The organism is Aeromonas sp. (assembly GCF_050252055.1).
GTDB classification, from domain to species: Bacteria; Pseudomonadota; Gammaproteobacteria; order Enterobacterales; family Aeromonadaceae; genus Aeromonas; species Aeromonas caviae.
Map to the genome: position 1 here is coordinate 1 of NZ_JBFWLQ010000005.1, position 55,509 is coordinate 55,509.

The 55,509-nt window shown below is 64.1% G+C and carries 54 protein-coding genes and 1 other RNA gene (1 of these 55 only partly in view); 18 read left to right on the top strand and 37 right to left on the bottom strand.

Annotated features, from left to right (window positions below):
• Positions 1–56: 56 nt before the first annotated feature.
• The 3 genes from AB7E19_RS10085 to smpB form a co-directional block, all read right to left on the bottom strand.
• The gene (locus AB7E19_RS10085; RefSeq protein WP_322131427.1) at positions 57–560 is read right to left on the bottom strand and encodes a hypothetical protein; all 504 of its coding nucleotides are present in this window, start codon (positions 558–560) and stop codon (positions 57–59) included.
• 73 nt (positions 561–633) lie between these two features.
• Positions 634–993: a transfer-messenger RNA gene (gene ssrA, locus AB7E19_RS10090) on the bottom strand.
• Between the two features lie 122 nt (positions 994–1,115).
• Complete coding sequence (gene smpB, locus AB7E19_RS10095) at positions 1,116–1,604, bottom strand: SsrA-binding protein SmpB (RefSeq protein ID WP_010673973.1); 489 nt, start codon at positions 1,602–1,604, stop codon at positions 1,116–1,118.
• A 248-nt stretch (positions 1,605–1,852) separates the two neighbouring features.
• Here smpB and AB7E19_RS10100 point away from each other — a divergent pair, with 248 nt between their 5' ends.
• Positions 1,853–2,287: an SRPBCC family protein gene (locus AB7E19_RS10100; RefSeq protein ID WP_010673974.1), complete on the top strand. Its 435-nt coding sequence runs from the start codon at positions 1,853–1,855 to the stop codon at positions 2,285–2,287.
• Complete coding sequence (locus AB7E19_RS10105; RefSeq protein WP_039039886.1) at positions 2,280–2,636, top strand: RnfH family protein; 357 nt, start codon at positions 2,280–2,282, stop codon at positions 2,634–2,636. The genes AB7E19_RS10100 and AB7E19_RS10105 overlap by 8 nt, the downstream gene beginning before the upstream one ends.
• 68 nt (positions 2,637–2,704) lie before the next feature.
• On the opposite strand, the gene AB7E19_RS10110 is transcribed toward AB7E19_RS10105, so the two are convergent.
• The 3 genes from AB7E19_RS10110 to yiaY all read right to left on the bottom strand — a co-directional run bounded on the left by AB7E19_RS10110 (position 2,705) and on the right by yiaY (position 5,063).
• Complete coding sequence (locus AB7E19_RS10110) at positions 2,705–3,340, bottom strand: NAD-dependent epimerase/dehydratase family protein (RefSeq protein WP_322131428.1); 636 nt, start codon at positions 3,338–3,340, stop codon at positions 2,705–2,707.
• Between the two features lie 100 nt (positions 3,341–3,440).
• On the bottom strand, positions 3,441–3,779 hold the full coding sequence (locus tag AB7E19_RS10115) for an outer membrane protein assembly factor BamE (protein ID WP_029314185.1): 339 nt from the start codon (positions 3,777–3,779) through the stop codon (positions 3,441–3,443).
• A gap of 132 nt (positions 3,780–3,911) precedes the next feature.
• A complete protein-coding gene (gene yiaY, locus AB7E19_RS10120; protein WP_263309223.1) occupies positions 3,912–5,063 on the bottom strand; it encodes an L-threonine dehydrogenase in 1,152 nt (383 codons plus the stop codon).
• 392 nt (positions 5,064–5,455) lie between these two features.
• Here yiaY and udp point away from each other — a divergent pair, with 392 nt between their 5' ends.
• On the top strand, positions 5,456–6,211 hold the full coding sequence (gene udp / locus AB7E19_RS10125) for a uridine phosphorylase (RefSeq protein WP_010674037.1): 756 nt from the start codon (positions 5,456–5,458) through the stop codon (positions 6,209–6,211).
• 121 nt (positions 6,212–6,332) lie between these two features.
• Here udp and AB7E19_RS10130 read toward each other — a convergent pair whose 3' ends face one another.
• Positions 6,333–7,064, bottom strand: coding sequence for an RluA family pseudouridine synthase (locus AB7E19_RS10130; RefSeq protein ID WP_406568764.1), 732 nt, complete (start codon positions 7,062–7,064; stop codon positions 6,333–6,335).
• Positions 7,065–7,258: 194 nt separating this feature from the next.
• On the opposite strand from AB7E19_RS10130, the gene rihA reads away from it, so the two are divergent.
• On the top strand, positions 7,259–8,194 hold the full coding sequence (gene rihA, locus AB7E19_RS10135) for a pyrimidine-specific ribonucleoside hydrolase RihA (protein WP_010674039.1): 936 nt from the start codon (positions 7,259–7,261) through the stop codon (positions 8,192–8,194).
• A gap of 29 nt (positions 8,195–8,223) precedes the next feature.
• Positions 8,224–8,700 (top strand): hypothetical protein, encoded by a 477-nt coding sequence (locus tag AB7E19_RS10140; RefSeq protein WP_045525252.1) that lies wholly within the window; start codon positions 8,224–8,226, stop codon positions 8,698–8,700.
• Between the two features lie 96 nt (positions 8,701–8,796).
• Here AB7E19_RS10140 and AB7E19_RS10145 read toward each other — a convergent pair whose 3' ends face one another.
• From AB7E19_RS10145 to AB7E19_RS10155, 3 genes are all read right to left on the bottom strand, one after another.
• Positions 8,797–9,093, bottom strand: a complete 297-nt coding sequence (locus tag AB7E19_RS10145; RefSeq protein WP_039039881.1) for a winged helix-turn-helix domain-containing protein — start codon at positions 9,091–9,093, stop codon at positions 8,797–8,799.
• Entirely contained in the window at positions 9,090–9,620 is a 531-nt protein-coding gene (locus AB7E19_RS10150) for a DUF1523 family protein (protein WP_010674042.1), read from the bottom strand. The genes AB7E19_RS10145 and AB7E19_RS10150 overlap by 4 nt, the downstream gene beginning before the upstream one ends.
• 178 nt (positions 9,621–9,798) lie before the next feature.
• Entirely contained in the window at positions 9,799–11,421 is a 1,623-nt protein-coding gene (locus AB7E19_RS10155; RefSeq protein WP_427935144.1) for a methyl-accepting chemotaxis protein, read from the bottom strand.
• Positions 11,422–11,585: 164 nt separating this feature from the next.
• Here AB7E19_RS10155 and AB7E19_RS10160 point away from each other — a divergent pair, with 164 nt between their 5' ends.
• Positions 11,586–12,218 carry a LysE family translocator gene (locus AB7E19_RS10160; RefSeq protein WP_039039878.1) on the top strand — a complete coding sequence of 211 codons (633 nt, stop codon included), beginning with the start codon at positions 11,586–11,588 and terminating at the stop codon, positions 12,216–12,218.
• Positions 12,219–12,360: 142 nt separating this feature from the next.
• Here AB7E19_RS10160 and AB7E19_RS10165 read toward each other — a convergent pair whose 3' ends face one another.
• From AB7E19_RS10165 to AB7E19_RS10195, 7 genes are all read right to left on the bottom strand, one after another.
• Positions 12,361–13,464, bottom strand: coding sequence for a beta-N-acetylglucosaminidase domain-containing protein (locus tag AB7E19_RS10165; protein WP_427935146.1), 1,104 nt, complete (start codon positions 13,462–13,464; stop codon positions 12,361–12,363).
• A 45-nt stretch (positions 13,465–13,509) separates the two neighbouring features.
• On the bottom strand, positions 13,510–15,237 hold the full coding sequence (locus AB7E19_RS10170; RefSeq protein ID WP_201894913.1) for a potassium/proton antiporter: 1,728 nt from the start codon (positions 15,235–15,237) through the stop codon (positions 13,510–13,512).
• A gap of 267 nt (positions 15,238–15,504) precedes the next feature.
• Positions 15,505–15,651, bottom strand: a complete 147-nt coding sequence (locus tag AB7E19_RS10175) for a hypothetical protein (protein ID WP_010674048.1) — start codon at positions 15,649–15,651, stop codon at positions 15,505–15,507.
• Positions 15,651–16,337 carry a M15 family metallopeptidase gene (locus AB7E19_RS10180; RefSeq protein ID WP_368211690.1) on the bottom strand — a complete coding sequence of 229 codons (687 nt, stop codon included), beginning with the start codon at positions 16,335–16,337 and terminating at the stop codon, positions 15,651–15,653. Before AB7E19_RS10180 ends, AB7E19_RS10175 begins: the two co-directional genes overlap by 1 nt.
• A gap of 29 nt (positions 16,338–16,366) precedes the next feature.
• Positions 16,367–17,494 (bottom strand): succinyl-diaminopimelate desuccinylase, encoded by a 1,128-nt coding sequence (gene dapE, locus AB7E19_RS10185; protein ID WP_039039875.1) that lies wholly within the window; start codon positions 17,492–17,494, stop codon positions 16,367–16,369.
• A gap of 22 nt (positions 17,495–17,516) precedes the next feature.
• On the bottom strand, positions 17,517–17,867 hold the full coding sequence (locus AB7E19_RS10190; protein WP_069652812.1) for an ArsC family reductase: 351 nt from the start codon (positions 17,865–17,867) through the stop codon (positions 17,517–17,519).
• Between the two features lie 371 nt (positions 17,868–18,238).
• Positions 18,239–18,553: a hypothetical protein gene (locus tag AB7E19_RS10195; protein WP_010674057.1), complete on the bottom strand. Its 315-nt coding sequence runs from the start codon at positions 18,551–18,553 to the stop codon at positions 18,239–18,241.
• A 285-nt stretch (positions 18,554–18,838) separates the two neighbouring features.
• Between AB7E19_RS10195 and dcuC the strand changes: the two genes are divergently transcribed.
• On the top strand, positions 18,839–20,215 hold the full coding sequence (gene dcuC, locus AB7E19_RS10200; RefSeq protein WP_010674058.1) for a C4-dicarboxylate transporter DcuC: 1,377 nt from the start codon (positions 18,839–18,841) through the stop codon (positions 20,213–20,215).
• Between the two features lie 137 nt (positions 20,216–20,352).
• A complete protein-coding gene (locus AB7E19_RS10205) occupies positions 20,353–21,492 on the top strand; it encodes a M20 family metallopeptidase (RefSeq protein ID WP_322131432.1) in 1,140 nt (379 codons plus the stop codon).
• A gap of 70 nt (positions 21,493–21,562) precedes the next feature.
• On the opposite strand, the gene AB7E19_RS10210 is transcribed toward AB7E19_RS10205, so the two are convergent.
• The 3 genes from AB7E19_RS10210 to asnS form a co-directional block, all read right to left on the bottom strand.
• Entirely contained in the window at positions 21,563–22,219 is a 657-nt protein-coding gene (locus AB7E19_RS10210; protein WP_322131433.1) for a hypothetical protein, read from the bottom strand.
• A 127-nt stretch (positions 22,220–22,346) separates the two neighbouring features.
• A complete protein-coding gene (locus AB7E19_RS10215) occupies positions 22,347–23,690 on the bottom strand; it encodes an anaerobic C4-dicarboxylate transporter (RefSeq protein WP_041215561.1) in 1,344 nt (447 codons plus the stop codon).
• 352 nt (positions 23,691–24,042) lie between these two features.
• Positions 24,043–25,443: an asparagine--tRNA ligase gene (gene asnS / locus AB7E19_RS10220; RefSeq protein ID WP_039039869.1), complete on the bottom strand. Its 1,401-nt coding sequence runs from the start codon at positions 25,441–25,443 to the stop codon at positions 24,043–24,045.
• A 240-nt stretch (positions 25,444–25,683) separates the two neighbouring features.
• On the opposite strand from asnS, the gene AB7E19_RS10225 reads away from it, so the two are divergent.
• Positions 25,684–25,986, top strand: coding sequence for a hypothetical protein (locus AB7E19_RS10225; protein WP_010674063.1), 303 nt, complete (start codon positions 25,684–25,686; stop codon positions 25,984–25,986).
• Here the strand turns inward: AB7E19_RS10225 and AB7E19_RS10230 are convergent.
• Both AB7E19_RS10230 and bioA read right to left on the bottom strand, forming a co-directional pair.
• Complete coding sequence (locus AB7E19_RS10230; protein ID WP_322131434.1) at positions 25,974–26,795, bottom strand: HAMP domain-containing protein; 822 nt, start codon at positions 26,793–26,795, stop codon at positions 25,974–25,976. The genes AB7E19_RS10225 and AB7E19_RS10230 overlap by 13 nt on opposite strands.
• Before the next feature lie 135 nt (positions 26,796–26,930).
• Positions 26,931–28,205, bottom strand: coding sequence for an adenosylmethionine--8-amino-7-oxononanoate transaminase (bioA, locus tag AB7E19_RS10235; protein WP_427935153.1), 1,275 nt, complete (start codon positions 28,203–28,205; stop codon positions 26,931–26,933).
• 194 nt (positions 28,206–28,399) lie between these two features.
• On the opposite strand from bioA, the gene bioB reads away from it, so the two are divergent.
• From bioB to htpX, 5 genes are all read left to right on the top strand, one after another.
• Entirely contained in the window at positions 28,400–29,488 is a 1,089-nt protein-coding gene (gene bioB, locus AB7E19_RS10240; RefSeq protein ID WP_043155235.1) for a biotin synthase BioB, read from the top strand.
• The gene (gene bioF, locus AB7E19_RS10245) at positions 29,485–30,681 is read left to right on the top strand and encodes an 8-amino-7-oxononanoate synthase (RefSeq protein WP_427935155.1); all 1,197 of its coding nucleotides are present in this window, start codon (positions 29,485–29,487) and stop codon (positions 30,679–30,681) included. The genes bioB and bioF overlap by 4 nt, the downstream gene beginning before the upstream one ends.
• On the top strand, positions 30,671–31,474 hold the full coding sequence (gene bioC, locus AB7E19_RS10250; protein WP_041212694.1) for a malonyl-ACP O-methyltransferase BioC: 804 nt from the start codon (positions 30,671–30,673) through the stop codon (positions 31,472–31,474). Before bioF ends, bioC begins: the two co-directional genes overlap by 11 nt.
• A gap of 108 nt (positions 31,475–31,582) precedes the next feature.
• The gene (gene bioD / locus AB7E19_RS10255; protein ID WP_041215555.1) at positions 31,583–32,263 is read left to right on the top strand and encodes a dethiobiotin synthase; all 681 of its coding nucleotides are present in this window, start codon (positions 31,583–31,585) and stop codon (positions 32,261–32,263) included.
• Between the two features lie 113 nt (positions 32,264–32,376).
• Positions 32,377–33,249: a protease HtpX gene (gene htpX, locus AB7E19_RS10260; protein WP_010674070.1), complete on the top strand. Its 873-nt coding sequence runs from the start codon at positions 32,377–32,379 to the stop codon at positions 33,247–33,249.
• Between the two features lie 80 nt (positions 33,250–33,329).
• Here the strand turns inward: htpX and AB7E19_RS10265 are convergent, their stop codons facing one another.
• Positions 33,330–35,132: an MOSC N-terminal beta barrel domain-containing protein gene (locus AB7E19_RS10265; protein WP_427935158.1), complete on the bottom strand. Its 1,803-nt coding sequence runs from the start codon at positions 35,130–35,132 to the stop codon at positions 33,330–33,332.
• A gap of 350 nt (positions 35,133–35,482) precedes the next feature.
• Here AB7E19_RS10265 and AB7E19_RS10270 point away from each other — a divergent pair, with 350 nt between their 5' ends.
• On the top strand, positions 35,483–37,129 hold the full coding sequence (locus AB7E19_RS10270; protein ID WP_322131437.1) for an NAD(P)-binding protein: 1,647 nt from the start codon (positions 35,483–35,485) through the stop codon (positions 37,127–37,129).
• Entirely contained in the window at positions 37,126–40,701 is a 3,576-nt protein-coding gene (gene nifJ, locus AB7E19_RS10275) for a pyruvate:ferredoxin (flavodoxin) oxidoreductase (protein ID WP_322131438.1), read from the top strand. The genes AB7E19_RS10270 and nifJ overlap by 4 nt, the downstream gene beginning before the upstream one ends.
• A gap of 162 nt (positions 40,702–40,863) precedes the next feature.
• On the opposite strand, the gene AB7E19_RS10280 is transcribed toward nifJ, so the two are convergent.
• From AB7E19_RS10280 to AB7E19_RS10305, 6 genes are all read right to left on the bottom strand, one after another.
• A complete protein-coding gene (locus AB7E19_RS10280) occupies positions 40,864–41,079 on the bottom strand; it encodes a YdcH family protein (protein WP_005313020.1) in 216 nt (71 codons plus the stop codon).
• Between the two features lie 276 nt (positions 41,080–41,355).
• Positions 41,356–41,946 carry a hypothetical protein gene (locus tag AB7E19_RS10285; RefSeq protein WP_039039859.1) on the bottom strand — a complete coding sequence of 197 codons (591 nt, stop codon included), beginning with the start codon at positions 41,944–41,946 and terminating at the stop codon, positions 41,356–41,358.
• 11 nt (positions 41,947–41,957) lie between these two features.
• A complete protein-coding gene (locus AB7E19_RS10290) occupies positions 41,958–43,304 on the bottom strand; it encodes an MATE family efflux transporter (protein ID WP_010674075.1) in 1,347 nt (448 codons plus the stop codon).
• Between the two features lie 122 nt (positions 43,305–43,426).
• Entirely contained in the window at positions 43,427–45,250 is a 1,824-nt protein-coding gene (locus AB7E19_RS10295; protein WP_319907138.1) for a SulP family inorganic anion transporter, read from the bottom strand.
• Positions 45,251–45,320: 70 nt separating this feature from the next.
• On the bottom strand, positions 45,321–45,905 hold the full coding sequence (locus AB7E19_RS10300; RefSeq protein WP_042865187.1) for a nucleotidyltransferase family protein: 585 nt from the start codon (positions 45,903–45,905) through the stop codon (positions 45,321–45,323).
• The gene (locus AB7E19_RS10305) at positions 45,895–46,152 is read right to left on the bottom strand and encodes a GNAT family N-acetyltransferase (RefSeq protein ID WP_041215550.1); all 258 of its coding nucleotides are present in this window, start codon (positions 46,150–46,152) and stop codon (positions 45,895–45,897) included. Before AB7E19_RS10305 ends, AB7E19_RS10300 begins: the two co-directional genes overlap by 11 nt.
• Before the next feature lie 154 nt (positions 46,153–46,306).
• Here AB7E19_RS10305 and cysM point away from each other — a divergent pair, with 154 nt between their 5' ends.
• Positions 46,307–47,197: a cysteine synthase CysM gene (cysM, locus tag AB7E19_RS10310; protein WP_201887773.1), complete on the top strand. Its 891-nt coding sequence runs from the start codon at positions 46,307–46,309 to the stop codon at positions 47,195–47,197.
• A gap of 15 nt (positions 47,198–47,212) precedes the next feature.
• Here the strand turns inward: cysM and AB7E19_RS10315 are convergent, their stop codons facing one another.
• From AB7E19_RS10315 to AB7E19_RS10330, 4 genes are read right to left on the bottom strand one after another with little or no spacing between them, the layout of a single operon-like run.
• Complete coding sequence (locus AB7E19_RS10315) at positions 47,213–48,397, bottom strand: iron-containing alcohol dehydrogenase (RefSeq protein WP_111896656.1); 1,185 nt, start codon at positions 48,395–48,397, stop codon at positions 47,213–47,215.
• A 16-nt stretch (positions 48,398–48,413) separates the two neighbouring features.
• The gene (locus AB7E19_RS10320; RefSeq protein WP_201887771.1) at positions 48,414–48,941 is read right to left on the bottom strand and encodes a hypothetical protein; all 528 of its coding nucleotides are present in this window, start codon (positions 48,939–48,941) and stop codon (positions 48,414–48,416) included.
• Positions 48,931–49,521, bottom strand: a complete 591-nt coding sequence (locus AB7E19_RS10325; RefSeq protein WP_319894852.1) for a TetR/AcrR family transcriptional regulator — start codon at positions 49,519–49,521, stop codon at positions 48,931–48,933. The genes AB7E19_RS10320 and AB7E19_RS10325 overlap by 11 nt, the downstream gene beginning before the upstream one ends.
• Positions 49,522–49,529: 8 nt before the next feature.
• Entirely contained in the window at positions 49,530–50,960 is a 1,431-nt protein-coding gene (locus AB7E19_RS10330) for a coniferyl aldehyde dehydrogenase (protein ID WP_322131439.1), read from the bottom strand.
• Between the two features lie 212 nt (positions 50,961–51,172).
• Between AB7E19_RS10330 and AB7E19_RS10335 the strand changes: the two genes are divergently transcribed.
• On the top strand, positions 51,173–51,466 hold the full coding sequence (locus tag AB7E19_RS10335; protein ID WP_010674084.1) for a hypothetical protein: 294 nt from the start codon (positions 51,173–51,175) through the stop codon (positions 51,464–51,466).
• Positions 51,467–51,520: 54 nt separating this feature from the next.
• Here the strand turns inward: AB7E19_RS10335 and AB7E19_RS10340 are convergent, their stop codons facing one another.
• The 4 genes from AB7E19_RS10340 to AB7E19_RS10355 form a co-directional block, all read right to left on the bottom strand.
• Positions 51,521–51,970 (bottom strand): C40 family peptidase, encoded by a 450-nt coding sequence (locus tag AB7E19_RS10340; RefSeq protein WP_029314241.1) that lies wholly within the window; start codon positions 51,968–51,970, stop codon positions 51,521–51,523.
• A 106-nt stretch (positions 51,971–52,076) separates the two neighbouring features.
• Positions 52,077–52,991, bottom strand: coding sequence for a hydrogen peroxide-inducible genes activator (locus AB7E19_RS10345; protein ID WP_010674086.1), 915 nt, complete (start codon positions 52,989–52,991; stop codon positions 52,077–52,079).
• Positions 52,992–53,288: 297 nt separating this feature from the next.
• Positions 53,289–54,254, bottom strand: coding sequence for an alpha-L-glutamate ligase-like protein (locus AB7E19_RS10350; RefSeq protein WP_039039849.1), 966 nt, complete (start codon positions 54,252–54,254; stop codon positions 53,289–53,291).
• Positions 54,255–54,257: 3 nt separating this feature from the next.
• Positions 54,258–55,509 carry the 3' portion of an inactive transglutaminase family protein gene (locus AB7E19_RS10355; protein ID WP_010674088.1) on the bottom strand. 287 nt of this gene lie beyond the right edge of the window, so only the last 1,252 of its 1,539 coding nucleotides appear in the window; its start codon lies beyond the right edge, outside the window — the gene reads right to left on this strand; it ends in the stop codon at positions 54,258–54,260.

The following is a 55,509-nucleotide window of genomic DNA, read 5'->3' on the forward strand; positions in this document are numbered from 1 at the left end:
TTTCTCGTTGGTGGTCATACGGTGACTCCGGATAACACGGTAGGGGTACCGTTTTGTTATCCGGTTTGAAGCCGTATGACCACTCCCTTTTGTGGGCAACTGTCAGGTGAATACCATCTCCATACAGTCCGTTGGGCAATGCCAACCGCTTTACGGGCCAGCGCCTTCGTCTTCTTAGTCACAGCCTGAGCTGTCGCCAGCTCCTTACGAGAGCGCAGTGCTTCAAGACGCTGCTCGTTAATCTGGTCTTGCAGTGCGGCCAGTTGTTCCCCGAGCCGGATTTGTTCTCTTTTCGCGGCGATCTTCGCCTTCATGATTTCTGAGATTTCAGCCATGTCTACTTCCTGATCGACTTCCTGAACTAATGCCAATAATTCGTCGAGCAGGAGCCTGCCAAGTTGGAAAGCATGGATCCACAATTCTCCCGTTTTAGCGCGACTTTTTGTGCCGAGTGAGAAACGGGTCTCACGAGGAGCGCCGTATTGGCGGAGGGACGGGGGGAAGATCAGGCGGTAGCAGTAGACACCACAGCGGTTTTTGATGAGACCGGGATAGAGCATATGTGACACCTCAGTGTGTCACTCCCTGACCAGCCATAAAGAAAAAGCCCTGACGAATCAGGGCTTTAGAAGGTGGTGGAGCTGGGGGGATTTGAACCCCCGTCCAAAATTACTACATCCTCGGTACTACATGCTTAGTCACTCTTTACATTCGCCAACACGCTGCGGAGAGACACGCCACGCATTGACTAGCTCGATTGGTTTTAATGCTTCCGCCCCGAGCAGGACTTCCACACGATCCTGTGAAGGATGACCTTCCATTTCCCTAGGACACAGGCAAGCTAGGGGAGAAGGGCTCAGCGCAGGTTATTAAGCTGCGAGTGCGTAGTTTTCGTCGTTTGCGACTATTTTTTTGCGGTTTATTAACGAGGCCTACCGCACCTCGGCATGCACCTTGGGTTTCGTGAATCTTGTCGAATCCAGAATCAGCCCCAAGTTGTCAAAAGGGATTGTACGCAAAAATCCTGTCATGGCAAGGCGTTGATGGCAATCGACCGGCCTTGGCCGGTCGATTGCTGGTTTATTGGTCGCCGCATGGGGGCCGGCGGCGCACAATCAACCGCGGTGCTTGTTCTTCATGATGCGGGCCTTCTCACGGTCCCATTCCCGTGCCTTGGTGTCTTCCCGCTTGTCGTGCTCTTTCTTGCCTTTCACCAGGCCGATCTCGACCTTGACCCAGCACGCTTTCCAGTAGAGGGCCAGCGGCACTATGGTGTAGCCCTGACGAGCGGTCAGGCTCTCGAGCTTGTCGAGTTCACGGCGACTGAGCAGCAATTTGCGGGTGCGGGTCGGATCGCATACCACGTGGCTGGAGGCGGCGTTCAGCGGCAGGAAGCTGGAGCCGAACAGGAAGGCTTCCCCCTGCATGAAGATGACATAGGCTTCGCTGATGTTGGCCTTGCCCGCCCGCAGGGACTTCACTTCCCACCCTTGCAGGGACAGACCGGCTTCCACGCGCTCTTCGATGAAGTACTCGTGACGGGCGGTTCTGTTGAGTGCAATGGTGCTGGACCCGGCTTTGTTTTTACTGTTCTTTTTGCTCATGACGGGGGCCTTAGGCAATGTTTAGGAAGGCGCATTATACGTGGGTGGCGGCGGCTGTAAAACGCACAGCGCTCCGAGTGGCGGCTTTGTGAGCAGTTCGATGACGATTTTGAGGGAAGGGCGGGGCGAGAGCGGACCACACTGGCCGGAAAGTGTGCGATTGCCCTGCTTGGTGACCCGCGAACAGTTTCGGCGGTGATTTTGGCTGACAAGGTGATAAAATCGGGCCGATTGGATGAGGAAAACCCATGCCCCGTATTACTCGCAGTGCCCTGGTGATGTTCAGCGCGGAACAGATGTTCCGGCTGGTCAATGATGTTGATGCCTATCCTGAGTTCCTGCCCGGCTGTGTCGGCAGCCGTGTTCACGAGTCGGGTGAAGACTACATGATGGCCTCGGTCGATGTGGCCAAGGCAGGTATCGCCAAGACCTTTACCACGCGCAACCAGCTCGATGCCAATCGCACCATCAAGATGGAGCTGGTGGAGGGGCCTTTCAGCAAGCTGGCGGGATGGTGGACCTTCACACCCCTGGACGTGGATGCCTGCAAGGTGGAGTTCGATCTCGACTTCGAGTTCACCTCCAAGCTCATTGAGCTGGCCTTTGGCCAGATCTTCCGCGAGCTGGTGAGTTCCATGGTGCTTGCCTTCTCCAATCGTGCCAAGGTGGTTTACGGTGTCTGAGCTCCTCAATATCGAAGTGGCCTATGCCCTGCCCGAGCGGCAGACGGTGCTGTGCATCCGGGTCGCGCCCGAGACCAGCGTGCTGGCGGCCATCGAACAGTCCGGCATCCTGCAAAAGCACCCGGAGATCGACCTGTCGGTCAACAAGTTCGGTATCTACAGCCGTCCGGTGAAGGGCACAGAGTCGGTGCAGGAGGGGGATCGCATCGAGATCTACCGCCCTCTCATCGCCGACCCCAAGGAGATGCGCAAGAAGCGGGCGGAGAAAGCCAAGGAAGAGGGGCGCGCCGATGTGGTCACCGGCGGGCGACCCGATGTGCACCGCAAGCGAGACGATGCCGGCACCTGACGGGTGATGGGTTGTGACAAAGGGGCGCCGTGGCGCCCCTTTGTGATCGTCTCGCCCGACACGGGGCATCACAGGGTGAGCAGGCGCTCGTTTTCCACCGTCTCTATCCCGCTCTCCTGGATGGCAAGGCGCGCCATGGCGTGCGCCACCTGACTGGCCTCGATGGCACGCCAGCGGCGCAGCGACCCGCGCAGCAGGGGCTTGACCAGCGGATAGATGGCCTGGATGATCTGCTCCGAACGGCGCGCAGGTTCGCGATGGCCGAGCAGCATGGCCGGGCGCAGGATGACGAGCCGCTGCCACTCCTGGGCCAGCAGGGCCTGCTCCATCTCGCCCTTGGTGCGGGGATAGAGGGCAGGGGAACCCGGGTTGGCGCCCAGACTGGAGACCACCAGCAGGCGGCGGCAGCTGTGGCGACGGGCGAGCGCGGCAAAGGCCAGCACATAGTCGAAATCGACCCGGCGAAAGGCCTCGGCCGAGCCGGCATCCTTGCGGGTGGTGCCAAGGCAGCAGAAGGCAATGTCCACAGGGGAGGGCAGCGTCAATCTGTCCAGCGCGTCGAACGAGGTGGGCAGCCAGGTGCGTCCCGGAGCGGGATCGCCCGGTTTGCGGCAGAGCAGGAGGAGGTCGTGCTCCGTCCCCAGCTCGCGCAGCAAGGCTTTGCCAATCAGACCGGTGGCGCCGGCAATCAGGAATCGACTCATGATGATCTCCTCGGGGCAATGAGGCATCCAGAGTGTGGCCCGGCGACATCACCGGGGCCAGAGAGAACAAAACCGGCAGAAGCCGGTTTTGTCATGTCATCTAGAGCGGTGTGGTGAAGGCGGCAGGGAGAGGGAAATCACCGGTCACGGTGGCCAGTCTGTCACCCACGAAGTTGAGGGTCAGCTCCTTGCGCTCCTTGTCGCCCCGACCGGGCTGGAACTCATAGAGGTAGTACCAGGTGTTGGGATCAAAGCTGTCGCGCAACATGGGAGAACCAAGCACGAACTCGACCTGTTCGCGGGTCATGCCCTGGCGCAGCTTGTCGACCTGCTTTTGTTCCACATAGTTGCCCTGGGGAATATCGATGCGATAGACCAGGCTGCAACCGGACAGGGTGAGGGCGGTCAGGGCCGCGGCAATCAGGTGTTTCATCCGCATATCGGGTTCAGATCATCCATACAGTCTTTTTAGCTCGGCAAATCATACCCACTCCCCGTGCGGAAGTAAAAAGCCATTGATCCATCAGCCAATAAAAAGGGCCGCGTGGCGGCCCTGGCAGATCTTGCCCCCTTACATGGCGGCGCGGAAGATGGCGACGATCTCCGCGTGAGTCGCCTGCCTGGGGTTGGTGAGACCACAGGCATCCTTGAGCGCATTGTTGGCCAGCACGTCGAGGTCGTCGGCCCTGACCCCGAGCTGCTCCAGACCGGTGGGGATCTTGACGTCGCGAGCCAGTTGCCGGATGGCGTCAATGGCTGCCGCCGCACCCTGCTCATCGCTCATGGCGCTCACATCCACCCCCATATGACGGGCCACATCCTTGAGCCGGCCGGCGCACACCCGGGTGTTGTAGGCCTGGACATGGGGCAGCAGCACCGCATTGCACACCCCGTGGGGCAGGTCGTAGAAGCCGCCGAGCTGGTGAGCCATGGCGTGCACATAGCCCAGGCTTGCGTTGTTGAAGGCCATGCCGGCCAGGAACTGGGCATAGGCCATCTGCTCACGGGCATGGAGATCCTCCCCCTGATGCACGGCGGTGCGAAGGTGTTCGGCAATCAGTGCGATGGCCATCACGGCGCTGGCATCGGTGACCGGGGTAGCGGCGGTGGAGACATAGGCCTCGATGGCGTGGGTGAGGGCATCCATGCCGGTGGCGGCGGTCAGGCCGGCGGGCTTGGCCAGCATCAGTTCCGGGTCGTTGACCGACATCAGCGGCGTGACGTGTTTGTCGATGATGGCCATTTTCACCTGACGGGATTCGTCGGTAATGATGCAAAAACGGGTCATCTCGGAGGCGGTGCCGGCGGTGGTATTGATGGCGATGAGCGGCAACTGCGGCTTGGCGGAGCGATCCACCCCCTCGTAATCCTTGATGCTGCCCCCATTGGCGGCCACCAGGGCGATGCCCTTGGCGCAGTCGTGGGGTGAGCCGCCGCCGAGCGAAATGACGCAGTCGCAGCCGTGGGCCCGGATCATCGCAAGACCCGCCTCGACGTTGGCCACGGTGGGATTGGGTCTGGTCTCGTCGAACACCACGGCACCGATGCAGTGCTCGGCCAGGAGGGCGGCAAGCCGGCCCACCACGCCAATCTGGCCCAGGATCTTGTCGGTGACGATCAGCGCCTTGCGATAGCCATGTCCCTGGATATCCGCTGCCGCCTCCTGCAGACAGCCCGCCCCCATCAGGTTGATTGCGGGAATGTAGAACTTGAATGTCGCCATGATGGACTCCGTATGATTAGCCATTAAGTGGTATGCGGGCGCCAACATAACAGCGTCGGAGGGGATGAGAAGGGGTCAATGGTATCTCGTTTGCAACTTTGTGGACTCGATCGCGCTCTTTAAATGGACGGCTGATCAAGGCTTGACAAGGGACGGGAGAGCAAAAGGAACGTAAAAACGTTTTTCAAGAAATTCATCATCTTAGCAAACGTTTCGCGCCATTTTTGTCAGCTTTGAAGCGCAGAAGTGTGAGGCGCATCAAGGAATTGGAAAGCGCTTTCGACCATAGTTGGCGCCTCCCCGGATGAGGGGATACCGGCTTGAAAGTACCGTAAAGAATCACCTTAACTGCACTCGGCTGCCATGCGGCGGGGCGCAACCAGGAGTCCACTATGTCTGATGTATTTCACTTGGGTTTGAAAAAAGCGGATCTGCAAGGCGCCACCCTGGCGATCGTCCCCGGTGACCCCGAGCGCGTGAAGCGCATCGCAGAACTGTTGGACAACCCGGTGCACCTGGCCAGCCATCGTGAATTCACCACCTGGCGCGGCGAGATGGACGGCAAGGCCGTGATCATCTGCTCCACCGGTATTGGTGGCCCGTCCACCTCCATCGCGGTGGAAGAGCTGGCCCAGCTGGGTATCCGTACCTTCCTGCGCATCGGCACCACCGGCGCCATCCAGCCGCACCTGAACGTGGGCGACGTGATCGTCACCACCGGCTCCGTGCGCCTCGACGGTGCCAGCCTGCACTTCGCGCCGATGGAGTTCCCGGCCGTGGCCGACTTCGACTGCACCACCGCCCTGGTGAACACTGCCAAGGAGCTGGGCTCCAAGCTGCATGTGGGCGTCACTGCTTCTTCTGACACCTTCTACCCGGGTCAGGAGCGTTACGACACCGTATCCGGTCGCGTGGTACAACGTTTCCAGGGTTCCATGAAAGAGTGGCAAGCCATGGGCGTGCTGAACTACGAGATGGAGTCCGCGACCCTGCTGACCATGTGTACCAGCCAGGGCCTGCGTGCGGGCATGGTGGCCGGTGTCATCGTGAACCGTACCCAGCAGGAAATCCCGAACGCCGAAACCATGGCGAAAACCGAATCTGATGCCATCAAGATCGTGCTGGGCGCCGCCCGCAAGCTGATCTGATAGCCCTCTTTGTAACAAAGAGTACCGAGTGGGGGGTGGGGGCCGTTGCGAAAGCGCGGCCCCTATCTTTTTCCGCCGTTTGCCCCTTTTGCCTTCCTGACCCTGCTTTCCCCCTTCTTCGTTACCCCTGTTGCACCGTCATGGCCGCCAGTGCCTGCGCAAAGGGCGCTTCACAGCGGATCTGTACCGCTTCGCCGCTCACCGGGTGCACAAAACCGAGTTCACTGGCGTGCAGCATCAGTCTGGGGGCCCGTTCGCAGCCGGGCGGGAGCAGGCCGCCATAGAGATCGCATCCCAGGATGGGATGGCCCAGCCACTGGCTGTGGATGCGCAGCTGGTGGGTGCGCCCGGTTTCCGGTACCAGCCTGACCCGGGTCAATGGCACCGGCTGGCCTGCCCCCTCCAGGGTGAGCCGCTCCATCACCCGATAGCGTGAGCGGGCGGGTTTGCCGCTGGCGGCGCAGATGCTCATCAGCGGGAACAGCGCCGGATCCTTGGCGATGGATGCGTCGATGACGCCCTCATCCACCGCCAGATGGCCGCAGAGCAGTGCCTCGTAAGCCTTGCTCACGGTGCGCTGGCTGAACTGGTGGCAGAGCAGGGCGTTGATGCTCTTGTTTCTGGCCACCACCATGACGCCCGAGGTGCCAAAGTCGAGGCGGTGCACCAGGGTGCAGCCGGGGTAATCCTGTACCAGCCGGTAATGGACCGAATCGAGGTTCTGCGGGTTCTTGCCCGAGAGGCTCAGCAGGCCGCTCGGCTTGTTGATGAGCAGCAGATGCGCATCCTCAAACAGGATCTCGATGGTGGCGGCGCAGGGCGGGGCGATGAAGGTGTCGACGATGACGGACATGGGGCAGCCGGACGATGAAGGGGGAGGGATCATACCCGAACGATGGCGGCGCGGCGAATCTGGATGTCCGCTCCCAAGGCCTGTCGCCAAGTACTTGATCTCGTTGGTTGAGGCGTTTTGTGACTCCCTCCTGAGTTCATCTGGCCATCTCTTGCTAAGGTATGGCTCCCTGTCATGTTGTAAGGAGTCTGTCCATGGCGTTGCCCGTTATTCTCGATTGCGATCCCGGCCACGATGATGCCATCGCCCTCATTCTGGCGCTGGCGAGCCCCGAGCTGAAGGTGCTGGCGGTCACCACCAGCGCGGGCAACCAGACCCCGGACAAGACTCTCAACAATGCCCTGCGCATCCTGACCCTGCTCGGCCGCGACGACATCCCGGTGGCGGCGGGGGCAGCCAAGCCCCTGGCCCGTGAGCTCATCATCGCCGACAACGTCCACGGCGAATCGGGGCTGGACGGCCCAGAACTGCCGGATCCCGCCTTTGCTCCCCGGGCGATGAGCGCCCTTGAATTGATGGCAAGGTGTCTGCGCGAGAGCCCGGAGCCGGTCACCCTGGTGCCGACCGGGCCGCTCACCAACATTGCCCTCTTGCTGGCGGCCCACCCCGAGCTCAAGCAGAAGATCGCCCGCATTGTGCTGATGGGGGGCGCCGCCGGTGCGGGCAACTGGACCCCCGCGGCGGAATTCAATATTTATGTGGATCCCGAAGCGGCCGATATGGTCTTCAAGTCGGGGCTGCCCATCACCATGTGCGGGCTGGACGTGACCCACGAGGCCCAGGTGATGGACGAGGATATCGAGCGGGTACGCGCCATTCCCAACCCGGTGGCGCAGTGCGTGGCACAGCTGCTCGACTTTTTCATGATCTATCATCGGGATCCCAAGTGGGGATTTGCTGGCGCGCCGCTCCATGACCCCTGTACCATCGCCTGGCTGCTGGCGCCCTCCCTGTTTCACGGGGTGGAGTGCCGGGTCGATATCGAAACCGGCGGAACCCATACCCTGGGCATGACGGTGGTGGATCGCTACGACCTGACCGGCAAACCGGCCAATGCCCTGGTGCTGCTGGGGCTCGACAGAGTCGGTTTCATCGAGTTGCTGGTGCAGCGACTGCGCTCATTTGGTTGACATCCTGGACATCGGATAAGGGGTTGGGAATGTGGAAAGGGACGTTGGCGCTGCTGACATGCATGCAACTGACGGGTTGCGCGACCCCGTTCGAGAAGATGTGGCAGGGGCTGGCGACCTGCGAGCTGGACACCCTTCATCTCGACATCGAGACCGGGCGCCCGGCCAATCCGCAGCTCGCCATGTATACCCCTGACAAGGTGAGCGAGGGCTTTGCCTGGTACAAGGTCCATCAGGAGTTGCACGGCCTGCCCATCGTCGGTTTCCTGGTGCCGGCCTCCACCTTCGAGGTACATGCCCTCTTCGTGGATACCCCCATCGCCAATGCCCGCAGGCTGACCCATAACGCCTATGGCAGCGAATTTTCCGACGAGAGGCTGCATGACGAGGGGATGGCCCCCCTGTTGCTGCGCGACCCCAACAATCCCAAGCGCTCCATCATCGACTGCACCCGGGGTGAGTCGGCGGAGCCGCTGCCGGAAGCGTCTTTCGGCGAAGGGGAGTGAGCCCGGGGGAGGGCAACGGGATATCAGGCCAGACAAGAAAGGGGCCAGCCGCAAGGCTGGCCCCTTCTCTATGGGAGCAGACCCGGGTCCGGGGTGTCAGGGATACCCCAGGGTCTGCCTGATGACGGGAAGCTGCGCAGCAATCCAGGCCGGATTGATGGGCCCCCAGTCGCTGATGCGGTAGTGCCCCTGCAGATGGCGAGCCCCCTCGGTCTGCTCGAAGGCGCACTGGATGTCGAGCTCCGCCAGGGCGCTGAGGGTGTCCTGGGCGGTGCGGCGCGGCATGCCGGTCGCCTCCATGATGGCGGGCACGGTGTCCGTGCCCTGACTGATGAGGTGAGCCACGTAGAGCCGGCGATAGAAGCTGGTGCGGGTCTTGCTCGGCTCGCTCATATCTCGTCCTCGAGGCGATCGAAGTAGCGCCAGGTGGCGATGGCCGCCTTGCCCATCACCAGGGCCCAGACACCGAACCAGAACCAGCGGAAGAAGCTCCAGGTGGAGGCATCGGGCTCGGTGCTCGCGATCTTGGTGACGTTGGGGAACATGGAGAACATGTTCACGCGCCAGCCGTAGGAGGTGATGATGGCCAGGCGTTTTTCGAACTCCATGGACTTGGCCTTGGCCTGGACGTCGGCGGCGTTGAACTTGAAGTAGAAGGGCCAGCCCCATTCGGTGTCTTCATTGCGAAACACCCGGATCTTCTCGCCGGGGCGCTCGGTGTAGATGTAATAGACGTCGGTGGTGGGGCCGTCAGCCGGGTTCTTCTGGCTGATGGGGCCATCCTTGTCGGTGCGCTTCACCTCCACCCCGGTGATGGTGGCGATGGTGTGTTCCGGCAGATAGAAATCGAGCCAGAGTGCGGAGAGCAGGGCGATGAGGCCGAGCATGATAAAAGCGGGTTTCTTGAACTTCAGGCTCATGATGATCTCTCGATGAGGGGGAGTGACGTGCCTCTACCATACCCACATTTGCGAATGCAGCCCAGCCCCTAATGACACCTTGATGGCAAAAACCCGTTTTAAACAGGAGGCGTGAAGGGGGAGGGGCAAGTGCGGGGCCTGCGCCGGGCCCCGCGGTATCGAAGAGACCCTCTCGGGATCAGAGCTGGAACTGGGCGAGCTGCCTGCGCTGCTGCTCGGCGAGCTGTGACAGTTCGTGACTGGCGGCGGCACTCTGGCTGATGCCGGCAGCGTTCTGGTTCACGATCTCGTGGATGTTGGTGAGGTTGCGGCTGATGTCGGCGGTGACGCAGGATTGTTGTTCTGCCGCGGTCGCCACCTGGGCGTTGGCACCGTTGATCTGGTTGACCGCGTCCGTGATGCCCCCCAGCAAGGCCTGTACCTCGGCGGAGAGCTGCTGGTTGTGGCCGAGGATCTCCAGGGTCTGCTGCACGCCGCTGTTGGCGGAGAGGGACTGGCTCTGCAACTGTTCGATGATGGCCTGGATCTCCTTGGTGGAGTCCTGGGTTCGGGCGGCCAGCAGGCGCACTTCGTCGGCCACCACCGCAAAGCCGCGGCCGCTTTCACCGGCGCGGGCCGCCTCGATGGCGGCGTTGAGGGCCAGCAGGTTGGTCTGCTCCGAAATGCTCTGAATGACTTCGATCACCTTGCCGATCTGCTCGGACTGGGACTTGAGCCTGGCCACCACAGTCGCGGCGTTCTCCAGACTGCCCGCCATGCGGCCGTTGGCCTCGATGCTTTCGGCAAACAGGGCCAGCCCCTGCTCGACCCGACTGTTGGCATCCCGGGCCAGCTCGTCGGCCAGGGCGGCGTTGTGGTTGACGTTGTCGGCGGTGCTGGCCAGCTCGGTGACGGCGGAGGCCACCTGTTCGGTCTCACCGCGCTGCTGCTGGGCGTTGACCTCTGCCTGGGTCATCACAGCGGCAAGCTCGGTGGCGGCGGAGGCCACATTGCCACTGATGCCGGTCAGGGTCTGGATGGTGTTGGCAAGCTGGCTCAGGGTCCGGTTGATATCCCTGGCGAGCTGGCCCAGCTCGTTGTTGCCTTCGGCATTGGCACGCACGTTGAAGCGGCCGAGGGCGACGGCGTGCATCACCTCCTGCAACTGGCCGATGGGCTGCACGATGCGCCCGGAGATCCACCAGCCGCCCAGCAGGGCCGCGATCAGGGTGCCCCCCATCAGCAGCAGGGTGCGCAGCAGGGTCGCGCGGTAGTGGGCCTGCTCCTCGGCAATCTCAGCCTGGGTCAGCTGATTGATGTGGACGGACATGGCATCGATCTGCTTGATGAGCGCCTCCCCCAGATCGCGAAAGTGCAGGCGGGCCTGCTCATAGGCGGCGGGATCGCCACTGCCTTGGTACTTGGCGGTCAGCAGGGGCAGCATGCTGCTGCGGGTATGGCCGAGGTAGGCCTGCAGGGCGGCCGCGACCTGACGGTTGTCCTGCTCGGCACCGGTGACAACCAGTCTGGTCAGGATGGCGCCAATCTCCTGTTCGGCGGCGGAGAGCTGGGCCGGCAACTGGGCGAAGAGGGCCTCATCGTAGAGGCCGTAGATGGCGTTGGTGCGCAGCCGGTAGGTGGCGTGGATCAGGGCCGCAATGTCGTCCTTGTGGCGGGTGACGCTGGCGGTGGTTTCATTCATGTCCTGAATGGCACCGTCGATTTCCTGTTTGCTGATCACGGCCATCAGCAGCATCAACAGGCTGGCGAGCAGGAGAGGGATAAGCACTTGAAGACGAATGGACAGATTATTCAATGACATGAAAGATCCTAACCCGAAAGAGGAGTGAGGCGGCATCTTACACAGGCGCGACAATCCTTGTCACAGGGTTTTTAATGCTGAATTCTTGCTGAATGAAAAGGTTTTTCTTGTGTTAAAAGAGTGTGATATGCAAGATCGTCTGCTTGTTACCCTGGAGGTGTAGTGTGTCCGACTGGATTGATCCCGCCATCTTGGCGCTCTTTATTCCCACGTTCTTTTTTGTCTCAGTAACCCCCGGTATGTGCATGACCCTGGCGATGACCCTGGGCATGAGTCTGGGGGTGCGCCGTACCCTGCACATGATGTGGGGGGAGCTTGTCGGCGTCGGCCTGGTCTCCGTGCTGTCGGTGGTCGGGGTGGCGGCAGTCATGCTCAACTACCCGGCCCTGTTCTCTGCATTCAAATATGTAGGTGGCGCCTACCTGGTCTGGCTTGGCATCCAGATGTGGCAGGCCAAGGGCAAGATGGCCATCCCGGCGGATCTCTCGGCGGGCCAGCAGACCAGCCCCATGGGACTGGCCGTGCAGGGTTTCGTGACCGCCATCGCCAACCCCAAGGGGTGGGCCTTCATGGTCTCCCTGCTGCCCCCCTTCATCAATGCGGCCAAGCCGATGGCACCCCAGATAGGGGCCCTGGTCGCGCTCATCCTGGTCATCGAGTTCTCCTGCCTGATGCTCTATGCCAGCGGTGGCCGCACCTTGCGCCATTTCCTCGCCAAGAGCGGCAATGTCACTCTGATGAACCGGATCGCGGGCTCTCTCATGCTGTTTGTCGGGGTCTGGCTGGCCTTCGGTTAAACACCCGCTCAATCTGCCGCCCTATGTGACGCCATGGGGCACCTGAAGAGAGATCATGCAAAAAGGCCACCTCCCTGCCCGGGAGGTGGCCTTTTACATGGGCCCGTTTTTTTATGAACCCACTTTTCATGGACTCATGAGGTCAGTCGGTCAGGCAGTCCGGATCGAACACGTACTCCCCGGCCAGCCAGCGCAGGATCTCGTTCACGCAGGCCTGATCCTGGAACGGCTGGTAGCGGCTCTTGAGATGGATGACCTGCTCGGGGGTGAGCTGGGCCAGACCGATGTCCTGGAAGAGCGGCAGGTCGGCCTGGATCATGGCGGAGATCTGCGGCCCGCAGGTGGCGTTGAGGGAGGCGTGCAGCGCCTTGTCAGGATCGTACTGCTTGCCGAGCTTGTAGCTCATGGGCAGGGTGGCGAGCGGCAGGGCCGAGAGGGCCGCCTGCTTCATGGGGTTGACCGCATGGCCGCTCACGAGATCCGCCAGCTCTGCCGGACGGTTTTCGAAGGCGCGCAGGTGCAGGAAGCTGCTCGCCTTGCTGCCGTCATTGACCGGATAGTTGTCCCACAGGAAGGGCTTGCGATGGAGCCAGTCGGCGGCCTGTTTGAGGTGGGCAGCCGGATACTCGGTGGAGCAGACTTTGGGGCCGGTCCAGAAGACATCGATGCGCTTGTCGAGCCCCTGACCCAGATCCTGCAGATAGTGGGGGGGCATGGCACCGAACACCTTCTCCAGCACGGGATCCGTGCTGTAGTAGCTGGGGCAGAACAGCAGGCGGCCTGCGCCGGTGTGGGCCGCGATGTCGTGGGCGATGGTGAGCTGCCAGTGGGCGAGATCCGGGGTGTCCCCCTTCATGTCGTCAAACAGGATCGCCAGGATATCGGGCTTGAGCGCCTCCTCGATGAGCCTCACCTTCTCCAGCAGGGCGGGTCGCTGGCGGGCATAGTCGTGATGGGCCCCCATGGGGCTCAGGCCCACCCCGAAGGCCAGACCGTTCTCCCGGCACTGGCGGGCGAGCTGGCACAGGGCTTCAAGCTGGTCGGCGGGCCAGGGTGTGGCCCAGTGCTTGCGCAGGTAGCCGTCTTCCTTGGGGGCGTAGAGGTAGAAGCCATAGCCGTGGCGGGGCAGCCACTGGGCGTAGCGGGCACGGGCTTCCCAGCTCCAGCCCTTGCCAAAGAAACCCTCGATGAGGCCCAGCTTGGGCGAGGGAGGATACAGACCGGACAACAGGGTTTGATAAGGCATGGTTCACTCCCTTCTCACACAAATGCGGGCTACGATGGCCGGCGCCTAGACGGGGTCTTCTTCCAGGAAGCGCACCCCTATCTTGCGGGGTTCACCTTCTTCCATTTCCGCCACCGTCCAGAGCAGTCCCTGCCAGGCGACATGGTCACCGACCACCAGATTATCGCCCAACTGATGGGCAATAAAATCGCCGAGGCTCTGATCCGCCATCTCGCTCACATCCAGCCCGTAGAGCGGGGCGAGATCCACCAGCCTGGCGTTGGCCTCCAGCAGGAAGTCACCGAAGAAGCGCGGGCCCAGATCCTGCTCCGGCGCCTGGCTGAAGAGCTGACCGAGGGCGGGTAGGTCGTGCTCGTGGCCGATGACGCACAGGATGTCATCGGATTGCAGGCAGGTACTGCCCGAGGGGTGGAGCAGCTCCTGGCCGCGGAACAGGGCGCAGATGCGGGTGCCCTGGGGCATGCGCAGCTCCCGCAAGGGCGAACCGATGCACCACTTCTCGGCGCTCAGGCGATAGACGAAGGTCTCCCACTGGCTGTCGAGATCGATTTCCAGCCCAGAGCGGTTGATGGGAGAGGGCGGTGCGGGCACCTCCACTCGCGCCAGCTTTGATGCCAGCGGCAGCGAGCTGCCCTGCAGGATGAGCGAAACCAGCACCACGAAGAAGGCGACATTGAAGTAGAGCTGGGCATTGGGCAGCCCCGCCATCATGGGGAAGACCGCCAGTATGATGGGCACGGCGCCGCGCAGCCCCACCCAGGAGATGAACCAGCGCTCGCGCGGCGCGAAGTTCTTGAACGGCAACAGTCCAATCCAGACCGACACCGGACGGGCAAACAGGATCATCCACATGGCCAGGGCCAGCGCCGGCAGGGCGATGGGCAGCAGCTTGTGGGGCGAGGCGAGCAGCCCCAGCACCAGGAACATGCCGATCTGGCTGAGCCAGGTCAGGCCGTCCAGCACGGAGAGGGTGGTGCTGCGGCTGCGCAGGGAGAGATTGCCAAGCAGCAGGCCGGTGAGGTAGATGGCGAGGATGCCGCTGCCCCCCACCGCCGTGGTGAGGGCGAAGATGAGCAGGCCGCCGCTCACGGTGAGCAGGGGATAGAGACCGGGGGCGAGTTTGGCACTGTTGATGAGCTTCCACAGCAGCCAGCCCCCCGCAAGGCCGATGCCAGCGCCCAGCCCGAACTGCTTGACGAGTTGCAACAGCAGGAAGCCGGCATCCAGCCCCTGCTGGGCGGTGGCCAGCACCTCGATCAGGGTGACGGTGAGAAAGACCGCCATGGGATCGTTGCTGCCCGATTCAATCTCCAGGGTGGCGCTGACCCGCTCGTTGAGGCTGCGCCCGCCGAGCAGGGAGAAGACCGCCGCCGCATCGGTGGAGCCGACGATGGCACCGATGAGCATCCCCTGCATCAGGTTGAGGTCGAACAGCCAGGCGGCGGCGAGGCCCGTGAGGCCTGTGGTGATGGCCACCCCGACCGTGGCCAGCGAGAGCGCGGGCCAGAGCGCGACCCGAAAGGAGGAGACCCGGGTGCGCATGCCGCCGTCCAGCAGAATGATGGCCAGTGCCAGGTTGCCCACCAGATAGGCGACCGAGTAGTCGGCGAAGTGGATGCCGCCGGGACCATCCTCACCCGCCAGCATGCCGACGGCGAGGAAGATGACCAGGATGGGGATGCCGACTCTGGAGGAGAGTGCGCTCAACAGGACACTGGCACCCACCAACAGGGCACCGATGAAGAAGAAACTGTTGACGGTGGTGGCATCCAATGGCGAACTCCTTATGGCGGGCTGCAAAACAGGCACATTATATGCAGATTGACCCCCTTTGTGTGGCTTAATTGTGCATTGTTTTGCAGTTTTTTACGTTTGTTGCGCAGTTTTCAAGCAGGGCGAGGGCGGAGTGCCCGCGCGGGAAAGCGCAGGGAAAGGGGGCAATGGATGGGGCTTTCAGGGCCGGCTCAGGGGGCGGCAGAGGGCGGAAAAATGCCGTGGACGGGAAGGGGGCAGGAGCGCCGACGGGCTCCTGCGAGGGGGTCAGTCGTCCTCGTCGTCCTTGACCTCCCGGATCTTGTCCTTGTACTTGGGCAGCTGTTTCTCGAGCTGCTTCATGTCCTTGATGGCGTTGAGAAACAGGCCGAGCAGAAACAGCAGCGGCAAGCCTATCCATAACCACAAGCTCATCAGAATCTCCTTTCGTGGTGTGCCGGGGTGACATAGCGGGCCAGGATCTCGTCGAGATGAGCCAGGATGCACTCCTTGCCTTCAATATCCGCCCGTTCCAGACAAAGCGCCAGCGCCGCCGAATCCAGGGCCAGCCCGTCGGATTCGGGCGCGAAGCTCAGGTGCCAGGGCTCGTAGGCCACCCCCTGATCCGGTTGCTCCCCTTTTGCATAGGGCAGGAAGAAGCCGAAGTCGTTCATGTGATCGTCCAGCCATTCGCGCAAATCGGCAAACCAGCCGCCCGCCTCGTACTCCCAGGGTTCCAGCGCGAGCCGGGTGCCGGCGGGGAGGCAGTCCGGATCGTAGATGTCGAGATCCGTGCCCCAGTGATGGCGGCTGGTACCGGGCAGGGCGCTCCAGTGCAGGATGGCGTGCAGTCGCTCGGTCTCGCCCAGTTGCAGGGCATCGAGGGGCTGGTTGTGCGCATCCAGCAGAGGGCGCTCCCCGCGCCACTTGCCGTTCCAGATGGCGAGCTGGCGCTCGAAGCCGCGCCAGCTGGAGGCCGCCTGCAGGTTGAAACCGGCATGGGCGGCAGCCACCTGCATGTCGTTGAAGGCCGCCGCGGTGGCGGCGGTCAGACGATGGGGGCCGCGCCCCACCAGGATGAGGTGGCTCTCATCCAGCCCAAGCAGTTGATCCTGATTCATGGTCTGGTCTCTCTTGTCCGGAGCACCGCTCATGCCAGCAGTCGTGCCAGCACCCCTTGGTACATGTCCGCCAGCAGATCCAGATCGTCCGCCTTCACGCACTCGTTCACCTTGTGGATGGTGGCGTTGACCGGGCCGAGCTCGATGACTTCCGCCCCGGTGGGAGCGATGAAGCGCCCATCGGACGTGCCCCCCGTGGTGAGCAGGGCCGGCTGCTGGCCGTTCACTGCCGCCACGGCGGCGACGGTGGCTTCCAGCAGGGCGCCGGTGTCCGTCAGGAAGGGCTGGCCGGAGAGGGTCCACTTCAGCTCGAAGTCCAGGCCGTGACGGGTCAGCAGCGCCTCGACCCGCTCGCGGATAGCCGCATCGGTGAGCTCGGTGCTGAAGCGGAAGTTGAACTGGACCTGCAACTCCCCCGGGATGACGTTGGAGGCGCCGGTGCCGCCCTGGATGTTGGCGATCTGGAAGCTGGTGGGGGGGAAGTAGGCGTTGCCCTTGTCCCACTCGATGGCGGCGAGCTCCGCCAGCGCCGGGGCCGCCTTGTGGATGGGGTTGTCCGCCAGATGGGGGTAGGCGACGTGGCCCTGCACCCCGCGCACCAGCAGATCGCCGGTGATGGAGCCGCGACGGCCGTTCTTCACCACGTCCCCGACCTGGGCGGTGGAGGAGGGCTCGCCGACGATGCACCAGCGGATCTTCTCGTTGCGTGCCTCCAGGGTGTCGATGACGCGTACCGTGCCGTTGATGAAGGGCCCCTCTTCATCCGAGGTGATGAGAAACGCGATGGAGCCCTTGTGGTCCGGGTGCTCGGCCACGAAGCGCTCGGTCGCCACCACCATGGCGGCCAGAGACCCCTTCATGTCGGCGGCGCCCCGGCCATGGAGCATGCCGTCCTTGATGGTCGGCTCGAATGGCGGGGTGTCCCACTTCTCCAGGGGGCCGGCGGGTACCACGTCGGTGTGGCCGGCGAAGCAGAAGAGGGGACCCTCGCTGCCACGGCGTGCCCAGAGGTTGGTGGTGTCCTCAAAGACCATGGGTTCGATGACGAACCCCAGGCGTGCGAGGCGCTCCGCCATCAGGGTCTGGCACCCTTCATCCAGGGGGGTCACGGAGGGGCGGCTGATCAGATCCTTGGCCAGTGTGATGACGTCCGACATCGGTGTTCCTTAACAGAAAAAGTTAACGGGAGAAGAGGGATTGATAGAGGTCTGCCTTGAAGCCCAGGGTCAGGGTACCGTCCTGGTCCAGCAGCGGGCGCTTGATCATGGCCGGGTGGGCCAGCAGCAGGTCACGGACCTTGGCGGTGTCGAGCCCCTGTTTTTCTGCTTCCGGCAGGGCGCGGAAGGTGGTGCCACGGGTGTTGAGCAGGGCTTCCCAGCCCAGCTTGGCGAGCCAGAGATCGAGCTGTTCCGGGCTCAGACCGTCGGCGCGGTGATCGTGAAAGCGGTAATCGATACCCGCCTCCTCCAGCCACTTGCGGGCCTTCTTGATGGTGTCGCAGTTCTTGATGCCATAGAGGGTGGTGGCCATGGGGGATCCTTTGTCTGCGGGCCGGCGGCCCTGAAATCGTGCAAGGGCCCGATTCTGGCATTGTGGCCCCCCCATGGCAACGCTCATGGCCGGATGGGCTGGTTTTACCAGTCAGGCCGAGTGGAGAAGGGAGGGGCCGCGCGCCAGCACACGCTGGTCTGGGACGGGATGCGCTGCGGTATCAAAGGGGGAGACCGGGGGGGAGGCCCTTATGCTGCACACCTGGCCGGATAGGACGACAGGGGACAGGGCGCCTCACAGGGAAGCATGTCTGGCCGGATGGGCCGCTGGGGCCTGGGAAGAAACGGTGGGGGCCAAAAACCAGAACGCGCCTGCTGGTCTGGGCGCGTTCCGGATTCAGGGGGCGGCACTCAGTGCAGGGTGGTCCACTCGTGATCGAAGACCCGTGCCCGCTCCCAGGGGGCATCCGGCAGGCTGGAGGAGAGGCCGGCGTACTTGCCCACGTCATCCATCACGATGGCGGAGAGAATGGGCAGGTGATTTTCGGTGCAATACATGCGGATGCGTTGCAGCAGGGTGCGCAGTTCATCCTGGCACTGCTCCAGCCCGGCCTGCCTGGCCAGTTTGGAGTAACGAATGGTGGTGCGTTCCTTTGCAGACTCGACGAGGATGTCCCACAGCTTGCAGTCGCAGGTCGGGGTGCCTGCGGTGGCTTGGTTTGTCATAGCTCTCTCCGGTGCGAAATGGTCGCTCTGTGTCGACGGGCATCTTGGCCAGTTCACCCCGGCGGGATGTTGATCCAACGCAAACAAAGTGGCGGTTGTCGGTCAGGGATACCCTAGGGAGCATTCTAGATCCAGTTTCGTGATGTTAAATGTCGTTTTTAGTTTTATTTTCGGAATAAAAATCTACAACCGTTTGCTTTTTCCATCTTTATTGATGGTGATCAAGAGGAAAGGGGAGATCCATCACTAGATTGCGCTTCTCGATAATCTTGTCAGGAGTGCACCTTGGAACTCGTCTTCGTCTTGCTCGTGCTGATCGCCGTGGTCTACGGCATCGTCAAGGATTACAACCCGCAGGCGGTGCTGGCGCTGGCGGGCATGGCCCTCTTCACCGTCGCCTACTGGCTGGGACTGCACCCCATTCTGCCCGCCGACAAGAGCACCGGCTTCGCCCTGTTCGACCTGTTCGAGGTGTTCAAGGGGATCTTCTCCTACCGTGCGGCGGGGCTCGGCCTCACCATCATGGCGGTGGCGGGCTTTGCCACCTACATGTCCCATATCGGCGCCTCCCAGGCCCTGGTGCGGGTGGCGGTCAAACCGGTGGCGGGCATCCAGTCCAGCTACCTGATGCTGGCCATCTGCTACCTGGTGGCGGTCTTCGTCTCCCTGTTCGTCACCTCCGCCACCGGCCTCGGCCTGCTGTTGATGGTCACCATGTATCCGGTGATGCGCAACCTCGGCATCAGTCCGGCCTCCGCCTGCGGCGTCATCGCCACCTCCCAGGCGTTCGAAATCGGCCCGACCCAGACCAACGCCATCTTCTCCGCCGGTCAATCCGGCATGGATCCCACCAGCTATTTCGTCGACTACCAGATCTGGCTGGTGGCCCCCATGCTGCTGGTGACCATGGTGCTGCACTTCTTCTGGCAGCGGCACTGTGACCGCCAGGAGGGCTGGGATCCGGCCCTGCATCGCGGCGAACACGCGGAGCTTGACGAAAAAGGGGCAGACGAGGTGGCCGCGCCAACCTGGTACGGCCTGCTGCCCATCATCCCCTTCGTGCTGATGATGACCTTCTCCAAGCTCCTGGTGACCAGCATCAGCGTCAGCGTGGAGGTGGCCATGCTGCTGTCGGTCTTTATCGGCATGCTGTGCGAGCTGCTGCGCACCCGCTCGGTGCGCACCGCCTTCGCGGGGCTGTCGAGCTTCCTCGACGGCATGGGCAAGGTGTTCGGCCCCGTGGTGGCGCTCATCGTCTGTGCCGAGCTCTTCGCCGAATCCCTCAAGGCCATCGGCGCCATCGACACCCTGCTGCACTCTGCCAGCAATGCCGGCATCGGCAGCGGCCTGATGACTCTGGTGATGGTGGGGCTCATCATGGTGGCGGCGGTCATCATGGGCTCGGGCAACGCGGCCTTCCTCAGTTTCTCCTCCCTGGCCCCCGCGGTGGCGGCCAAGTTTGGCGTGCCGGCGGTGACCATGCTGCTGCCGATGCAGCTCGCTTCCAGTATCGGCCGCACCGTCTCCCCCATCGCGGCGGTGCTCATCGCCTGTGCGGGCATCGCCAAGGTCTCTCCCTTCGTGGTGGTCAAGCGCACCAGCGTGCCCATGGCGGGGGCCCTGGTGACGGCGCTGCTCCTCAACTATCTGCTGTTCATGTAAAGGCTCTGGTGTAGAGGTGGCGGCCAGTTGATCCACGCTGGCCGGCCGCCGTTGACGAGGCGGCGCCGCGTGCCCGCCCACTCTTATCGTTGCAAAAACAGTCTGTGTTTTACGCAGATTGTTCCATGGAGAAGACAATGAACGACCTCAAGCGCCCGTTCTCCCTCGATACCTATCTGGCGGAGCTGGCCCCGCTCATCAACCTCGACTGCGGTACCCGCACCCCGGCCGGGGTGGCCAAAGTGGCCGACATCATGACCGAGAAATATGAGGCCATCGGCTGGCAGGTGACCCGCCACCAGTTCGCCGCCGAGTGCGGCCCCTGCCTCGAGGCAACCAATGCCCCGGGGGCCGATCACTACGACGTCATGCTGGTGGGCCACATGGACACCGTCTTCCCCGAGGGGACGGCAGCCAAGCGACCGCTGAAAATCGAAGGCAATCAGGCTTTTGGCCCCGGCGTCTCGGACATGAAGAGCGGCCTGCTCTCTACCTGGTATGCCTTGAAAGAGCTGGACCCGGCCGTGCTGGCCAGGCTCAAGGTGCTGGTCTGCTGCAACTGCGACGAGGAGATTGGCTCTCCCTGGTCCAAAGATTGGCTGGTGAAGCGGGCCAGACAGAGCGGCTGCGTGTTGGTGGCCGAAGCGGCGCGCCCGAGCGGGGATCTCATCAGCGCCCGCAAGGGCAATGCCAAGTACCGCATCACCTTCCACGGCAAGGCCTCCCATGCGGGCTCGGCCCTGGCACAAGGGATCTCCGCCATCACGGAGCTGGCCCACTGGGTGCTCGCCATCAACCAGCAGGTCAACATGGAGACCGGCACCACCATGAACGTGGGGGTGGTGCAGGGGGGGACCGGCGTCAACGTGGTGCCCGACTTTGCCGAGGCGATCGTGGATCTGCGCTTCTGGTGCAACGAAGAGGCACAGGCGGTGCACGACCGGCTCACCTTCATGGCCAACAACCCCTTCCTCGCCGGTTGCCGGGTCGAGGTGGCGCGCCAGAGCTTCAAGCCCGCGATGCGCCCGAGCGGCGACACCGAGGCCCTGATGGCACTGGTGGAGGCGGCAGGCAGGGAGGAGGGAGTCCCCTTCACCTGGCTGGAGGCCGGTGGCGGCTCCGATGCCAATTTCACCGCGGCGGCCGGGGTGCCGTCCCTCGATGGCTTCGGCCCCATGGGGGGTGGCTTTCACTCGGAGGCGGAGTTCCTGCTGCTGGACAGCATCGAGCCGCGCATCCGCCTGCTTAAGCGGGTGCTGGGCAAGCTGGCCAACTAGGTCAACGTTAAGGACAAGCAAAACGGGAGGCCATCGCCTCCCGTTTTTTATGTGTCGCCCTCGAGAGAGGTCATTCCTCGTCCTCCTGCAGATAGGCGAGGTGCTCCTGGCGCGCCACCTGCCAGTGGCCGAGTGTCAGCGGCGCCGCAAACCCGGGGCCGTCGGTCACCATGGTGTGGTACTCCCCCTGCTCGCCGCAGGCATCGAAGCCCCGGGTTGCCGCCAGTTGCTGCAATTCGGCCAGGGTGGCCGCATCGAGCCTGCGCCCCACCCACTCGGGGGCCAGTACCCGGGTATCGACGCAGGAGAGGTGGGCGACGATGCCGCAGGTCAGCATGTCCGCCAGCAACGCCTCGCGGGGTTGCTGCCAGAGCGGGGTGTGGACGGTGAGCCCCAGGGGGCGACAGCGCTCGCGGATCCAGTTCGGCGCGCCCCCCACGCTGTCGATGTCGCCGGTGACGACCCCATCGAGTTGCCACTCCTCTTTCAATGCCGCCAGGGCCCGCTCGTAACCGAGATCGAACGGCGCCTCGATGGTGACCAGCCGATGGGGCAGCGCGAGGGCCGCCGCCTGACGGCGAACCTGTGACAGGGGATGGGCGAGAAAGCGGGGCGCTGGCGGGGCAAAGGTGACCAGGGCCACCACCTGATGGCCCGCTTCCCGGGCGTAGCAGAGGGCCTGCATGGCATCTTTGCCGCCGCTCCAGAGCAGGATGACGCGAGACATGGGGGATTTCCGCTGAATAAAAGAGGGCTCATGCTACCCAGAGTGGGGGGCGATGGCAAAGCGGGGGCCGGGGATGCGGGGATAAAAAAGCGGCTCCCACGGGGGAGCCGCTCGCACTGGATGCCTGTTACAGCAGGATGCTGGTCAGGATGAAGCCCAGGGTACAGGAGGTCACCACCCCGATGAGGCCCGGAATGATGAAGCTGTGGTTGATGATGAACTTGCCGATGCGGGTGGTGCCGGAGCGGTCGAAGCCGATGCAGGCGAGATCGCTCGGGTAGGTCGGCAGCACGAAGTAGCCGTAGCTCGCCGGCAGGAAGGCGATGAGCAGCTTGGGTTCGACCCCCAGCGCCAGCCCCATGGGGGCGATGGCGGTGAGCGCCGCGGCCTGGCTGTTCACCAGCTTGGAGATGAGGAAGAGCACCAGGGCGTAGGTCCAGGGCTGGGCCTGTACCACGTGGGCCAGGGTCTCCTTGAGCAGCGGCATGTGGGCCTGGAAGAAGGTTTCACTCATCCAGGCGACCCCGAACACGGAGAAGATGGCGACCATGCCCGCCTTGAAGACGGCGCCGTTGGCGATCTCCCCCGGCTTGACCTTGCAGCGCATCAGGATGATGGCGCCGGCGATCAGCATCATCATCTGGATCACCAGGTTCATGGAGAGGGGGCCCGTCTTCTCCTTGATGGTGAAGACGGGGCGCAGCGCCTCATCGGCCCCCAGCAGCACCACGGCAGCGATGGCGGCGAAGAAGATCCAGGTGGACCAGTAGGCCTCTTTCGGGAACTTGGTGTTGAGCAGGGTTTCACCACCGCCGTAGATGAAGTCGCGCTGGGCAGGGTCCTTGATCTTGGCCTGGAACTCCTCGTCCTTGTCCAGATCCTTGCCGCGGCGCAGGCTCCACAGGGCCGCCATCATGACACCCATGAGCGAGGAGGGGATGGCGACCATCAGGATGTCGAGCAGACCGTAGGCCTGACCCACGCCGTGAGCCGCTGCCAGGATGGAGACCATGGAGACCACGGCCACCGAGACCGGCGAGGCGCAGATGGCCATCTGGGAGGCAACGGACGCCACTGCCATGGGGCGCTCCGGACGGATGTTCTTCTGCAGCGCGATGTCGGCGATGATGGGGAACATGGTGTAGACCACGTGGCCGGTGCCGCACAGGAAGGTGAGGGTCCAGGTAGTGAGCGGCGCCAGCAGGGTGATGTACTGGGGGTGGCGGCGCAGCAGACGCTCGGCCACCTGCATCATCAGGTTGAGACCGCCGGCGGTCTGCAGGGTGGCGGCGCAGCCAATGACCGCCAGTATGGTCAGCATCACCTGCACCGGCGGCTCGCCCGGCACCAGGCCGAAGACGAAGGTCAGCAGGAACAGACCAATGCCGCTGATAAGACCCAGCCCCATGCCCCCGAAGCGGGTACCCAGCAGCAAGCAGCCGAGTACCACCAAAAATTCCATCAAGATCATTCCATTACCTCGTGTGTTTTATCCATGTCCCCATCGGCCAGCTGCCCGGGATCCGCTGTCATCAATTACCCCTGAAGGGTTAATGGATATTTTGTCACCCCTAAAGGGGTAAAAAATTGCGTTGCTTCAACAACCGGCTTTTTTCCGATTTAAGTGCATAAAAACTACGGTTCAGCCCTTGAACAGGGGACCGCTTCCTGGCGCACACCAGATAAATGACGGGAAAGATGGGGGAGATCACAGGGTTTGGAATGCAAAAGGCGGGAATGACACGTGCGGGAAGAGCGAGGCGGGCATAAAAAAAGCCGACCCCGGGGGTCGGCTTTTGCACGGTGCGAGTGGGCGGGTAGCCTTAGAACTCGGCGGTGCGGGGAGTACGGGGGAAGGGGATCACGTCGCGCACGTTGCCCATGCCGGTCACGTAGACCACCAGGCGTTCGAAGCCCAGACCGAAGCCGGAGTGGGGCACGGTGCCGTAGCGACGCAGATCGCGGTACCACCAGTAGTCTTCCTTGTTCAGACCCATCTCGGCCAGACGGGCATCCAGCACCTCGAGACGCTCTTCACGCTGGGAGCCGCCGATGATCTCGCCGATCCCCGGGGCCAGTACGTCCATGGCGGCAACGGTCTTGCCGTCGTCGTTGAGGCGCATGTAGAAGGCCTTGATGTCCTTCGGGTAGTTCTTCACCACCACCGGGGATTTGAAGTGCTCCTCGGCCAGGTAGCGCTCGTGCTCGGAGGAGAGGTCGATGCCCCAGGAGACCGGGAACTCGAAGCTCTTGCCGCAGTTTTGCAGCACGTCGATGGCGTCGGTGTAGTCAATCTGGGCGAAGTCGGAGGCGACGAAGCGCTCCAGACGGCCGATGGCGTCCTTGTCCACGTGCTGGGCGAAGAACTCCAGATCGTCGCGGCGCTCGGTCAGCACGGCGTTGAAGACGTACTTCAGCATGGCTTCGGCCAGGGCTGCGTTGTCTTCCAGATCGGCGAAGGCCACTTCCGGCTCCACCATCCAGAACTCGGCCAGGTGGCGGCTGGTGTTGGAGTTTTCGGCGCGGAAGGTCGGGCCGAAGGTGTAGACCTTGGACAGGGCGCAGGCGTAGGTTTCGACGTTCAGCTGGCCGGACACGGTCAGGAAGGTCTCCTTGCCGAAGAAGTCCTTGTCGTAGTCCACCTTGCCTTCGGGGGTGCGCGGCAGGTTTTCCATGTCCAGGGTGGAGACGCGGAACATCTCGCCGGCCCCTTCGGTGTCGGAGGCGGTGATGAGGGGCGCCGCGATCCAGAGGTAGCCCTGTTCGTGGAAGAAGCGGTGAATGGCCTGGGAGAGGCAGTTGCGCACCCGGGTCACGGCACCGACGATGTTGGTGCGGGCACGCAGGTGGCCCTGCTCGCGCAGGTACTCGATGCTGTGGCGCTTGGCAGACATGGGGTAGGTGTCCGGATCTTCGACCCAGCCCACTACCTTGACCTCGGTGGCCTGCAGTTCGAACGCCTGGCCGCTGCCCTGGGACTCGACCACGGTGCCGGTCACTTCGACGGAGCAAGCTGTGGTCAGACGTTGCACTTCATTCTCGTAATTGGCCAGGGTATTGGGGGCGACGGCCTGCACCGGATGGAAGCAGGAGCCATCGGAAACGGCCAAAAATGAGATCCCCGCCTTGGAATCGCGGCGGGTCCGGATCCACCCTTTCACAGTCAGGGTGGTGCCGACCGAATACTTACCGGCCAGCACATCAACTACGGATGCGTGCGTCATCGAAATATTGTCTCCAGCTTGTTCTTGCAGCGCTATTTGCAACACTAGGGGTCTGGCCCGGGCGCAGTTGGCCCACCATGGCAGACTAAGCCGTTCATCTTACCCGCGCAGGTTTGATAAACAAGCAAAAATGTCGGACCCTTGCGGGGATTTCCCCATGCATCGTGCATGGATCATGGCGGCTGGACGGGGGTGAGGGTGAAGGAGCGCAGGCGGGGGCCGGATGGCTGGATACGGGTGTTGCAGGGGCTGGTGATCCTCTGCTGGGGCGGCTTTGTCGCCCTGCTCTCCCTCTATCACTTCGCCCGGCCAGAGGTGGCTTACGGCTTTCTGGTCTATGGGGGCGTCAAGGTGCGCCAGAGCTGGGACCCCCTGCTTACCCCCTGGCTGGAGCGCGGGCTCTGGGGTTGCTGCCTGCTGACCCTGGTGGTGCTGGTGCTGGCCCGTGGCCGCAGCCGCCGGCAGGAAGATGCCCGCCACGTCAATCTCTTCATCCTGCTGCTGATCCTGGTGGCCTGCCTGCTGCTTTACTACCGGGGCTGAGGGCCGTCGCCGTCATCCAGCCCCTGAGAGGCGGGGCGCTTGCCTATCTGGCGCTCCACGCTGTCGAGCATCTGGTTGTAGGCGAGCGCCACCCGGCCAATCTCGTCCCCTTCATCCCCCTCCAGCCTGTGGCCGAAGTCGTTGCGATCGGTGGCCTCCTCCATGGAGCGGGTCAGCTGGTTGAGGGGGCGGACTATCCAGGTGCGGATGACCCAGAGGGTGAGCAGGAGTCCCAGCCCGAAGATGAGGGTGAGGCTCAGGGCCGAGGTGAGGATGTTCTGCTCCACCCGGGTAAACAGGGTGTCGAGGGAGTAGTCAAAACGCACCGCCCCCAGCACGGTGTTTTCCGGCACCTGGTGGCAGCTGGTGCAGTCGGTACCGCGAAAATCCTTTCTGGCCAGCAGCGGGCGGGTCACCACCAGCCGGCTGTGCATGCCCTCATGCTCTACCTCCAGGCTCCCCTTGCCCGCCAGCGCCAGGGCATCAAACCTGTCCTTCGGGGCCTCGACGTCACGGCCCGGCCCGTACTGCTTGTTGACCGCCGCCCCGCGCACGATGCGGGCATCTTCCACGTGGGCGTGATGGAGAAACTTGGCGCGCAGGGTGTCGCGGGCGTCCATCTTGTCGGTCAGCATCAGCATGTTGAGGCCGTCGAAGTAGGCCTCGGTCTGCTCGCGGCTCTGCTCCTTGATGAGGGTCAGGATGAGGTCACGCTCGCGCACCGCCTGATAGGCCGCAGAAAACACCAACACCATGGAGAAGATGAAGAGCAGGAAGAAGTTGATCTTGGCAGCAATGGAGAGGCGCATGGGACTGGTACATCTGTTGGGTAAAACCCGCGCAGTCTACTCTCCTCGCCGGACGGGTTTTGGTGTCTTGCTCACATTCTGATGAAAAAGCGCCAAAAGGCCCTGCGTTCTCATGCAGGGCCCGTTCAACCGGACTCAATATTCGCCGCTGGTGATGGCCTCGTGGATGGCGCCGGTCAATACCCGCAGCTCTTCAGGGGTGATGACGAAGGGGGGCATCAGGTAGATGAGCTTGCCAAAGGGACGGATCCAGGCGCCCAGCTCCACGAACTTGCGCTGGATGCGCGCCACGTCCACCTGCTCCTTCATCTCCGCCACCCCGATGGCGCCGAGCACACGTACATCCGCCACCGCCGGGTGCAGGGTCAGTTCCACCAGTTCGGTTTTGAGTTGGTGTTCGATGGCTTGCACCCGCGCCTGCCAAGGCGAGGCGAGCAGCAGATCGATGGAGGCGTTGGCCACCGCGCAGGCGAGCGGGTTGCCCATGAAGGTGGGGCCGTGCATGAAGACGCCTGCTTTGCCGTCACACACGGTGCGAGCCACATGCTCGGTTGTGAGCGTGGCCGACAGCGTCAGGTAGCCGCCGGTGAGCGCCTTGCCCAGACACATGATGTCGGGGCTGATGCCGGCCCAGTCACAGGCAAACAGCTGGCCGGTGCGGCCAAAGCCGGTGGCGATTTCATCTGCTATGAGCAGCATGCCGAACTCGTCGCACAGGGCGCGCACCCACTGCAGGTAGCGGGGGTGGTAGAAGCGCATGCCGCCCGCCCCCTGGACGATGGGTTCGAGCACGATGGCGGCAATTTCCTCGTGATGATCCGCCACCAGGGTGGCCAGCTCCACCACGCTCTGCTCGTCCCACTGGGCGTGGAAGCGGCAGCTGGGCGCTTCGACGAAATGGTGTTCGGGCAGGAAGCCCTGGTAGAGCTCGTGCATGCCGCCATCCGGGTCGCACACGCTCATGGCGCCGAAGGTGTCGCCGTGATAGCCGCCCCGAAGGGCAACGAATTTGGCGCGGGGCGTCCCTTTGGCATGCCAGTACTGCTGGGCCATCTTGAGGGCCACCTCCACCGCCACCGAGCCGGAATCCGCCAGAAAGACCCGATCCAGCCCCTTCGGGGTGATCTCCACCAGTTTGCGGCAGAGCTCGACCGCCGGGGCATGGGTCAGGCCGCCAAACATCACGTGGGACATCTTGCCGAGCTGGGCGGTGGCGGCCGCGTCCAGTTCCGGCACCTGATAGCCGTGAACGCAGGCCCACCAGGAGCTCATGCCATCCACCAGCTCGCGCCCGTCCGTCAGGGTGAGGGTCACCCCTTTGGCGCTGGCCACTTCATAGCAGGGCAGGGGATGGGTAAGGGAGGTATAGGGGTGCCAGACGTGGTGCAGGTCGAATTCTTTATTGGTCATTTTGTGTTCTGTTGTCAATTGATTTGATCTGGTCGGTGTTGACAGTCTACGCGTGCTCTCTACACTAGCCAACAATTTCAGCCACTTGGCTTCGCGAACGCCCTGGCGTCGCGCTGTCCAGCTGGCGGGTCTTGCGGCGAACGCTCTCTTGCAGCGCGGCGCAGGATCCCACCAATAACAACCGGAAGCCATGTATGAATGCTCTCACCGCGGGTGCCCACGCCCTTCGTCACGACTGGACCCTGTCCGAGGTTCAGGATCTCTTTGCCCTGCCATTTAACGATCTGCTGTTCCAGGCCCAGACGGTACACCGCGCCCATTTCGACCCGAACGAGGTGCAGGTAAGCACCCTGCTCTCCATCAAGACCGGGGCCTGCCCGGAAGATTGCAAATATTGTCCCCAGAGCGCTCGCTACCACACCGGGCTCGAGACCGAGCGGCTGATGGAGGTGGAAAAAGTGCTGGAGCGGGCCCGGGAGGCCAAGGCCAACGGCTCGTCCCGCTTCTGCATGGGGGCGGCCTGGCGCAACCCGAAAGAGAAGGACATGCCCTATATCCTGCGCATGATTGAAGAGGTGCGCGGGCTCGGCATGGAGACCTGTATGACGCTGGGGATGCTGACCGCCGATCAGGCGGCGCGTCTCGGGGCTGCGGGGCTCGATTACTACAACCACAACCTCGACACCTCGCCGGAGTTCTACGGCGACATCATCACCACCCGCACCTATCAGGACAGGCTCGACACCCTGGAGCATGTGCGCGGCGCCGGCATGAAGGTCTGCTCCGGCGGCATCGTCGGCATGGGGGAGCAGGCGAAAGACCGTGCGGGCCTCCTGATGGCGCTCGCCAATCTGCCGCGCCACCCGGAGAGCGTGCCCATCAACATGCTGGTCAAGGTGAAGGGGACGCCCCTGGAGAACCAGGAGAACCTGGACCCGTTCGAATTTATCCGCACCATCGCCGTGGCGCGCATCATGATGCCGGCCTCCCACGTGCGCCTCTCCGCCGGGCGGGAGAAGATGAACGAGCAGATGCAGGCCATGTGCTTTATGGCCGGGGCCAACTCCATCTTCTACGGCTGCAAGCTGCTGACCACCCCCAATCCGGACGAGAACAGCGACATGCAGCTCTTCAAGCGCCTTGGCATTCGCCCCGCCCAGCGGGCCCAGAAGCCGGATCAGGTTCAAGAGGAGGAGCTGCTGGCCGAGGTGAACCGCCAGAGCGAGCCGAGCGAACTCTTCTACGATGCCACCCGTTCCCGCGCAGATGTCCTCCGTCCATGATGACGCCCGTTGTTACCGGCCCCTTTGCCCTGGGGGAGGCGCTGGCCGAGCGTGAACAGGCCACCCTGCTGCGCCGACGCACCCCGGTGGATGTGGCGAGCGGTGGGCGGATCCGGGTCGGGGGGCGCGATTACCTCAACGTCTCTGGCAACGACTACCTGGGCCTTGCGGGTCACCCCGCCATCAAGGCCGCCTTCACGGCGGGGGTGGCGCAATATGGCGCGGGGGCAGGCGCCTCGCCCCTGGTAACGGGTTACAGCCGCGCTCACCAGCAGCTGGAAGAGACGCTTGCCGACTGGCTCGGCGTGGAGGCGGTGCTGCTGTTCAACTGTGGCTTCTCCGCCAATCAGGCGGTGCTCAAGGCCCTGCTCGGCAAGGATCACCTGCTGTGGCAGGACAGGCTCAACCACGCCTCCCTGCAGGAGATGGGGAGCCAGCTCCCCTGCAAAATGAAGCGCTTCGGCCACAACGACATGGCGGCCCTTGAGCGGCTGCTTGAGCCAAACCGGGGCCTGATCGTCTCGGAAGGGGTCTTCAGCATGGACGGGGATCAGGCCCCCTGGGTTGAGCTGGCAACACTCGCATCCCGAAGCGGCAACTGGCTGATGATTGACGATGCCCACGGCCTCGGCGTGCTGGGTGCCGAGGGGCGCGGCACCCTGGCGGCCCAGGGGGTTGCTCCGGCCAGCGTGCACATCCAGATGGGGACCTTCGGCAAGGCGCTCGGGGTGGCCGGCGCCTTTGTGGGTGGCAGTCGCGAGCTGGTGGAGTACCTGGTCAATTTTGCCCGCCACTATGTCTACAGCACCCATATGCCCCCCGCCCAGGCGTGCGCCGTGCGCCAGAGCATCGAGCTGGTACGCGTAGCCGACGAGGCCCGTGCCCACCTGGCTCGCCTTGTCGCCCGGTTCCGGCAGGGGGCGCAGGCGCTCGGCTGGCGGCTTGGGGCAAGTGATACCCCCATCCAGCCGTTGCTGGTGGGGGAGAGCGTCGCTGCCCTGCAACTGGCCGAGCGCCTGCGGGAGTGCGGTGTCTGGGCCGGCGCCATCCGCCCGCCCACGGTGCCGGTCGGCACGGCGCGCCTTCGCATCACCCTGTGCGCTGCCCATGGCGAAGATGACGTGGATCGCCTGCTCGAGGCCCTGGGGCCCCGCCCATCCACTGACGAGAGAGGGGGCGCCCATGGTGCATGAGCGTTTCCAGTCGGTGGACAAGGCGCAGCTCGCCCGCCGTTTCGGGGCGGCGGCCCGCCACTACGACGCCCACGCCCGCTTCCAGCAGGAGGTGGGGCAGTCGCTGCTGGCGCGCATGGACGAGGGGGGCGTGAAAGAGGTGCGCTCAGGGGCCGGGCTGGATCTGGGCTGCGGCACCGGTTTCTTTCTGCCTGCCCTGGCGCCGCGCTGCGAGACGCTGACCGGGCTGGATCTCGCACCCGGCATGCTGGCCCAGGCGGCCCTTCGCGGCAGCGGAGCCCGCCTGGTGTGCGGCGACGCGGAGGGGCTGCCCTTTGCCGACCAGAGCCTGGACTGGGTTTTCTCCAGCCTGGCCCTGCAGTGGTGTGAGCGGCCGGCCCAGGCCTTTGCCGAGCTCAACCGGGTGCTCAAACCCGGTGGCCAGGTCTTCTTCTCGACCCTGCTTTCGGGGTCACTGTGGCAACTGCGGGAGGCCTGGCGGGCCGTGGATGGTCGTGACCATGTCAATCGTTTCCTGACGTTGCCCCAGTTGCAGCAGGCGGCCCGTGACGGGGGCTTCGAGGCACCGGCGCTCTGCCCGCTGACCTGGTCCCTCGCCTACCCGGCGCTCAGCGGACTGCTGCGCGACCTCAAAGGGATAGGTGCGAGCCAGGTCAACGACGAGCGGTCTGCGGGCCTGGGTCATCGCCAGCGCCTGGTGCGACTGGGGGAGGCCTACGAGCGCCACCGTCAACCGGACGGCCTGCTGGCCGCCAGCTACGAGGTCTGCCTCGGGCGCCTGGTGCGGCGCTGACACAAAAAGACCCGGCGCACCCACCCCTTCAGCGGCAGGACGCGCGCCTGCCTTTCACCATGGATATCGGGGCGCCTCTGCGCCCCTGCACTGCATCGAGGAATCATCATGGGGACATCCTATTTCATCACGGGCACGGACACTGACGTGGGCAAGACCCTGGTGGCCCGCACCCTGTTGCTGGCGCTTGCCGCCAGAGGCATTCGCTGCGCCGGGTACAAACCGGTGTCGGCGGGCTGCACCCGCACCCCGGAGGGGCTTCGCAATCTGGATGCCTTGCTGTTGCAGCAGGCGGCCACGGTTGCGCTGCCCTACGAGCAGGTCAATCCCTATGCCTTCGAGCCACCCATCGCCCCCCATATCGCCGCCCGTGAGCGGGGGGCGAGCATCCCCTTCGAGGGGCTGTCCGCCGGCTTGCGGGAGATTGAGGGAGCTGGGGCCGATCTCGTCATTGTCGAAGGGGCGGGGGGCTGGTTCCTGCCGCTGGATCATCAGCGTCTGCTCTCAGAGTGGGTCGCCCAGGAGCGGCTGCCGGTGATCCTGGTGGTGGGGGCCAGGCTGGGCTGCCTCAACCATGCCCTGCTCACCGTCAGCGCCATTCGTCAGCAGGGGTTGACCCTGGCGGGCTGGGTCATCAACCGGGTGGATCCGCACATGAGCCGCTACGAGGAGAACCTGGACACCTTGAAAGCCATGTTGCCGGCCCCATTTCTGGGGGAACTCCCCTTCGTGGACGCGGTGAATGAGGTGGATTTGCACCACTGTCTCGATGTGTCGCCCTTGCTCTGAGGCCAGACATTCAGCAAACATTCATCGAGTCTGTCTATTATCTGGGGCAAGTGTGGCATCGGTCGCCCTTGGGGCGCCCCGAACCATGCATCCATATCTCACAAGGAGTCAATATGAAGCGAATTATGCTATTCCTGGTGACCAACCTGGCCGTCATGCTGGTGCTGGGGGTGGTACTCAATATCCTGTTCTCGGTTCTGGGGATCAACAAGTCCAGCATTTCCGGTCTGTTGGTGTTCTGCGCCGTGTTCGGTTTTGGGGGTTCCTTTATCTCCTTGCTGATGTCCAAGTGGATGGCCAAGCGCAGCTATGGCGTCCAGGTCATCGAGCAGCCCCGCAACGAGACCGAGCACTGGCTGGTGAGCACTGTTGCCCGTCAGGCCCGTGAGGCTGGCATCAAGATGCCGGAAGTGGGGATCTACGACTCCCCCGAGATGAACGCCTTTGCCACCGGCGCCCGCCGTGACGACTCCCTCGTCGCCGTCTCCTCCGGTCTGCTCTACAGCATGAGCCGCGACGAGGCGGAAGCCGTGCTGGCCCACGAGGTGAGCCACGTGGCCAACGGCGACATGGTGACCCTGACCCTGATCCAGGGGGTGGTGAACACCTTCGTGATGTTCTTCGCCCGCATCGTGGCCGGCGTCATCAGCAACTTCTTCAGCTCCAACAACGAGGAAGAGAGCAGCAGCACCGGCGGTTTCGCCTACATGATCACCGTGTTCGTGCTGGAGATGGTGTTCGGCGTGCTCGCCTCCATCATCGTCATGTGGTTCAGCCGTCAGCGCGAGTTCCGTGCCGACGCCGGTGCCGCCAAGCTGGCCGGCCGCGACAAGATGATTGCCGCGCTCCAGCGTCTCGCCCGCGGTGCCGAGCCGCAGATGGAGGGTTCCATGATGGCGTTCGGCATCAACGGCAAGCGCTCCATGAGCGAGCTGTTCATGAGCCACCCGCCCATCGAGCAGCGCATCGCCGCCCTGCGTGGCTGATAGCCAGTCATCTAAATAAAACGGCTGCCCTCGGGCAGCCGTTTCGCATTCCGGGGACGGGGTTTTGTCCCCCGATCACCCTATTTGATCACCAGATCCGTCAGGGGCACGGCGCAGCAGGTGAGGATCTTGCCCTCGGCCCGCTCGGCGGCGCTGATGGCGGGGGCATCGGGGTGATCCACCTCGCCCGAGACCAGGGTCTGCTTGCAACTGCCGCAGATGCCGGCACGGCAGCTCCAGGGCAGCTCTACCCCCTGCTTGTTGGCCTGATCCAGCACGGTGCCCTGGTTGTTGCCCGCAAACTCCCGCTCGCCGATACGCAGTTGCACCGCCTGATGGGGGCGGGCTACCGAGAGCAGGGCCCCGCCAAAGCTCTCCTGGCGGATGCGCCCGGCCGGTACGCCGAGAGCGGTCAGCCGGTTGGCTGCATCGGCCATGAAGCCGTGAGGGCCGCAGATGAACACCTCCCGCTCCTGCAAACCCCGGATCCGGCCCAGATGATCGTCATTCAGACGGCCGCTGAGTCCCTGCCAGTGTTTGTCAGGCTGGCTCAGGATCAGGGTGAGGGTCATTCCCTGCTGCGCCATGGCGTGCAGCTCGCTGGCGGCAGGGATGTCTGCCTCGCTGCGACACAGGTGCATAAAGTGGACGTCACCGAGCTCCCCCCGTAGTGCCAGAGTGCGGGCAATGGAGAGCATGGGGGTGACACCGGATCCCGCCGAGAGCAGGAGCAGCCTGCGCTCGGACCCTAAGTGAAACTCGCCGGCCGGGGGGGCGGCCAGCAGGTGATCGCCCACGCGCAGCTCATGGTGTAGCCAGGGGGAGAGGCGGCCATCGGCCAGCTTCTTGACGCTGATGCTGTAACGCTCGGGCCGCTCCGGCGTGGAGCTCAGGGTGTAGCGGCGTTGAACCCGTGTGTTTTTGATATCGAGGCTGATGGGCAGGTGCTGTCCAGGCAGGTAGTCGGGCAGGGGCTCGCCGTCGGCGGCCTCGAACCAGAAGGTTTCCAGATCCCGGGCCAGGGGTTCCCGGGCGACGCACACCAGCTCCCGTTTTTTCGGGGCCGCGTTGGGGTAGACCGGCGCCCGGGCCCGCTCCAGCACCTCGATCTCGCTGCCCGCGTCAATCCACCCCTCGTTCAGGGCCACCAGATTCTGGCCGAAGTAGACCTCACCATCTTCGCCACGGCGGTAGCGGGTGAGGGTAGCCAGCGGCTCTTTCAGGGCATTGAAGCGCTCCGTGCCTGCCTCCACCGTGGTCATGATGCAGCGGCTGCACGGCTTGTCCACCCGAAACTCCACCTCGCCGATGCGGATCCGCTTCCAGCCATCCTCCTCGAAGGGGCGGGTGCCGCTCGCCACCAGGTTGGTACGAAACTGGCTCATCTGGTGCAAGGCATCGGATCTCAGGTTGAGATCCTCAAGGGAAGCCTGGCTGATGAGCAGCAAGGGGTAGCCGTCCGCAAAGCTCACCCGGGTGCCGGTCTTCTCCCGAAAACGATCGGATGCCTCCCCGAGCCAGAGCAGGCGCACCGGCTCCCTCGCCACCCGGCTCAGCCACTCATCGGCTTCGGGCCCGGTGTGCAGGGCGGTAAAGCGATCCCCCCAGACACCGGTGTGCTGAGGGGCGCGACTGAACGCCGCCTCCATGAGGGCAAGGGGGGGCAGACCTGGATAGCGCAGTTGCAGCCCCCCCTGGACGGGGGTGGCCACCACCTGCTGCAACTGGGGATGGGTGCGGGCGGTGATAAAGGTGCCATCCGGTTTGACCACCATGTAGCGGCGATCCCCGGCAAGTCCCTCCTGGGTCACCTGGGCGCGCTCCAGCGGCATGCCTGCCGTCGATTTGATGGGGTAGAGATGTATGCTGGCGAGGGTCGGCATGTCCTGGTCCTTGTGCTGTGGCGATTCCTGTGAAGAGGGGAAGATAACGATTCCTGTCCCGGGCGGCAATCTTCTCCTGCTGCCCATGTCGAGGGCGGCGAGGGGGCTCGGGCGACAGGCCCGAATGGCTGCGGGGTGTGACGGGGATCCGGTTGTGAAGGGGGCGACCCATAAAGCGCAACATTTATTGATCCTGATCCACCATGTCGTACAAAAAACGGCCCATCATCGAGCCAGCTTCCAGTTTCTGACGCTTTCGCTTCTTCCCTCTCCGGCCACCGTCTGCCCAGGCAACACGGTATCAAGCGCATTCGGATGGGGCCTGTCACACAAAAAGAAGAAAGCAATGTATGAGCAAACAACTGGATATGACCCCACAGCCGGATCTCTCCCAGAAAACGGGAACAGGCCCGGTCCGCACCCGGCTGCCCGTCTGGCGGCCGGCCCTGCCACCTTGCAACCATGCCTGCCCGGCTGGCGAGAACATCCAGGCCTGGCTCGCCTTGGCCGAAGCGGGCCGCTTTGAGGCGGCCTGGCAACGATTGATCGAAGAAAATCCCCTGCCTGCGGTCCACGGGCGGGTCTGTTATCACCCCTGCGAAAGCGCCTGCAACCGTGCCCAGGTGGATGATGCCGTCTCCATTCACGCCATCGAGCGCTTCCTCGGCGACGAGGCGCTGGCCCGCGGCTGGCAGCCTGCGCCCCCCGCGCCCGCCAGCGGCAAGAAGGTGCTGGTGATCGGTGCCGGCCCCTCCGGCCTCTCCTGCGCCTGGCACCTCAACCGGCTTGGCCATCAGGTGGAGATCCGCGAGGCTGGCCCGCTCGCCGGCGGCATGCTGCGCTTCGGCATTCCCGCCTACCGTCTGCCCCGCGAGATGCTGGATCGGGAGGTGGCCCGCATCGTCGCCGCCGGGGTGACGCTGACCCTCAACCACAAGGTGGAGGATGTGCTCAAGGCGCGTGACGAGGGGAGCTTTGATGCCGTCTTCATGGCCATCGGCGCCCATCTGGCCAAGCGGGTCGACATTCCGGCCCGGGAGGCGGGCAAGATCCTCGATGCGGTGAGTTTCCTCGAGCAGGCCAGTCTGGCCGAAGAGAAAGGATTGCCACCGCCCAAACTGGGACGGCGGGTGGCCATCTACGGTGGCGGCAATACCGCCATGGATGCGGCCCGCACCGCCCGCCGTTTGGGCGTTGAAGAGGCGATGATCATCTACCGCCGCGACCGGGACCATATGCCAGCCCACGCCTTTGAAGCCTTTGATGCCGAGGAGGAGGGGATCAAGATCAACTGGCTGCGCACTATCCGCCAGCTCGACAGTACCAACATCGAGGTGGAGGTGATGGCGCTGGATGCTGAGGGCAAGCCGGTGCCCACCGGCAAGTTTGAAACCCTGGAAGCGGACTCCCTCATTCTGGCGCTCGGTCAGGAAGTTGACTTGAGCGTGCTTGAGAGCATCCCCGGCGTGCGGGTCAACAAGGAGGGAGTAGTACAGGTTGGCGAGAACCTGATGACGGATGTGCCGGGCCTCTTTGCCGGCGGCGACATGGTGCCCTCCGAGCGCACTGTCACCATCGCCACCGGCCACGGCAAGAAGGCTGCACGCCATATGGATGCCTGGCTGCGCGGTCGCCTCTACCACAAACCGCTTTCCTATTCATTGGTGGGGCCGGAGCAGTTGCAACTCTGGTTCCAGACCCACGCCCCGGCCAGCAGTCAGCCGGTCAAACCGGTGTGGGCGCGGGACGACTTTGGCGAGATCATCGGCGGGCTGGATGAGGTGGCCGCCCGCTACGAGGCGGCGCGCTGCTACTCCTGCGGCAACTGCTTTGAGTGCGACGGCTGCTATGGCAGCTGCCCCGAGCAGGCCATCGCCAAGCTGGGGCCGGGTCTGGGGTATCAGGTGGATGCCGAGCGCTGCACCGGCTGCGGTGCCTGCCATGACCAGTGTCCCTGCCACGCCATCGAGCTTCGCCAACCGGAGGAGTCCCAATGAAACATGAACTGATCATGGTTGACGGCAACGAAGCCGCGGCCCGGGTGGCGTACCAGCTGAGCGAAGTGTGTGCCATCTATCCCATCACCCCGAGCTCGACCATGGCCGAACTGGCTGACGCCTGGGCGGCAGAGGGGCAGACCAACCTGTGGGGCAACATCCCCACCGTGGTAGAGATGCAGAGCGAAGGAGGAGCGGCCGGTACGGTACACGGCGCCCTGCAGGCGGGGGCGCTCGCCACCACCTTCACCGCCAGTCAGGGGCTGATGCTGATGCTGCCCAACATGTACAAGATCGCAGGCGAATTGACCTCGGCGGTGTTCCATGTGGCGGCCCGATCCTTGGCGGCGCAGGGGCTGTCGATTTTTGGCGACCATCAGGACGTGATGGCGGCGCGCAGCACCGGCTTTGCCATGCTCGCCTCCGGCTCGGTGCAGGAGGCGCAGGACCTGGCCTTGGTCGCCCACAGTGTCACCTTGCAATGCCGGGTGCCCTTTATCCACTTCTTCGACGGCTTTCGCACCTCCCACGAGGTGAACAAGATAGTCGCCCTGCATCGGGATGAAATTCGCGCCCTTGTCGACAACGACTGGGTGCGCGCCCACCGTGCGCGGGCCCTCAACCCGGATCATCCGGTGATGCGTGGCACCGCCCAGAACCCGGATACCTATTTCCAGTCCCGCGAGAGCGTCAACCCCTTCTACGAAGCAGTACCGGCCCGGGTGCAGCAGTGCATGGAGAGCCTCGGCGAGCTGACCGGTCGCCACTACCGGCTGGTGGAGTACCACGGCGCGCCCGATGCCACCGATGTCATCGTGCTGATGGGCTCGGGGGCCGCCACCGCCCGCACCACCGTGGATTGGCTCAACCGGCAGGATCGCAAGACCGGGGTGCTGGTCATTCGCCTCTATCGTCCCTTCCCGGTACAGGCGCTGCTTGATGCGCTACCCGCCAGCGTGCGGCGCATGGCGGTGCTGGATCGCACCAAGGAGCCGGGGGCGGGGGGCGAGCCGCTGCTGCTGGATGTGCAGAGCGCGCTGATCGACGGTTTGCAGCGAGGCCTTATCAAGCGGCTGCCCTGGCTCAGTGGCGGTCGCTACGGCCTCTCTTCCAAAGAGTTCACCCCCGCCATGTGCGCGGCGGTGTTCGAGGAACTGGCATCCGACGCACCGCGCCCGCGCTTTACCGTGGGGATAGTGGATGATGTGTCGGGCCTCAGTCTGGCCTGGCACCTCATCGGCGATCTCGAACCCCCTAGCCGGGTGCGGGCGCTCTTCTTCGGCCTTGGCGCCGACGGCACGGTGGGCGCCAACAAGAACAGCATCAAGATCATCGGCGAGCTGGAGGGGTTCCACGCCCAGGGCTACTTCGTCTACGACTCCAAGAAGTCGGGCTCGCGCACCGTCTCCCACCTGCGCTTTGGCCCCGAGCCCATCGACGCCCCCTGGCTTATCGAGCAGGCGAGCTTTATCGGTTGCCACCAGTGGGGCTTCGCCGAATCGGTCGATCTGCTGGAGCACGCCGCGGAAGGGGCGACCCTGCTGCTCAATGCCCCCCATGAGCCCGACCGGGTCTGGGCCGAGCTGCCCGAGCGGCTGCGCGCCCGCATCCGCGCCCTAAATATCCAGCTCTACTGCATCGACGGGGATCGGGTGGCCGAGCGCAACGGCATGGGCAATCGCATCAACACCATCATGCAGACCTGTTTCTTCGCGCTGGCTGGCATCTTGCCGCGGGATGAGGCGATTGCGCTGATCAAGGAGAGCATCGAGAAGAGCTATGCCCGCAAGGGGCCCGAAGTGGTCGAGCGCAACTTCGCGGCGGTGGACGACACCCTGGCCCACCTCCATCAGGTGGCCATCCCGGCCGGTGAGGAGCAGATCAGCGACTATCCGCTGCCGCTGGCACCGGGTGGCTGCGAGTTTGTCCAACGGGTCACTGGCGAGATGCTGGCGGGGCGCGGCGATTTGATCCCTGTCTCCATGCTGCCGGTGGATGGTACTTACCCCACTGCCACCAGCCGCTTCGAGAAGCGGGATATCGCCCGCGAGATCCCGATTTGGCATTCGGATATCTGCATCCAGTGTGGCAACTGTGTCTTTGTCTGCCCCCACGCGGCGCTGCGGGCCAAGTTCTACCATCAGGACTGGCTGGCGACCGCCCCCGAGGCCGCTCAGTCGGTGCCCGTCACCGCCAGGGGTTTCCCCGACAGCCGCTACACCTTGCAACTCTATCCGGAGGATTGCACCGGTTGTGGCCAGTGTGTGCAGGCTTGTCCGGTAAGGGCCGGGGCTGATGAGGAACACGAGGGCGAGCGCGCCATCGCCATGATGGACAAGGCGCCGCACCTTGCTGGCCAGAAACAGGCGCTGCGCTGGTTCGAGAGTTTGCCTTGGCCTGCTCGCGAGCGGGTGGACTTCTCCACTGTGCGCGGCACCCAGTTCCTCGAACCCCTGTTCGAGTTCTCCGGTGCCTGCGCCGGTTGTGGCGAGACCCCGTACCTCAAGCTGCTGACCCAGCTGTTTGGGGATCGCATGCTGGTGGCCAACGCCACCGGCTGCTCCTCCATCTACGGCGGCAACCTGCCGACCACGCCGTGGGCCAAGAACGGGGAAGGGAAGGGGCCGGCCTGGTCGAACTCATTGTTTGAGGACAACGCCGAGTTTGGCTTTGGTTTTCGTCTCACCGCCGATCAGCATCACGGGCAGGCGGTAGCGGCTCTCGAAGCGATGAAGGGGGAACTGGGTGAGGCATTGGTCGAGTCGCTTATCAACGCCCCGCAGCGGTTGGAGTCTGAGATCCGCGCCCAGCGAACCCGGGTCGCGCAAGTGCGGGAGCGGCTGGAAGAGGTGAAATCCGGCAAGGCCCGCGAGCTGCTCTCCTTGATTGATCAGCTGGTGCGGCGTTCGGTCTGGATAGTGGGCGGCGATGGCTGGGCCTATGACATCGGCTCGGCGGGGCTCGATCATGTGCTCGCCTCCGGCCGTGATGTGAACGTGCTGGTGATGGATACCGAGGTCTACTCCAACACCGGCGGCCAGATGTCGAAATCGACGCCGCTCGGTGCCGTCGCCAAGTTTGCGGCGGGGGGCAAGACCCTGGCCAAGAAGGATGTGGCGCTGCAGGCCATCTCCTACGGCAACGTCTATGTGGCCCGCATCGCCTTTGGGGCCAACCCGCAGCAGGCGCTGCAAGCCTTGCGTGAGGCCGAGGCCTATCCGGGCCCGTCGCTGATCATTGCCTACAGCCACTGTATCGCCCACGGCATCGACATGGAGCAGGGATTGGCCCAACAGAAGCGTGCGGTCGATTCGGGCCACTGGCCGCTGATGCGCTACAACCCGGTATTGCGCAGTGCGGGGCAGAACCCCTTCAGCCTCGACAGCCTGCGCCCCTCCATCCCCCTCGCCGAATACCGGCAGCAGGAGACCCGTTATCGGGTGCTGGCCCAGAGCCACCCGGAAGAGGCACAGCGGCTGATGCAGGTGGCGCAACAAGTGGCGTGGCAGAAGTGGGCCACCTACGAGGAGATGGCCACCCGCGAGGCCAGCCATTTCCATCCGCCGGTGTGAGGATGGGGTGAAACAGGTATGACAAAGCGGGCCATTGGCCCGCTTCGTTTTCCGGTGCCAAGGGAAGTGGCCGTTGCCGCGCCTCGTGAGCAGCCAACAAAAAGCCCGGCGTCGGGCCGGGCTGGCAGGATAAGTTGCTTATCCAGGTATTCGTCGAGGCGTCTAGTGTGGATGTTGTTTGAGGATGTCGTATATCTCCTCTTTCAGTTTAAGTTTCTGTTTTTTCAGATCCTTCACCTCGGAGCTGTAGTCGCTGGCGTGGTGTTTCTCCAGCTTTCTGATCTCCGCATCCAGGTCGTTGTGCAAGTCAAACTTCTTCTGGAAATGGACATCACTGCTTTTCAGTTTCGAGATGAGATCTCTGTACTCCGGAAACATGTAATGAAGCCTCCTTGTTGTCGTTTGATTGTGCCTGCAAGACCAAAGTACCCCTTACTGCCGGGAAGAAACGTGATCCCGATCCAATTCGGGGCCACGGAATTGCTGCATGGGAAGGGTGATTTTTAACTGTTTGAATTACATGATGATTGCCTACTGACCCAGGGGCAGTAGAGGAAAGAAGCGGGATCCGCTTCACATTCGGGAGAGGGGGTCTGCAACGGGGCGGGCAACAGAAAGGGGCGCGAGGCCCCTGACTGGAAACGGGTGAGCCGTTTACTCTTTTTTCTTTTTCTTCTCGGGCAGGGGCTTGCCGTCTCTGGCAATCACCTTGCCCGCCTCGAAACCGATCTGCGCCGCCAGCTCTTCCAGATCCGGCGCCTTGGCCTCGTTGCCGATGGCGTACTGGTAGTTGGCGATGGAGATCTTCTCCGCCACCGGTGTGCCCGGCACGATGGGTTCGCGCCAGCCCTGACCGATGTGGGCCACCAGGGTGCCGTTCATGATGAGCTCGCCGACGATCTCCTGGGTGGGGATGCCCTTGCCATAGGTGAGGCCCTGCGGGTGCTTCTTGCCGACCAGGGGCTCTTGGCTTGCGGGCATCAGCTTGGTGCGGATCAGCCACTTGGGCGATTTGGTCTTGCCCACCGCCTTGCCGGTCTGGTACTCGTTGATCTTGATGGTCTTGATCATCTGGGCCGTGAACTCCTTGGTCAGGGCCTTCTGGGCTTCGCTGGTCTCGTCGATGACGATGGGGGCCACATACCAGGTCTGGGGAGCCTGCGCCTTGGGGGTCGCCGGGGCGGTTTGCGCCATGGCGAGCGGGCTGAGCAGGATGGCCGTCAACAAGAGTCCGATTTTCTTCATGGTGATTCCGCTTATGTTTCGACAAGAATTTTGTTTTGCCAGCGACGACTGCGCCAGCGCCAGAACATGGCCAGACCGCGCACCCACTCGTCGCAGGCGAGGGCCAGCCAGATGCCTACCAGGCCATAGCCCTGCATGATACCAAGGAAATAGGCCAGGGGAACGGCAATGCCCCACATGGAGACGAGCGCCATGTAGAGCGGGAAACGGGCATCCCCGGTGGCGCGCAGGGCGTTGATCACCACCAGATTGAAGGTGCGACCGGGTTCGAGGATGAGGCTGATGAGGAAGAGCTGCGCCACCTGGGTGATGATGTCGGCGTCGTCGGTGAACAGGCTGATGATGGCGCGGCCGTTGAGGGCGGCGGCGATGGCGATGGCGGCGGTGACGATGAGGCCGAGTTTCAGGCTCTTCATCAGTTGGCGATAGGCTTGATCGAAGCGTCGGGCTCCCGCCAGGTGGCCGATGATGATCTCGTTGCCAAGGCCGATGGAGAGGCCGAACAGCAGGATGAACAGGCAGATCTGGAAGAAGTAGGACTGGGTCGCCAGCGCCTTGTCGCCGAGCAGGCCGACGAAGGCGGTCACCACCATGAACTGCAGCATCCAGGAGAGGTTCTCCCCCGCCGCCGGCAGACCGATGTGCAGTACCTTGTCCAGCATGGCGCGGCTTGGGCGGACGATCTCGGGCAGACGCAGCCGGATGCCGGTCTTGCGCGCCACCAGCCACACCAGCAGCACCACCCCGACGATGCGCCCCGCCACCGTGCTGATGGCGACCCCGGCGACCCCGAGCTGGGGCAGGCCGAACCAGCCGTAGAGCAGCAGCAGGTTGCCGACGAAGGTGATGAGGTTGACGATGAGGGTCACGTACATGGCCTGGCGGGTGTGGCCGTGGGCACGCAGGGTGGCGGCCAGACAGAGGGCCGCCGCCTCCGGCAGCAGGCAAAGCCCGATGATCTGCAGGTAGAGGCTGCCGTCGCTCATCAGGTGGGCAGGCAGGTTCATCAGCGCCAGCATGGTGCCGGCCCCCGCCATGACGCCGACCGCGGCCACCAATCCCACCAGCAGGTTGAAACCGATGGCGGTGTGGATGACGACGCGGGCTTTTTCCTTGTCTCCCGCCCCCAGATACTGGGTGATCACCACGCTGGTGCCGATGCTGACGAAGCTGAACAGGGTGATGGCGAGATCGAAGACCTGGTTGCCCACCGCGAGGGCCGCCACCCCCTGATAGGAGACGTGGCCCACCATGAAGGTGTTGAGGGCCCCGGTCAGAAAGTGAAGGGCCAGATCGATGAACAGTGGCCAGGTCAGGGCGAAGAGGGAGCCCGGGCCCGCGTGGGATTGAGTCTGCATGGGATATCCAGGTGCTGGCGATGGCCCTCGTCAGGGCCAACTGGAGGGGCATTTAACACCAAGCGGGGGCGGGGTGCAATCCTGGTCGCAGGAGGAGGGGGCCTGCGACCAGGGGATGTGTCTCAGACCGGCGTGGCGCCGGCCTCCTGCTCGCTGGGGCGGGTGAGGCGCGCCGAGTCGGGCAGGTCGTCATCGTGCGGCCAGCGGGTGAGCAGGGCATCCGTGGTGCTCTCCACCCCCTCGTCGTCCCGGAACACCGGCTCCCGGTAGCAGCGGGTCATGCGCAGGGCCTGGTACATGTCGGGGCAGAGGATGATGCCATCCTCGCCGACCCGGATCCCCGCCTGTTTGAACCACTGGCTCATCTGGCCGTGACGACCGGCCATCACCATGTGGATGCCGCGCCGCTTGAGCTCCTTGTGCAGCTCTCCCACCATGCTCATGACGCTGATGTCCTGATGGGTGAAGCAGGCCACCGCATCCACCACCAGGCACCTGGGATTGTGGGGATCCTGCACCAGGAGCGCCAGCACCCGCCGCTTGAAGTAGGGGGCGTTGAAGTAGGTGAGCGGGGAGTTGAAGCGGTAGACCAGGATGCCGGGAATCGCCTTGGCCTGCTCGTTGTCTCCCAGGGTGCGCACCACGCCCTCGTCGTCCATGCCGAGCAGCTGGTCGGTGGGGCGCATCACGTTGCGCAGGAACTGGAACAGCCCCAGCAGGACCGCGAGGGTGATGCCCGGAATGACCCCCATGGTGAGCACGCTGACAAAGGTCACCAGGGCGAGCCAGAAGGCGGCGCGGTCCGAGTCGCGCAGAGCCCAGAGGCCGCGAAAATCTGTCAGCGACAGGGAGGCCATCACCAGCACCACCCCGAGGGCGGCGGTGGGAATGTATTGCAGCGGCGCCGTCAGGTAGAAGGTGACCAGGGCGATGACGGCGGCGGCGATGATGGAGACCAGCTGGCTCTTGCCGCCGTTGGCGTCGTTGACCGCGGTGCGCGAATCCGCCCCGCTGATGGCAAACCCCTGGGAGGCGGCGGCGGCCAGGTTCGCCATGCCCAGCGCCCTAAACTCCTTGTCCGCATCAATCTCGTAGCCGTTCTTGGCGGCGAAGCTGCGGGCGGTGAGCATCATGGAGACGAAGCTCACCATGGCAAGGTTGAGGGCGGGCAGCACCAGCTCACGGATAAGCCCGGGGGGAAAGTCCGGCATCTGGAAGGCGGGCAGCCCCGAGCCGATGGTCCCCAGGGTGGCGATGTCGACACGGCCGAGATTGAACAGCCACACCAGTGCTGCCGTCACCACCATGGCCACCATGGAGGAGGGCCAGGCCGGTCTGTAGCGCTTGGCCAGCAGCAGGGTGAGCAGAGCGGTCAGGCTCATGGCCAGGGTGGGCAGATGGGTCTGGGTAATGTAGCTGGTGCCGTTCAGGATCCGCTCTATCAGGTAGCGCTCGCTGAAGGTGAAGCCGAAGATCTTGGAGAGCTGGCCCACCATGATGGTGATGGCCACCCCGTTGAGCAGCCCCATCAGGATGGGGCGGGAGAGAAAGTCTGCCAGCACCCCCAGTTTGAAGCGGCTGGCGATGAGGCACCAGAAGCCGGTCATGGCGGTCATGGTCATCACCAGTTGCCAGTGACGGGTGGGATCCCCGGCGGCGAGCGGCGTTACCACGGCGGCGATCACCGCGCAGGTGGCGGCATCCGGACCGACGATGAGCTGACGGGAGGTGCCAAAGAGGGCGTACACCACCATGGGCAGGATGCAGGAGTAGAGGCCGACGATGGCGCTTACCCCGGCGAGCTCCGAATAGGCGATGGCCACGGGCAGGGCCACGGCCGCGACCGAGAGGCCAGCGCGAAGATCCGGCATCAGCCAGGCCCGCTGGTATTGCAGCAAGGCGGCGAGCCCCGGCAGCCAGCGCTCGAGAGAGAAGAAGTCGCGCATTATTTAACCCATTGAGTTACAAACATCTTTTTCTTAGTGTGCCCAAGGTTGTCAGCCCTTTGCAATCCGCTCATGGCCAGTTCACCACAAGGTCAGGCCAGATGCGTTGCCACCCCTTGGCCCTGACCCGTTCGCTAAAGATACGGCTCTCCTGGCGACAGCGCGGATTGGGGCTCACCACCAGGGACCAGTTGGGGGCAAAGCCGTAGGGGGCCAGCCACTCGAACGCATCGTCTGCCAACAGGCGGACCCCGATGCAGGTGGGTATCTCCACCCAGTGGCTGAGGGCCGAGAGCGAGCTGGCAAAAGGAGGCACCTGCTGGCGCAGATGCATGCGGGCCTGGTTGCGCACCTCCCACAACTGGCCCGGCATCCTGGCGGCGAGCCAGGCTTCGTGATCGGCCTCCTTCAATCCAGTCGGATCAGCGCTGTCCAGATAGATAAGATCGATGTCGTTGAGCGGGGTGGGTTCGGCCTTGTCATGGAGGTGATCCCAGATGAGGTTGCGCACAAACCCCGCCCCCAGGGCCCAGTCGGGCAGGGCCAGCTCCCGCGCAGCCCGGAGGCAATCCATGCGCGGGTGATCAGCCCGCAGCAGGGCCTCGGTGCAGGCCCGCAAGTGCGCCTCCCGCAGCGCCCCGGCTTCAACCGGCATTGCGGCGCAACCAGACGTCGATGTAGCTGCAGCTCGGCACTATGGTGAGCCCCTCAGAGAGGGTCCAGTCGTAGAAGCGGCGGGCCAGCTTGTCGGCAATCCCCTGTCCGCGCAGCTCGGGGGGAACCTGGGTGCTGTAGGCGTCCACCGTGGTGGCGTCCAGCCGGCGATAGGCAAGGCGGGAGATCTTGCCGTCCACGGTGCAGACAAATTGCTGCTGATCGGCCTGGTGAAGGATGTCGCTCATCGGGGGTCCTCTCTGGGTGAATGGGAAGATCAGAACATGGCGGACAGGGTTTGCCAACGCCATTCTTTGCGCCCATGTCGGGCTCGCTTACACTGGCCGGCCTGCGAATGGTCGCAAGGCAAGGTATAGAACATTGAGAGAGGATGGATCCGTCATGGCCTTCGCCACCCTGGACGAGCTGATAGGCAACACCCCGCTGCTGGCGCTGCGCCGCATCAATCCGTACCCCGGCGTCACCCTGCTGGTGAAGCTGGAGGGCAACAACCCCGCCGGCTCCGTCAAGGACAGGGCGGCGCTGAACCTCATCAGGCAGGCAGAGGCGAGTGGTCACTTAGCGCCAGGAGCCCGGCTCATCGAGGCCACCTCCGGCAATACCGGCATCGCGCTGGCCATGGTGGCGGCGTCCCGGGGTTACCGGATGCGACTCATCATGCCGAGCAACATGAGTCAGGAGCGGCGCGACGCCATGCAGGCCTACGGCGCCGAGCTGGTGCTGGTGGAAGAGGGCATGGAAGCGGCGCGAGACCTCGCCCTGGCCATGCAGGCGCGGGGGGAGGGGCTGGTGCTCGATCAGTTCAACAACCCCGCCAACCCGGATGCCCACTACCGCTCCACCGGCCCCGAGATCTGGCGCCAGAGCGGCGGGGCGGTCACTCACTTCGTCTCGGCCATGGGCACCACTGGCACCATCATGGGGGTCTCCCGCTACCTCAAGGAGCAGAACCCGGCGGTGGCGGTGATCGGCCTGCAACCGGCCGAGGGGAGCCAGATCCCCGGCATTCGCCGCTGGCCCGAGGCCTACCGGCCCGCCATCTTCGAGCCTGCACGGGTCGATGGGGTGCTGGATGTGACACTGGAAGAGTCCCTCGTCATGATGCGCCGCCTGGCGCGGGAGGAGGGGATCTGCTGCGGTGTCAGCTCGGGTGGCGCGGTGGCCGGGGCCTTGCGGGTGGCGGCGGAGATCGGGCAGGGGGTGGTGGTGGCGATCATCTGCGATCGGGGGGATCGCTATCTCTCCACCGGGGTCTTTACCCCCGATGCCTGACGGGCAAGGGGCCCGCTACTCCCAGGCCCGCTCCAGCAGGGCCAGCAACTGTTCCCTGTCCGCATCCTTGCGGTTGTAGAGCAGGGCGCCGTCGTTGATGGCGAGATCCCGGATCCCGGGCAGCAGCGCCTTGTCGGTGAGGCCCGCCTCCCGCAGGGTGCGGGGCAGCTTGACCGTCTGCCACAGGGTATCGCGCAGTGCCTGCAATGCCTCGATGGTGGCCTGGGGTCTCCCCTCGGCCGGGGTCGCGGCAAAGCGCTCCGGCCCCACCAGGGGCAGCAGCAGGCGGGCGAGCTCGGGGTCGATGCCGGGCCGGTTGTAGTCGAGCACGGTGGGCAGGAAGAGGTTCATACAGAGGCCATGGGGCAGGTGGCAGCGCGCCCCCAGACTGTGGCCGAGGGCGTGCACCAGCCCCACCATGGAGTTGGAAAACGCCATGCCCGCCAAGGTGGAGCCCTCCGCCAGTTGCAGCCGCAGGCCCTTGTCCGTCGGGTGGGCCAGCACCCTGGGCAGGGCGGTGGCAATCTTCTCCACCGCCATCAGGGCCAGGGCGTCACTGACCGGGTTCTTGCCGTTGCCGATGAAGGCCTCGATGGCGTGGGTCATGGCATCCATGGCGGTGGCGGCGGTGATGGGCAGCGGCAGCCCCAGGGTGAAGCGGGGATCCAGCACCGCCAGCCGGGGCAGCAGGAAGGGGGAGGTGAAGGGCACCTTGCGCCCGCTCCCTTCATCCTTGATCACTGCCACCAGCGTCACTTCGGAGCCGGTCCCCGCCGTGGTGGGGACCACCGCCAGGGGGTTGAGGGGACGGGTCAGACAATCCGCTCCGGCATAGTCGAGCAGCCGCTCGCCCCCCAGGGTCGCCAGTATGTTCACCGCCTTGGCGGTGTCGATGACGGAGCCGCCGCCAAGGGCGAGCAGGCTGTCACAGCCCAGCTCCCGGTAGTGGCGGGCGATCCGCTCCACCACGGCGGTGGAGGAGTCTGCCGGGATCTCGTCCCAGATGGCGGCGACCGGCAAGGCCCCTTCGGCCATCACATCGGCCAGCAGGGTGGCGAGCCCGCTGCCGCTGACCCCCTTGTCGGTGAGCAGCAGCGGGCGGCCAGCCCCCAATCCCCTCAAGGCATCCGGCAACTGTTCCAGTGCCTGCTCCCCCGCCATCAGCTTGACCGGGCAGAAAAAATCGTAATAACGGCTCATCCCGTTCTCCTCGTGTTCAACCGGTCAGAAGACCCAGATAGATGTGGCAGGCCCGCGCGAGCTTGCGCTGCGGGTCCGGGTAGTGGCGAAGCAGGGGCCGTGCGATGAAGGCGGGCAGGATCAGGCTCTGCAACTGCTCAAGCGCCCGCACCAGGTGCATGGCCGCGTCGAGATCCCCCTCCACCAGCAGCCGGTTTTCGCAAAAGGCCTGGTTGATGCCGAGGCGAAAACTGAGGGCGCGAAAGGCGACGGCGGGGTGCTTGAAGCGCACCCGCAGGGGGTGGGGGCCGTCATGGGCACAGGTCGAGTGCGCCCTGCCAGCCTCCTCACCGCAGTGCCAGCGCCCCGCGAACTTGTAGAGACTCAGCCCCCGGGTCATGCCGTTTACCTCCAGCCTGATGGTGAGGCCGTCCGGCAGGGGGGCAAGCTCGCGGCGCACCGCCTCGTCGACCCGGGCGGCGCGGCACAGAGTGCGGCCGATGATCCAGAGCAGGCTGCCAATCCAGAGGCGCCGGCCGGTGGCAAGCAGGGCGTCAGGGCGCATGGGAACCTCCGCTGATGGCGGACCAGAAGAGGGTGAAGGCGCTCTCCTGCCAGTGGGGGTCTTCTCCCAGTTCAGGCTGATCGACAAAGAGGGAGGCGCAGGCCAGAAACTGGCCCTGGCACACCTCCAGCATCAGGGCCGGCGGGGCCGACATCAGCTCGCCACTGGCCTGGCCCCGGGCGAGCAGGCTCGGCAGAAAATGCAAGGTCTCCGCCAGGATCTGGCTGCGCAGGGGGCGGGCCAGCAGGGGGGAGTGGAAAAAGCCCAGCACGAACCTGAGCTCACGGGGGTGGGCCTGCATCCAGCCCATGGCCTGGTGCCAGTAGTGGCGGGCCTGCTCCTGGAGCGGCAGGGCGGCATCGGCCTCGGTGATGGCGGCGCCAAGGCGCAGCTTGATGTCCTGGTAGAGGCTTTTGATCAGCACCTCCTTGCTGGGAAAGTGATGAAACAGGGTGCCATTGGCCACCCCGGCCGCCTTGGCGATGCGGGCGGTGGCGGCGCCCTGCAGGCCATCCTCCGCGCACAGGGCCAGGGCGGCATCCAGGATCTGGCGGCGTTTGTCGGTCATGGTTTCTCGCATCTCGCCTCCTAGCGCAGGAACAGGGCCATCATCAGCCGCTGGTACCAGCGCCGATAGGGGGGGTGAATGAGGGAGCCTGTGCTGAAGCGCCCGCGGCGCAGCACGGTTTTCGCTTTGGAGAAGGTGAGAAACCCCTCGCGGCCGTGATAGTGGCCCATGCCGGAGGGACCGATGCCGCCGAAGGGGGCATCGTCCGCCGCCACCTGGAACAGACTCTCGTTGATGGCCATGCCCCCGGCGTGGGTCTCCCGGATGAGGCGGCGCTGCAGCGTCTCGTCCAGGCTCATCAGATAGAGCGCCAGGGGGCGCGGCCGGGCCGCTACATAGGCCAGGGCCTCCTCGATGTCGTCATAGGGCACCAGGGGCAGCAGGGGGCCGAAGATCTCCTGCTGCATCACCTGGCAGTGGCCGGGCACCTCGGTCAGCAGGTGGGGCACCAGCTTGCGGGTGGCGTCATCCCGGGCGGGCGTGACGCAGGGGTGGAGCTGGGCGCCGGCCTGCCTCGCCTCCTCCAGCCAGGCGGTGAGCCGCTCGTACTGGGGGGCGTTGATGATGGCGCCATAATCCGGGCTCTCGAGCCCCTGGGGGTAGAGGCGGCGAAAATGGGCCTGATAGGCCTCGATGAAGGCCTGCTCCTGCCCCCTCGGCAGCAGCACGTAGTCGGGGGCCACGCAGATCTGGCCGGCGTTGAGGCTCTTGCCGAAGATCATCCGCTCCACCGCCAGTGCCAGGGGCATGTCGGGGGCGATGAGACAGGGGCTCTTGCCGCCGAGCTCCAGAGTGAGGGGGGTGAGCTGGGGGGCGGCCGCGGCCATCACCAGCCGACCCACCGCCGTGGAGCCGGTGAAGATGAGATGGTCGAAGGGGAGGGCGCTGAAGGCGGCCGCGATCTCCGCATCCCCCTCGATGACCACCGCCTCGTCACCGCCGAGGGCCTCATCAAGCAGGGAGCGCAGCACGGCGTTGGTGTGAGGGGTGAACTCGGAGAGCTTGATCATGGCGCGGTTGCCGGCGGCGAGGGCGCCGATGAGGGGCCCGAGGCTCAGCATCACCGGGAAATTCCAGGGCACCATGATGCCGACGACGCCGAGGGGCTGATAGTGCACCTCGACCCTGGCGGGGGCCAGCAGCAGGCCGGAATGACGGCGCTCCGGTTTCATCCACCCCTTGAGCCGTTTCAGGGTGTAGTTGATCTGCATGACGCAGGGGAGCACATCGGCGATCAGGCTGTCGTAATCGCTGCGCTGGCCGTAGTCCCGGGCCAGGGCCTGACACAGTGCCTGCTTGTGGCGCAGCAGCCCCTGCTTGAGGGCATCAAGTCTGGCGAGGCGGGACGCCAGATCCGGCATGGGGGTGGCCTGGCTGGCCTGCCTGAGCCGATGCAGTTGCTCGGGGAGGGAGAACTTGTCCGGTGAGGCGGGGGTGACGGTGGTGTCCATGGCATGCTCCGCACGAAAAGTGACCGACTGATTAGTCGGTCCAAATCTAGCGATTCGTTGCCGACTTGTAAACCGGGCGAGGGCAGAGGGTGGCTGCCAGTGGGCAGCGTTGTCCGGAACTGTGTCCGGGCTCCCATTTTTGAGGCATCCGGATTGGTCTTCTATCTAATAAGGGGTAATTGTGGGTCACCAACTCGGAGGGAGAACCGCACATGACCAGGGAATTGCATAGCCTGCTGGCCCGGCTGGATGACGTGATCGCGCGCATGCCGGACAGTTTCAATACCTATGAGTTTGCCCAGAAGCTGGCGCTGCAACATCAGCAGGAGTATTTCGCCGCGGGCCACTCCCTGGCGGGCCAGGAGAAGAACCTGCTGCGCCTGCTCCACGAGAAGATTGCCCTGGCGCTGGCGAGCCATGAGGGCGTCATCGAGGGGGCCCTGCTGCCCTGCATGACCCCCTGGGGAGAGCGCGCCACCTCGCCCCGCTGGCACCGCAAGCACTGACCCGGCAACAACATGAAAAGGCCCCTCGGGGCCTTTTCATGTTTGGGGTCGCACCTACTGGACCAGCCTGCGGGCCTGCCAGTAGCGGCTGTTCCAGTAGACGTTGTCGAGGCGCGAGCGGATCACGCCCTTGCTGGTGGAGGCGTGGATGAACTCACCTGCCCCGGTGTAGACCCCGACGTGGTACTGCTGCCAGCCGGTCTTGAAGAAGACCAGATCCCCGTGCTGGAGACGGTATCTGTCCACCGGGCGGCCGAGGCTCGCCTGGGATTCCGTGGTGCGGGGCAGGGTGAAGCCCAGCACCTGGCTGTAGGCGAGCTGGGTGAAGGCGGAGCAGTCGAGACCGGCGCGGCTGGTACCGCCCATGCGATAGGGCACGCCGCGCCACTGCTGATAAAAGTTGTCGAATGCGCCGCTCTGGCGCACGGGAGGGGGAGGCTCCGGCGTGCTGGAGCAGGCGGCGAGAAGCAGGGCCAGCAGGGGCAGCAGCAAGGTGCGAAACATCTCAACTCCTTGATAGGGCACGGGGTTCATCATAGACGATGATCCTGCCTGGAACCTGAATGACAACGGCATTGAGGAGTGGCCGCCTGTGGGGGCAGCCACCGGATCACCCCGCCGGTTTGGGGGTAATGAGCGGCGTCAGCAGCTCGGCAATCTTGTAGAAGGTCTGCACCCGGGTGGTGCTGGGGCGCCACACCAGGCCTATCTCCCGATAGGGTTTCTCACCGGGCAGGGGAATGGCCACCAGGTCCGTGTTGTCGAGGATACCCGCATCTATGGCCATCTGGGGCAGGAAGGTGGTGCCAAGACCGGCCCCCACCATCTGCACCAGGGTGTGCAGACTGGTGGCGGCGAACGGGTTGATCTTGCTCTTGTCCCGCAGCCGGCAGGCGCTCACCGCGTGCTCCGTCAGGCAGTGCTCCCGCTCCAGCAGGAAGATGCTCTGGTTGGGCAGCTCCTTGTAGTCGAACGGCATGTGCAGGCCCGCCGCCATGTGGGAGGGCATCACCATGTGGAAGGGATCCTGGCCGACGGTCTTGCTGTGGAAGCCGCCGATCTCCACCGGCAGCGCCAGGATCAGCAGATCGAGCTGCCCCTGCTCCAGCTGCTTGAGCAGATTGGTGGTGGTGTCTTCCCGCAGCAGCAGCTCCAGATCCGGATAGGCCTTGCCGCACACCTGCAGCAGCTTGCTCAGCAGGAAGGGGGCGATGGTGGGGATGCAGCCCAGGCGCACCGTGCCGTGCATGACGCCCCCCTGCTGCTGTCCCAGCTCCATCAGGTCCCGGGCGTCGGAGAGCAGGTTGCGCGCCCGCGCCACGATTTCCATGCCGACCGGCGTCATGATGAAGCTCTTGTGATCCCGCTCCACCAGTTGCAGGTTCATCATGTCCTCCAGGGTCTGGATCCCGGTACTCAGGGTCGACTGGCTGACATGGCAGGCCTTGGCGGCGCGGTTGAAATTCTTGTGCTCGTCCAGAGCGACCAGATACTGGAGCTGCTTCAGGCTGGGCCAACGTTGCATAGGAGAAACCCGATCGATGCTATCTATTTGATTTGATTAATCTACCATCGAGAAGCCCCGTTGTCGCCGACAAATCGGTGCCCCCTGGCAGGCGCACTGCCTCACGCACATGGGGTGGCCTGCTCCGATGGGCAGGCCACCCCTCATCGGTCAGGAGCTTATCCCCTTGTACCGCGTCATTGAAGGGGGGCCGCCATGGGATGTGACGGGGATCGGCCTTCGGGCGGGGCGCCCTGCGCGCAGGAGCGGCCATAAAAAAACGCGCCGGTGGGCGCGTTTTTGCAGAAGGGGGGCGGACTATTCGTCGAAGATACCGAAGTGATCCTTGGCGAAGTTGACCCGCTGCTCCACGTTCATCTTGACCTGACCCAGCTTCTCGATGGTCTTGAGGTTGGGCACCAGGCCACGACCGTTGGCGATCTGGATGGCAAGGCCCGGACGGGCGTTGAGCTCCAGCAGCATGGGGCCGCGGAACTTGTCCAGCACCATGTCAGTCCCGATGTAGCCAAGACCGGACATCTCGTAGCAGGAGGCCGCCAGGTTGAGCAGGGTGTCCCAGTGAGGCACCTTCAGATCGTAGAGATCCAGGCCGGTGTCCGGGTGGTGGCGCAGCGGGTTGCCAAACTGCACCGCCCGCAGGGCGCGGCCGGTGCGCAGGCACAGGCCCACCCCCACGGCGCCCTGGTGCAGGTTCGCCTTGCCATCGGAAGCCGAGGTGGAGAGGCGCATCATGGCCATCACCGGGAACCCCTTGAAGATGATCACCCGGGCATCGGGGACCCCTTCGAAGGAGTAGCCGTCGAACACGTCGTCGAAGTTGATGAGCCCTTCCACCAGCGCCACGTCGGGCTTGCCGCCGAGGGAATAGAGCCCCGCCAGGATGTTGGAGACATGGCGCTCCAGATCCTGGCCGTTGGCGGCGCTGCCGTTGGGCTTGTAGAAGAGGCCGTCCTCCTGGCGCAGGATCACCAGGATCCCCTTGCCGCCGGAGCCGCGGGCCGGCTTGATGCAGAAGCCCGGCCAGTCTTTCACCAGCTCGGTGATGCGAGTCACGTCGTGCTGCTCGCGGATGGTGCCGATGAGTTCAGGCACCGTCACCCCCGCATCCAGCGCGATGCGCTTGGTCTTGAGCTTGTCATCCACCAGCGGATAGAGGCGGCGCGGGTTGTAGCGGCTGATGTAGGAGTGGTTGCGCTTGTTCATGCCGAGGATGCCTGCCTGGGACAGGCTCCACGGACTGGTGTATTTCTGCCAGAACCACATCTGTTACTTGTCCTTACCCGGGGTGGCACCAGACTTCATCTCGTCCACCAGCGGCTTGAAGCGCTTGAGCTCGCTCAACTTGTAGCCGGTGTAGTTACCCATCAACAGCACGGTCGCCATCAGCACCAGCTGCAGGCCGAGGAAGTTGAAGGTGAGGTGACGAATGAGCTCGTTGTCCATGGCCAGGTAGGCGATGACCGCCACCAGCAGGGAGCCGCCGCCCTGGCGGAACACCTCTTTGGGACCCTCTTCTTCCCACAGGATGGACATGCGCTCGATGGTCCAGGAGAGGATGATCATCGGGAAGAAGGTGATCTTCATGCCGTCGGTCAGCCCCAGCTTGAAGGCGAACGCAGAGAAGATGCCGATCATCGAGATCACCATGATGATGATCGCCGATATTCGGGCGACCAGCAGCAGGTTCAGCCTCGAGAGGTAGGAGCGGATCACCAGGCCGGTGCCGACGATCAGCAGGAAGCCGATGAGGCCGGTGACCAGCGAGGTCTGGATGAAGGCGACCGCGATCAGCACCGGCATGAAGGTGCCGGAGGTCTTGATCCCCACGATGACCCGCAGGAACACCACCATGAGCACGCCGATGGGGATGAGCAGCAGACCCTTGAACAGGGCTTGCTCTTCCAGGGGCAGGCTGTGGATGGAGAAGTTCATCATCTCGGATTTTTCGAACTTCTGGGCCAGGGCCACGTTGACCGGTTGCTCCTGTTCGATCATCGAGAAGGTGACGCGGGAGTTGTGACCGCCGGTGACGTCCAGGAGGGCGCCGGAGTTGTACTCCCACAGCAGCAGGTTGGCCGGTTGACCCTGTTCACCGCTTTGCGGGTTGAACAGCTTGTAGTCGGTCGGGCTGTTGAAGACCTGCAGGTAATCCACCAGCTCCTGACGGCGGCGGCCATCTTCCAGACTGAGGGCGTGAACCACCCGGGCCGGGACGTCCGCGTTGTTGAGCAGCTCGGCAATCAGATTGGCGCGGCTCTTGTGGGACTTGAGCAGCTCGGCGTTCTGTTCCTGCTTCTCGATCTCCTTGATGATCTCGCGGGTCAGGGTGTAGCCGTCGGCGGAGCGCTCCTGGGCGCGCTCCAGGATTTGCTTCATGGCCGTGGCGTAGGGCTCGCTCTCGATCTGCTTCTCGATGGCGGGCGGCTGCGGGTTGGCGGCGGGCTTGGCATGGGCATCGGCCATCATGTCGACCCGGTAGTAGAGCTCCTGACGGCCGGAGGCGGTGCGGATGGACCAC

Coding starts and splice junctions, on each gene's coding strand:
- bioA (WP_427935153.1), bottom strand. CDS start 28,205: ATGACCAATAAAGAATTCGACCTGCACCACGTCTGGCACCCCTATACC.
- htpX (WP_010674070.1), top strand. CDS start 32,377: ATGAAGCGAATTATGCTATTCCTGGTGACCAACCTGGCCGTCATGCTG.
- AB7E19_RS10190 (WP_069652812.1), bottom strand. CDS start 17,867: ATGGCCACCACCCTCTATGGCATCAAGAACTGCGACACCATCAAGAAG.
- AB7E19_RS10155 (WP_427935144.1), bottom strand. CDS start 11,421: ATGTCATTGAATAATCTGTCCATTCGTCTTCAAGTGCTTATCCCTCTC.
- AB7E19_RS10340 (WP_029314241.1), bottom strand. CDS start 51,970: ATGTTTCGCACCTTGCTGCTGCCCCTGCTGGCCCTGCTTCTCGCCGCC.
- asnS (WP_039039869.1), bottom strand. CDS start 25,443: ATGACGCACGCATCCGTAGTTGATGTGCTGGCCGGTAAGTATTCGGTC.
- bioD (WP_041215555.1), top strand. CDS start 31,583: ATGGGGACATCCTATTTCATCACGGGCACGGACACTGACGTGGGCAAG.
- bioF (WP_427935155.1), top strand. CDS start 29,485: ATGATGACGCCCGTTGTTACCGGCCCCTTTGCCCTGGGGGAGGCGCTG.
- AB7E19_RS10130 (WP_406568764.1), bottom strand. CDS start 7,064: ATGTCCGTCATCGTCGACACCTTCATCGCCCCGCCCTGCGCCGCCACC.
- AB7E19_RS10285 (WP_039039859.1), bottom strand. CDS start 41,946: ATGAAGAAAATCGGACTCTTGTTGACGGCCATCCTGCTCAGCCCGCTC.
- bioB (WP_043155235.1), top strand. CDS start 28,400: ATGAATGCTCTCACCGCGGGTGCCCACGCCCTTCGTCACGACTGGACC.
- AB7E19_RS10270 (WP_322131437.1), top strand. CDS start 35,483: ATGAGCAAACAACTGGATATGACCCCACAGCCGGATCTCTCCCAGAAA.
- AB7E19_RS10335 (WP_010674084.1), top strand. CDS start 51,173: ATGACCAGGGAATTGCATAGCCTGCTGGCCCGGCTGGATGACGTGATC.
- AB7E19_RS10305 (WP_041215550.1), bottom strand. CDS start 46,152: ATGAGCGACATCCTTCACCAGGCCGATCAGCAGCAATTTGTCTGCACC.
- AB7E19_RS10300 (WP_042865187.1), bottom strand. CDS start 45,905: ATGCCGGTTGAAGCCGGGGCGCTGCGGGAGGCGCACTTGCGGGCCTGC.
- AB7E19_RS10145 (WP_039039881.1), bottom strand. CDS start 9,093: ATGAGCGAGCCGAGCAAGACCCGCACCAGCTTCTATCGCCGGCTCTAC.
- AB7E19_RS10085 (WP_322131427.1), bottom strand. CDS start 560: ATGCTCTATCCCGGTCTCATCAAAAACCGCTGTGGTGTCTACTGCTAC.
- cysM (WP_201887773.1), top strand. CDS start 46,307: ATGGCCTTCGCCACCCTGGACGAGCTGATAGGCAACACCCCGCTGCTG.
- AB7E19_RS10210 (WP_322131433.1), bottom strand. CDS start 22,219: ATGTCTCGCGTCATCCTGCTCTGGAGCGGCGGCAAAGATGCCATGCAG.
- AB7E19_RS10215 (WP_041215561.1), bottom strand. CDS start 23,690: ATGATCTTGATGGAATTTTTGGTGGTACTCGGCTGCTTGCTGCTGGGT.
- AB7E19_RS10295 (WP_319907138.1), bottom strand. CDS start 45,250: ATGCGCGACTTCTTCTCTCTCGAGCGCTGGCTGCCGGGGCTCGCCGCC.
- udp (WP_010674037.1), top strand. CDS start 5,456: ATGTCTGATGTATTTCACTTGGGTTTGAAAAAAGCGGATCTGCAAGGC.
- AB7E19_RS10230 (WP_322131434.1), bottom strand. CDS start 26,795: ATGCGCCTCTCCATTGCTGCCAAGATCAACTTCTTCCTGCTCTTCATC.
- AB7E19_RS10330 (WP_322131439.1), bottom strand. CDS start 50,960: ATGGACACCACCGTCACCCCCGCCTCACCGGACAAGTTCTCCCTCCCC.
- AB7E19_RS10165 (WP_427935146.1), bottom strand. CDS start 13,464: ATGCCTTATCAAACCCTGTTGTCCGGTCTGTATCCTCCCTCGCCCAAG.
- AB7E19_RS10150 (WP_010674042.1), bottom strand. CDS start 9,620: ATGAGCCTGAAGTTCAAGAAACCCGCTTTTATCATGCTCGGCCTCATC.
- AB7E19_RS10115 (WP_029314185.1), bottom strand. CDS start 3,779: ATGCGGATGAAACACCTGATTGCCGCGGCCCTGACCGCCCTCACCCTG.
- AB7E19_RS10350 (WP_039039849.1), bottom strand. CDS start 54,254: ATGTGGTTCTGGCAGAAATACACCAGTCCGTGGAGCCTGTCCCAGGCA.
- AB7E19_RS10280 (WP_005313020.1), bottom strand. CDS start 41,079: ATGTTTCCGGAGTACAGAGATCTCATCTCGAAACTGAAAAGCAGTGAT.
- AB7E19_RS10320 (WP_201887771.1), bottom strand. CDS start 48,941: ATGCGCCCTGACGCCCTGCTTGCCACCGGCCGGCGCCTCTGGATTGGC.
- dapE (WP_039039875.1), bottom strand. CDS start 17,494: ATGTCGGACGTCATCACACTGGCCAAGGATCTGATCAGCCGCCCCTCC.
- AB7E19_RS10325 (WP_319894852.1), bottom strand. CDS start 49,521: ATGCGAGAAACCATGACCGACAAACGCCGCCAGATCCTGGATGCCGCC.
- AB7E19_RS10345 (WP_010674086.1), bottom strand. CDS start 52,991: ATGCAACGTTGGCCCAGCCTGAAGCAGCTCCAGTATCTGGTCGCTCTG.
- AB7E19_RS10205 (WP_322131432.1), top strand. CDS start 20,353: ATGAACGACCTCAAGCGCCCGTTCTCCCTCGATACCTATCTGGCGGAG.
- smpB (WP_010673973.1), bottom strand. CDS start 1,604: ATGAGCAAAAAGAACAGTAAAAACAAAGCCGGGTCCAGCACCATTGCA.
- nifJ (WP_322131438.1), top strand. CDS start 37,126: ATGAAACATGAACTGATCATGGTTGACGGCAACGAAGCCGCGGCCCGG.
- AB7E19_RS10290 (WP_010674075.1), bottom strand. CDS start 43,304: ATGCAGACTCAATCCCACGCGGGCCCGGGCTCCCTCTTCGCCCTGACC.
- AB7E19_RS10195 (WP_010674057.1), bottom strand. CDS start 18,553: ATGACAAACCAAGCCACCGCAGGCACCCCGACCTGCGACTGCAAGCTG.
- AB7E19_RS10180 (WP_368211690.1), bottom strand. CDS start 16,337: ATGAATCAGGATCAACTGCTTGGGCTGGATGAGAGCCACCTCATCCTG.
- bioC (WP_041212694.1), top strand. CDS start 30,671: ATGGTGCATGAGCGTTTCCAGTCGGTGGACAAGGCGCAGCTCGCCCGC.
- AB7E19_RS10110 (WP_322131428.1), bottom strand. CDS start 3,340: ATGAGTCGATTCCTGATTGCCGGCGCCACCGGTCTGATTGGCAAAGCC.
- AB7E19_RS10175 (WP_010674048.1), bottom strand. CDS start 15,651: ATGAGCTTGTGGTTATGGATAGGCTTGCCGCTGCTGTTTCTGCTCGGC.
- rihA (WP_010674039.1), top strand. CDS start 7,259: ATGGCGTTGCCCGTTATTCTCGATTGCGATCCCGGCCACGATGATGCC.
- AB7E19_RS10140 (WP_045525252.1), top strand. CDS start 8,224: ATGTGGAAAGGGACGTTGGCGCTGCTGACATGCATGCAACTGACGGGT.
- AB7E19_RS10265 (WP_427935158.1), bottom strand. CDS start 35,132: ATGCCGACCCTCGCCAGCATACATCTCTACCCCATCAAATCGACGGCA.
- yiaY (WP_263309223.1), bottom strand. CDS start 5,063: ATGGCGACATTCAAGTTCTACATTCCCGCAATCAACCTGATGGGGGCG.
- AB7E19_RS10315 (WP_111896656.1), bottom strand. CDS start 48,397: ATGAGCCGTTATTACGATTTTTTCTGCCCGGTCAAGCTGATGGCGGGG.
- AB7E19_RS10100 (WP_010673974.1), top strand. CDS start 1,853: ATGCCCCGTATTACTCGCAGTGCCCTGGTGATGTTCAGCGCGGAACAG.